The following is a 57,671-nucleotide window of genomic DNA, read 5'->3' on the forward strand; positions in this document are numbered from 1 at the left end:
TTAGCGATACGGTATTTCGCGATGCAACATTTTGCAGGGCAGTCTGGCTTTCGCAAAACCAAGGATTCAATAAGAAGAACAGGTAGACTAAAAAAGGTAATAATTGCTTAGGCTTTAACATATTATTTTTGAACTAAATTCTTAATCTGGTAAAGCTATTGTTTATTTTACTCATTGGTTGATTAAAAAAGTTCAAACTGTTGTAGTATTTCGGCACTTTTGGTTGTATTACAGTGTAGTAGTCATACACGTTCCCTGTTTTTTGTATTTTGCAGGCTCTAAACTAGAAAGACAATCCAAATCAAATTTAAATTATGACGAAACGAGTAAACGAACTTTCAAAGAAGAGATAGCTACTTTATTTCCAGTTGTGTTGTCTCATTACGATTCAAATTGGGTAGCAATTTTTAAAGAAAAGCAAAAACTTATTAAAACTACTTTAGGAGAAATTGGATTGAGGATTGAACATTTTGGCAGCACATCTATTCCAAATTTAACAGCAAAGGATACAATTGATATTTTAGTTGAAATTCCGGACGATCAGAATTTGAATGATTCGATTATAGCACTTATGAAGAATATTGCATATGATTTTATGTGGCAGACAGATAGTGAACCCCCTTACATGGTATTTGTAAAGGGATATAAAACCACAGGAGTCAAAGAGCAGACATTTCATATTCATATGGGACCGGGGAATCATAAGTTATGGGACCGGATTTATTTTAGAGATTATTTGATTGAATTTTCAGATATAGCAAAAGAATACGAAACATTAAAAGTGGCATTAGCGCAAGAGTTTCAATACGATCGGGTAGGATATAGAGTTGCGAAAACAGATTTTGTGGTTAAAATTACTGAAGAGGCTAAAAAATATTATCTGTATAGCTAGTTTATATGCTGTAGCTAAAAAGACTTCAGGCTTACCGATTTTTTACTTTTCCAAAAGAGATACTTTTTCAAGCGCTTTGTCTGTGAAACCATTACCTGTATAAAAACTATCATAAAAAGCGCTATGTTCTTTAGGGTAATTGATCTCATAGTTGGGAGGAATACCAATGCCTTCATAACTTTTATTTTTACTGTCTGAATATACTTCATTTGATAAGCTGAATTCCCAACCGTTCGGAAGTTCTTTCCATAGTAATTCTGAAAATATTCCCGCTGTTGGAGATCCAATACGCACGATTTCAGGATAACTTAAAGTACCCAATGCAAATATTTCTGCTGCGCTGGCCGTATTATGACTCGTTAGTACGTATACTTTTTTGCGGTAAGGATTTTGACTAGGAATTAAATTATAATCCTGATTGGCCGAAAAGCCGTCACGGGTTTTTGCTTTTACTGAAAGTACCTTCTTGCTATTTGTAACAAAATGGCTTAACAATTTCAGCGCAACAGTTTCATAACCACCACCATTAAACCTAAGATCAATGACGACAGATTCTGTATTTCTAAAATCATCAAGAATAATTTCCATTACTTTTTCGACACCTTTTAGTTCGTCTGTAAACAGTTCTAAAGGAACTTTCTTCTCACTGATTTCCTCATATTTTTTTAAGAATTCTTTAGAATCTTGCGCAGTATCCGGAATGTAGTTCGCAAAATTATTCATGTCAGTAATTACGATGTAACCCATTTTACTGTTCTTTAAGAATCCCCATTGTATAACTCCGTTATTATAAGATTTAATTTTCTCGACGTATTTCTCCTGTAAATCATGAAAGACTTCCTTTCTGAATTTTACGGGTTTTGTAGCAGACTTATTGGTTGGTGAATTTAAGGCTGCGGGTATTTCAAGGCGAATATGTCCGTCATTAATCTTTTGTACCATTTCTTTCAGGACCAAAGCAAATTCCTGTTCTGTTTTAAGCTTTCTGACCCTTGGTAAATAATCATTGTAAATCTGTTGCCACTTGACATTTCTTTCCTTAAAAAAGGCATAATTATCATTAAAAGTAAGCCAGAAAATCTTAAAGTTTTTCTCGAATAAAGTGTCTTTTAGCGGAGCTTCTGTACAATTAGCGGGCAGGGCACTAATGCGTTTAAAATTATAATTTACAATTCCGCCCGGATTCAGAACCAATAAGCTATCTGTTGCAGCAACAACAGAAAACCTTCCTGCAAAATTTCCTTCAACTAGTGCTTTGCAGTTTACATTGTCGATGTTATAATACGCATAATCAGCATCTTTTAGGGTCAGAGTACGATCGTAGCCTTCTTGCAGCCAGGAACTATTTTGTATCACATTGATTTGTTGGGCAAATCCCGAAATTCCGCATAACAAAACACAAGGGACTAACACTCTTTTAAAATACGACATAGATTATTTTTTAATTGTAAGTGATTATTATTGGATTAGAAAGAAAAAATAAGCATTTCGATACTAATGGTATGATAAAGACATAAAATTAAAAGAGATGTTACAGTAAAAACAGGAAAAATGCGAATGAAGATTTAAAATGAAATTCCTGAAAATTAATTTCAATAGAAAAGTTCCATTTTCAAAGAAGAAAAAAGAAAGATAGTGATCTGAATTTTGTAAAGTTGTTTAGAAATTGTCGTTAAACCTAATCGTTAAGGATTATTTTTTACCACTGTTTTTTTTATTTCAGTTGTAGTTTTTTCATTACTTCTCGATGATGTAGACTTAACTTCTGATTTTTTATCTGAAGTCCTTGCGCTCGAAACATTATTTTTGTGATTTGAAGTTGTCATAATAAAAATTTCACATTGTTAAGGAACAAATGTAGCAATAGCAAAAGTGATACTATTATAAAATTATTATAATTAATTGTATTATTATCAGTTGTTTATGAGTTGCTGATTAACGATTGTTATTATTATTTTTCAGGATTTTTGAGTTTTTCCAGTATATAATTCCAGTGCTGATTTTCAGGATCCAGTTCACGCGCCTTTTCAAAAAACGAAATAGCCATTTTTGGATTCCTGTTTCGTTTGTAAATCTCCCCTAAGCTTTCATAAACAAGCGTTGAATTGGGATATTCCTGTGCATTGAGTGTAAAGATTTTTACAGCCTCTTTTATTTTTCCTTCTTTTCTCAATTCATTGCCTAAATAATTAAGTTGACTTTCATTAAAAATAAATGATGCCTTTTTTGAAGCTTTAAGTTGTTGGTATAAGATAATAGCGGCGTCTGTTCCCTGGGTTTTATTCGTTGTTCTGAGAGTATCCAGTAATGTCCATGGATATTTATAAGATGCAACTTTATGAGTAACATCAAGAATATGCCAGCCAATATCTGATACTGAATTGTTGGTATTGGATAAAACAACGACGCCAATTTTATTTTTTTATCTATTCCTAAAAAAGTAGAATATCCGGGCATTCCACCATCTTTGAAGAGTAAATGTTGTCCATTGTTTTCTACAAGAGTCCAGCACATTGTTATAAACGTATCGTTTCCGTCTTTTTTTGCCTGCATAACATGAGTGAGTTCCATGGCAGGGGATAAATTTGTTTTGATCACACCCATATTGGCTTCGGCAAAAGTCAGAAGATCATTTACGTTTGATCGTATGGATCCGCCGGGACCAATAGCGCCTAAATCAGTTAAGCCAACAACAGTACCGGTTTCTGCATGCCCAACGGCCAGATTGGATTTTTGGTTTGCGGTCAATGAAATAACCGTGTTATTCATATGCAAGGGCTTACAAATTTCTGCTGTTATCAAAGCCTCGAAGTCTTTTTGTGCCACCAGGGTCAATATATTACCTAATAGGCCATAGGCAACATTGGAATACCGCCACTTTGAGTCAATATCAAAAGTAGGTTCAAAGTGGGATACATATTCATATAACTTACTTACAGTATAATCGGCGTACGGTTCGTCTAAATTTTTGGGATCAACATTGTAAGGAAAACGAGGCATTCCGGATCTGTGCGTTGATAAACTCAGCAATGTAATTTCTTTTCCGTTTCTGACCGGTATTTTTACCGTTGTTGGAAGAAACTTAGAGATAGGATCGGTAAGACTGAGTTGTTGTTTTAAACTCATATCGGCCAATGCCAGAGAAGTGAATACTTTCGTAATCGATCCAATTTCGTAAATGGTAGTACCGTCAGGCAAAGTAGCATCTTTATCACTTTTTTTTCCTTCTGCAAATATTTGCCGGCCATTGGCATTTACAATGCCAACGATAATACTTTTACTTCTTTTATGGGCAACTTCCCGCTTAATAATTGCCTTTATACTGTCTGTTGCTATTTGACCAAAAACAGTTGGAGTTACTGTAAGTAATAAAATAACGATCGTATACTTTTTCATCTACGGATTACTTACTTTTTTTTAAGGCATCGATCAGCTCTATCATGTCGACGATAGCATAAGTAGACGAATAATCAGATACAGCATAAGGTAAAATCAGACTGTTGTTGTGGATAATGGCACCACAGGAGTACACCACATTGGGTACATATCCTTCTCTTTCGTCTTCCAGCGGTGAAAGCAGAGGCTCTTTTAGTCTTCCTATTTCCTTAGACGGATCATCAAGATCGAATAATGATGCCCCAATGCAATAGCGTCTCATTGTACCAACTCCGTGGGTAATAACAAGCCAGCCTTCAGTAGTCCAGAGTGGTGATCCGCAATTTCCAATTTGTGTAAATTCCCAGGTATATCGTGGTTCCTGAAGAAGGATAGGAGTATTCCATTGGGTAACCCGGTCAGAATACATAATATAGTTGTTGACACCATCGATTCGGGCAAGCATAGCATATTTACCCTTGATTTTTCTTGGAAACAATGCCAGATTTTTATTCTGAGCACCAATACCATGCAACGGCATAACTCTAAAGGTGTAAAAATCTTCGGTTGAAATCAGTTTAGGCAATATAGCGTGGCCATTATAAGCCGTATAAGTAGCCATAACACGATTAGAATCATCATTATCATCTACAAAACGAACAAAACGGGCATCTTCGATACCACGACTTTCAGAATCAGATATTGGAAATATAACACGCTCTGTAATGTCAGAATCATGTTTGAATTGTAAATCATAAAACGAATCAGCCAACCAGATAATTTCTTCGAGGGCGGTTCTTCTTTCCTGACGAATCGAGGGATCACTTAGAGCGGTATTTACCATGCTTTTTAATACAGCAAACTCAAATTCATCCGGTAAATCCTGCATAATCTGCGCAATATATCTGTCCTGCGTGTGCATTTCAGACAATTTCATTGAAAATCGCTCTTTATTGAATAAAGTTTTATGTTCAATCTCAGCCTTATCAATATTATGACCAATTTTCATCACCTGCAGGTTGTTATCCTTATCCAGAATTCCTCTTCTAAAAACAATAGAAGAAATATGTCCTTCACCGGTAGCACGGAAAGAAATAATAACGCGTTTTTCTCCCAGTTCTAAACCCGACTGATCAAAATCTTCTATGATAGAAGGGTTAAAAATTGCTGCAGATTCTATGGCATATTCCATCGTGCAGTAAGAACCAATAAGCATTTTTCGATCAAGAGACATCGCCTCATAATCTATTTGCATGGCTTCGATTAAGCCTCTTATTTTTTCGCAATGTCTGAAAAATATCGCTGAAATATTACGATGTCGTCTGGCAAATTCCCGAAGCGTTTGTTCTAAAGTATCTAATACTTGTTTTTCATCCAGCATCATTATCCGGGTCACCATTTGTTGCGTCCGTTCGTCACCATTCATAAAGTATCGTGCAACAACTCTTCTGGAATCTGGGGTAAATTTTATATTTTTTCGGATGACAGGTACTCGCATAGTTTTATTTTTTAGAAAATAAGTACATTTTTTATAGGTTATGAAAATCACATCAGATAAGCTAAATCATAATTCATTGAGAAAAATGTCGAAGCGTAACTGTTAAAAACGGTAAAAAACAAGATATGTTATTACTAATTTCTATACAAGTTAATGATTTTTGTTAATGAAAAAAAAACTTTTTGCATTTCGTGTTCTAAAAGAGTAATAGTTTTAAATCCCCTAAATCCAATGATATTGATGATTTAGAGGTATTTTCAGGATAAAACAGGATAAGAATTATAAGATAATATTTGTCAGTAATGTAACCACAATTTAAAAGAAGGGCCCTTTGTTCAACTTACAATGATATCTTCATCTCTGTTCCATTTTATTTAAGTTTTATCTTTCTTTCCATAATTAAAAGCTTCGGGGTCGAATGATTTTCAAGCTTTTTTTAGTTTTAAAATTTAAAATTTGAACTGAAGAATTTAAATATTACGATGTTGAATACGTTAATTGCCGAAAAAAAAAGTCAATCAAAATTATAAATGAAATTAATAGTTGACGATTTTTATAAAGTCTGAAATATTTTATTAAAACATAGCTTTTTAAAATCTTAATTTATTGATTTAGTGTATCTTTAGCATTATTGGAACAACAATTTTATTCCGCTTAAAATAATTCAGTCCGTAAACAGGCTTTATTCGTTTTATTCGAATTTTTATTTTTCCGGAGAATAAAACACCAATAAATACCGTTCTTAAACAAAACTATATTATGGGCTTATTTGATTTTATGATAGTGGAGATAGCTATGGATTTGGGAACAGCGAATACTTTAATAATTTATGACGGAAAAATCGTAGTAGATAGTCCCTCTATTGTAGCAAGGGATATTAGAAACGGAAAAATTATCGCTGTAGGCAAAGAAGCCAGTTTAATGCAGGGTAAAACACACGAGAATATTAGAACAATCCGACCGCTTAAAGATGGGGTTATTGCAGATTTTGACGCCTCAGAGAAAATGATCAGCTGGTTTATCAAAAACATACCTGAATTAAAGAAAAATCTTTTCACTCCAGCACTACGAATGGTGGTTTGTATCCCCAGTGGGATTACAGAAGTAGAGATGCGGGCAGTAAAAGAATCTTGTGAACGGGTAAACGGAAAAGAGGTATTTTTGATTCATGAACCTATGGCTGCTGCTATAGGAATTGGTTTGGATGTAATGCTGCCCAAAGGAAATATTATCGTTGATATTGGTGGTGGTACTACTGAAATCGCCGTAATCGCCCTTGGTGGAATTATTTGCGACAAATCTATAAAAATTGCCGGGGACGTTTTTACCAATGATATCTTGTATTATATGAGAACGCAGCACAATTTGTATATCGGTGATGCTTCTGCGGAGATGATAAAAATTGAGGTTGGTGCGGCAATGGAAGAACTCGAACAAGCTCCTGATGACATGACCGTTCGCGGAAGGGATTTACTTACCGGAAAACCCAAAGAGGTCAGGGTTACCTATCGAGAAATTGCAAGGGCTTTGGACAAATCCATACTAAGAATTGAAGATGCTATTATGGTGACGCTTTCACTGACGCCACCGGAACTGGCCGCTGATATTTATAATACAGGATTATATCTCGCAGGAGGAGGTGCAATGCTTCGCGGGCTTGACAAAAGAATATCACTGAAGACAGATTTACCGGTTTATATTGCAGAAGATCCTTTAAGGGCCGTAGTGAGAGGTACCGGAATTGTGCTAAAGAACATAGCAAAATATAAAAGTGTACTGATCAAATAAAACGATTATTGAATATTGATTTTCATTGTTAGATAATTGAAGGAACGGACGACGAGAAGGAGTTTATATTTTTATAACTTTGCTTCCTGGAAATTAATTATCTTTTGGGTGGTAAACAACATCAGAAATAACAGGATAAAAAAGGTTTCGGTGTCATTAAAAAACAAGTAAAATGTCAATAAAACAAGAATCAGAACTCATAGGCATGCAAAAAGCAAGTGAAGCTGTGGCCTATACCTTAAAAGAAATGGTCAACTACGCCCAACCGGGAATGAGTACAAAGGAACTGGATGAGTTTGGAGCAAAAATACTGTCCGGCTTTGGAGCAAAATCAGCTCCCTACCTGACTTACGGCTTTCCGGGTTATACCTGTATTAGCGTTGACAATGAATTTTGCCATGGAATTCCTTCTAAAGAACGTATATTGAAAGATGGAGATCTTATTAATATTGACGTCTCCGGTGAACTCGATGGTTTCTGGGCTGACAATGGAGCTTCTTTTGTGATAGGGAAAGACATACATCAGCATAATCATTTGGTGAATGCTTCTAAAGAAATTTTGCGCAAAGCGATTAGCAATATAAAGGGAGGTGTAAAAATCTCTGATATTGGTCATCTGATGGAAACCGAGGCAAAAAAACAGGGCTATAAAGTCATTAAAAATCTTGGCGGACATGGTATTGGCAGAAGCTTACACGAACAACCGGACGAATTGCTGAATTATAGAAATCGTTTTGACCAGAGAAGGTTTAAGAAAAATTCTGTTGTGGCAATAGAAACTTTTATTTCAACAGCTTCTTCTTATGCTGTAGAACAGGCAGACGGATGGACGATGATTGGTAATAAAGGCGGATATATGGCGCAACATGAACATACTATTGTGGTAACGGACGGAGCACCTATTCTGTTAACGGATATGAACGGTATCTTTCATTAAACAAGAAGTTTTACCGGACTCAAAAAAAAATCTCATAAAGAAGTTTCAATAATTTCTTTATGAGATTATTTTTTTAAGATATTGACCTCAAGATTTAATCAAATGATTAAATCTTGTGTTTAAATAAAAAAAACATTTCTATCTTTGTCAAAGATTTAGAACATTATGGCAGCAAAAAGCAAAGACGCAAGTACAGAAGAAAAAATAAAAGAAGCAGCCCGTACCGTATTTACTCAAAAGGGATATTCTGCTACGCGTACTCGTGATATTGCCGAAGAAGCCGGAATCAATTTAGCGCTTTTAAATTATTATTTTAGAAGCAAAGAGAAACTTTTTGAACTGGTAATGGCTGAAAAAGTCAGCAAGTTGTTTGGTGTGATAGCACCAATCGTAAACAGCGAAAAAACTTCTTTAGACGAAAAAGTAGCTTTAATAGTCGACGCTTATATTACCATGTTGACTCAGAACCCCGGATTGCCTTTATTTGTATTAAGCGAAATACGAAATAATCCCGAACATTTTGGAAACAGAATACAGGCAGGGAAATTACTGACCCAATCTTTTTTTGTAAAACAGCTCACTGAAAGAAGACCCGATATTCAGCCGTTGCATTTTATTATAAATATTTTATCAATGTCAATTTTTCCTTTCATAGCAAAACCTGTTTTAGAATCATCAGGGGTAATGACAGCCGATGAATTGGGTGATTTTACGGAAGAAAGAAAAACATTGATTGTGAAATGGTTTAAAGCTATGATCGATTCGTAGCTTTTTTTTTGGATTCGTTTTAATCAAATGATTAAAACGAAATATTAAAAATTAAAATATTGATTATAAGACTTTCATGATTATAAATCACGAAATTTGAATAAAATGGCGATCTCATATTTCATTAAAAAACAAATACTATAGGCGTATGAAAAGGTTATTTGTAGTTATACTGGTTTTTCTTCCTGTATTTCATTTCTATGCACAGCAAAATGACAGGCTATTGCGACTTCAGGACTGTTATGCTTTAGCAGAAGAAAATTATCCCTTATCCAAAAAACGAGATCTGATTGCTAAAAGCAGCGAATTTACAATTGATAATATTGCGAAAGGATATTATCCCAGATTTGACGTTTTTGGTCAGGCAACGTATCAGTCAGATGTGACCAAGTTACCCATTAGTTTGCCGGGTGTTGATGTTCCAATCCTGAATAAAGATCAGTATCGGGCTTACGCCGAAGTAAACCAGCTGATTTATGATGGCGGCGCTTTGAAACAACAAAAGCAAATCGTCGAAAAACAAACCAAAGTTACAGAACAACAGCTCAAAGTAGATTTATATGCCGTAAAACAACGTATAACAGAACTCTATTTTGGGATTTTGGTTTTTGAGGAACAGCTCCATCAAAATGACTTACTCAAGAATGACATTACGATCGGAATCAAAACAGTGCAAGCCCAACTTGTCAATGGCACTGCGTACAGAAGCAGTCTTGATTTGCTCAAAGCAGAATATTTAAAAGCAGATCAAACGGCTATTGGCATCCGCAATTATAAAAAAGCGTACCTGGATATGCTTGGACTTTTCATCAATTTAGAATTATCTCAGGATACAAAATTAGAAACTCCGGAGGATATTGTCAACTCAGTAGAAATCAATCGCCCTGAAATTGCCCTTTTCGATTATAGGAATGAAAGTTTAGAATTGGGCAAAAAAACAGTTGAGATAGCGAATCTCCCTAAGTTTAATTTTTTTCTCCAAGGTGGTTATGGTAATCCTGCACTGAATGTTCTTAAGGAAGGCTGGGAATCCTATTATATAGGCGGAATCAGGCTTAACTGGTCTTTGACGGGACTTTATACGGATAAAAAGCAAAAACAAATTATTGACATTAATAAAGAGCAACTCGAAGTCGATAAAGAAGTTTTCCTTTTTAATACCAATCAATCCATTAAGCAACAAAGTGCAGAGATCACAAAATTAGAGGAATATCTTGTTTCTGATAATGAAATTATCACCCTTAGAAATAATGTAAAAAAAGCGGCATTGGCACAATTGGATAATGGTGTAATTGATTCCAGTGATTATTTGCGTGAAGTAAACGAGGAAAATGCCGCAACGCAAAATAAAATCATTCATGAAACAGATTTGCTTTTGGCAAAATACAGACAAAAATTAATAACCGGTAATTAATTAAAAGATGAAAAGAATAGTATTTATAATAATAGCAACAGTAGCAATATCATGTTCTGATACTAAAAATGAATTTGATGCAACCGGAACTTTTGAAGCCGTAGAAACAATTATTCCCGCTGAAGCCGGTGGAATAATTAAAGAGCTAAAAGTAGAAGAAGGTGATGCCTTAAAAGAAGGTCAGGTTGTGGGGTATATCGATACGATACCGCTTTCGCTTAAGCGAGACCAATTAGTGGCACAAATTAAAGCGACACAAAGTAAAAAGCCTGATATCAATTCGCAATTGGATGTGTACAGAGAAGAACTAAGACAAGCCAAATTAGATCAGCAACGCATGCAGAATCTGGTCAAAGCCGATGCCGCTACGAGAAAACAACTGGATGATGCTACGACAAAAGTTGCCGTTATTCAGAAACAAATTAATGCCTTGCAAAAACAACTGGATATTAATGTAAGCGGAATTGATGATGAAACTCAAACGCTAAAAGTACAGATAAGCCAAATAAACGATCAACTGTCTAAATCTAAAATTGTCAATAAAACCACCGGAACAGTATTGACAAAATATGCCGAAACAGGTGAGATGGCCACCATTGGGAAACCCTTGTATAAAATTGCAGATTTGTCGACCATAATACTCAGGGTTTACATTACCGGAGATCAATTGCCAACTGTAAAACTAAACGATCCGGTAAAAGTTTTTGTAGACGCAACTGAAAAGACTTATAAAGAATATGGCGGTGTGGTAGAATGGATTAGCGATAAAGCAGAGTTTACTCCCAAAACTATTCAGACCAAAGACGAACGCGCTAATCTTGTGTATGCCGTTAAGGTGCGTGTGAAAAATGATGGATATCTGAAAATAGGTATGTATGGCGAAATAAAACTTTCAAAATAATGGAATCCGTTATTGTAAAAAATATTATCAAAACCTATGGAAAGGAGAAAAATATCGCGGTAAATGATGTTTCTTTTTCGGTAAATAAAGGAGAACTGTTTGGGTTAATTGGTCCTGATGGTGCGGGAAAAACGAGTATTTTCAGAATTCTGACAACGCTCTTACTCGCTGATACGGGTTCAGCTTCTATTGATGGCCTGGATGTAGTAAAAGATTTCAAATCTATCCGAAATACGATTGGCTATATGCCGGGGAAATTCTCCTTGTACCAGGATTTAACGGTAGAAGAAAATTTATCTTTTTTTGCTACATTGTTCGGAACCACGATTCAGGAAAATTATGATTTGATAAAAGACATTTATATTCAAATTGAGCCTTTTAAAACGCGCAGGGCCGGAAAGCTATCGGGTGGAATGAAACAAAAGCTGGCTTTGTGTTGTGCTTTGATTCATAAACCAAATGTGCTTTTTCTTGACGAACCTACCACTGGAGTTGATCCTGTATCCAGAAAAGAATTTTGGGAAATGCTCAAAAAACTCAAACAACAGGATATTACTATAATAGTCTCTACGCCTTATATGGATGAAGCGAATCTTTGTGACCGGATTGCTTTGATTCAGGAAGGAAAAATACTTTCGATTGATACTCCCAAAAATATAATCGGGAATTATCCGGATCCCCTTTTTGCGATCAAGGCAGATAAAATGTATCCGCTTTTGCAGGCTTTAACCGCTTATCCAAACCGATTGATGAGTTATGCCTTTGGAGAATTTGCTCATTTTTCTTTCACTGGAAAACCTGACAAAGAAGATTTATTACAATTTCTGAAAGCAAAAGAAATTAAAAATATAGAAATAAAAGAAGCAGCCGTGACTATTGAAGACAGTTTTATTAAACTCTTAAGTTAATATTAAAACGCAAAACAACTGAATGGGATAGGGATAAAAGAACGCAAGATCTGCTCCTTTAGGAGTTAAATATTGGTAGAAAAAAATAGAAAACAAACAAAAAGGTCCCGTAGGAACTAAACAATTAGATGGGATCGGGAGAGATACGTCCTCAAAAAGAAAAAGGGTTTGATTCAATAGGCTAAAATTAATTTTATGAATGAAAAAGTAATTTCATGCAAAGCATTAACGAAACGATTTGGAGATTTTACAGCCGTCGATTCCATTACTTTTGATGTGGAAAAAGGTGAGATTTTCGGGTTTCTTGGTGCGAACGGAGCAGGAAAAACCACAGCAATGAGAATGTTGTGCGGTTTGTCTGCCCCAACTTCCGGTGAAGCTACAATTGCTGGTTTTGATGTCTATAAGGAAACGGAAAAAATAAAGAAAAACATTGGGTATATGAGTCAGAAATTCTCTTTGTATGATGATTTGACAGTGCAGGAAAATATTACTTTTTTTGCCGGAATATATGGTCTTAGTGATAAAGCGATTAAAGAAAATAGCGCTGCCCTTTTGAAACAGTTAGGCATGGAAGATCAGGCGAATAAAAGAGTAGCCTCGCTTCCGTTAGGATGGAAACAAAAACTGGCATTTTCGACAGCTATAATTCATAAACCGGAAATTGTATTTCTGGATGAACCTACCGGCGGTGTAGATCCGGTAACCCGCAGGCAATTTTGGGATTTGATTTATGAAGCTTCAGGGAACGGGATTACCATTTTTGTAACCACGCATTATATGGACGAAGCCGAATATTGCAACAGGGTCTCTATAATGGTAGACGGAAGGGTAGAAGCACTGGATACGCCAACCAATCTAAAAAAGAAATTGGGACTAAATACTATGGATGAGGTATTTTATCATCTGGCCAGAGAAGCCAAACGCGGAGAATAATTTTAAAGTTAGCAAATCGCCATGATTAGAAAGATGGGTGATACTATATTTTATTAAAGCAATATCATTTATATATGAAACAGTTTCTAACATTCGTAAAAAAGGAATTTCTCCACGTTTTGCGTGACAGGAAAACATTATTGATTCTCTTTGGAATGCCCATAGTGCAGATTCTTATTTTTGGTTTTGCTTTGACAAATGAGGTGAAAAACTCCAAAATAGTTGTAGTAGATTATGCTAAGGATATTGCTTCACAAAAAATAATTACTAAAATTGATGCCAGCCGGTATTTTGAAATTACAAAAAGCCTGGCCGGAAGTGCAGCAATCGAAGCAGCCTTCAGGACAGGAGAAATAAAAATGGCAATTGTATTCCCTGAAGGCTTTAACAATCAATTGCTGCACCAGAACAAAGCTCAGATTCAGGTTATTGCTGATGCCTCAGACCCCAATACGGCAACTACACTGACTAATTATGTTTCGTCGATTATCAATGATTATCAGGCACAATTAAACCAAACCAATCCAACGCCTTATCAGATCAAACCTGAAGTAAAGATGTTGTATAACCCACAACTAAAAGGAGCACCTAACTTTGTTCCCGGTGTTATGGCATTGATCCTGATGTTGGTTTGTGTTATGATGACGGCGATTTCAATTGTAAAAGAAAAAGAAATGGGAACTATGGAAATTCTTTTGGTTTCGCCATTCAAACCCATAATGGTCATCATATCTAAAGCGGTTCCTTATCTTTTGCTTTCGATGGTCAATGTCGTTACGATCTTATTGCTAAGTGTTTTTGTATTAGATCTTCCTATTGCCGGAAGTTTAGTATTGCTTTTTGCCGAGAGCACTTTATTCATTATAACTTGTCTTACTTTGGGGATATTTATCTCTGTTAAAACTGATTCCATGCAAACGGCGATGCTGATTTCGTTATTAGGAATGCTTTTGCCTACATTGCTTTTTAGCGGTTTTTTATTTCCTATAGAGAATATGCCGCTGCCATTGCAATGGTTTTCGAATATTGTGCCTTCTAAATGGTATTATATCATTGTAAAAGGAATTATGATAAAAGGATTGGGATTTTCGTACATCTGGAAAGAAACTTTAATTCTGTTAGGTATAACCGTTTTCTTATTGATAATAAGCCTTAGAAGCTTTAAAATACGTCTGGCATGAGAATTATAAAATTTTTACTGATAAAAGAATTCAAACAGATATTCCGTAACCGCGCTATTTTGGCTGTTATTATGGTGATGCCTGTTATTCAGCTTATTATTTTACCGCTGGCTGCTAATTTTGAAATTAAGAACATTAATCTGGCTGTAGTAGATAATGATCGTTCAGATTATTCAAGAGACTTAATCAATCAGGTTGTGGCATCCGGTTATTTTAAATTGCGCAGTTACAACGATTCTTATAAACAAGCTTTAACTCAAATTGAAGACGATAATGCCGATTTAGTTTTAGAAATTCCGCGTGGGTTTGAGCAGGATCTTATTCGGGAGAACAAACAACAGCTTTTTATTGGTGTAAATGCTTTTAACGGCACAAAAGCAGGTTTGGGCGCAGGATATATAAGCAACATTATAAGTGAATATAATAATGGTATACGAAAAAAATTAAATGTACCCGGTAGTTTTAATGCCATTCCGGTGATTGAAATTGCATCATCAAATTGGTACAATCAACATTTGAATTACAGGTTGTTTATGGTTCCGGGAATATTGGCAATTCTAGTTACCATTGTGGGTGGTTTTCTTTCATCATTAAATATTGTAAAAGAAAAAGAAGTTGGCACTATTGAGCAAATTAATGTTTCTCCGGTTAAAAAGTACCATTTTATTTTAGGAAAACTAATTCCATTCTGGATTCTTGGTAATGTGGTTTTTACATTGGGATTACTGGTGGGCTGGATCTTTTACGGCATAGTTCCGCTGGGAAATATATTGGTATTGTATGCTTTTATAGCGGTTTATTTATTAGCCATTTTAGGTTTCGGTCTGCTAGTTTCAACTATTTGCGATACACAACAACAATCGATGCTCATTATGTTCTTTTTTGTTATGATATTTGTTTTAATGGGAGGTTTGTTTACGCCAATAGACAGTATGCCGGATTGGGCCAAAACAGTTTCGAAGTTCAACCCGATAAGTTATTTTATTGATGTCATGAGAATGGTTATTATAAAAGGAAGCGGTTTTAAAGATATCCGTCTCCACATTCTGACTATAATAGGATTTGCGATTGTCCTTAATACAGCTGCTGTCCTTAATTATAGAAAAACGGCATAAAAAGAAAAACTAATGTTTACAAATTTTATCTGATTTAATGAATTTCCTGATACAATTCAGTATAATGAGTAACAAGATCATCAATAGTAAAACCACGATTTAAACCGCTAGGATTTGGTAAAATCCAAACTTTAGCCCCACAAAAATCGTCAGATTGCAATCCCCATAAAATTTGTTTTTTGCCTGAAAAAGCTTTGTATGCTGCTTTACCCAGGAACGCAATATATTGAGGCTGAAATTCCTTTATTTTGTTTTTGAAAATTTCAATTGCATCTTTAAACTCTTCTTTTGAAAGTTCATCTGCACGAGTTGTTGGCCTTGCTACCGCAGTCGTTAACCCGTATCCCAGATCAAGAATAGCGGTGTCGTTTTCAGGATTAATTTGTTGGGGTGTAAAACCCGATTGATGCAAAACCTTCCAGAAACGGTTGCTTCTTCCGGAAAAATGATGACCGTCTGATGCTGATTTTAGACCGGGATTAATTCCGCAAAAGAGCACATTGAGGTTTTTGGTAATAATATCGGTTAACATTTGTGTCATTGATGAAAAGAAGTGATTTGATTCTGAAATAAGATTGTAATGGGAGCTGAATTAATGCGGTTTAAACTTTGTTCGGTTTGCTTACATATTTATTGTCTTTAATAAAAAAACGCCACGGCAAAAGTGCGTCTTCCTGGGCATAGGCAACACCAATACGGGCTGTTGCTATAATTTCATCCGGATTGTATCGAATACCGTGATCCTCAATCCAGATTTCTTCTCCGGTTAAATCTTTTTCATTAAAAGACCGGTCAATTCCCAGGGCTTTAGCTGCAGAACCGGGTCCGGATGAAATTGCAGCCTTAGTAGCAGGCATCTTACGTCTTAGCTCCATGATGTCTTTGCCAATTAAAGGTTCTATAGCCCTAATCAGTACGGCATGAGGCTCGCCATCAACAGAACTGACAACATTGAAGAGATTGTGAATGCCGTAGCATAAATAAACATAAGAGATGCCGCCCTGACGGTATAAAGTTTTGGTTCTGTCCGTGTGTCGTCCGCCGTAAGCATGAGAGGCTTTATCCTGAACACCAAAATACGCTTCAGTTTCTACAATTATTCCGGCTGTTATTGCTCCGTTAATTTCAGTAAAGAGCATTTTTCCCAAAAGATCTTTAGCAAGGAAAATTACATTTTGATTGAGATAATAAGAAAAAGGTAGCTTCAAATCGATTGTTTTTTACTTTAATAATAGTTTTAAGGCGAATTGATTAGCAGATATAAACTGCTTGTAGTAGAATGCAACGATGTTCGTTAGTTATTTTTACCATTTCTTAAAGTATAAGTTACCAGATTTTTAATTTTTTCGTGAGTATTATTATACTTTTTGTTTTCGAATTCAAAATTCAGTTTTTTTAGAAGTGCTACAGAATTGCTATTGTTTGAAGATGGAAATGCCGTAATGATTTTTGCGTTCATTTCTTCAAATGTATAGGATACCACTTTTTTAATGGCTTCGCTCATTATTCCTTTACCTTGAAATTCGGCCAGCATTTCATAACCAATTTCAACAATTTCATTTTCAGGGTCGAAATTCCACAAGCAAACAGAACCAATTAAGTTATCGCTTTCCTTTAGCTGAATAATCCAATAAATGCATTCATTTTTAGCTACTAAATTTTGTATTTTAATGATGTATTCTGCTGCTTTTTTTAGAGTAGATGCATTATCCCTGCCAACAAATGCATTAACTATTTCATCAGAATGTAGTTTGTGAATTAATTCAGCGTCAGTATTTTCAATATTTCGCAATAGTAATCTTTCAGTTGTGAGTAATGGGAATTTTTTAAAATCCAATATCATTCTTCAATTTTTTTTTATTGATCTGTTTTTCTGAATCATTAAATTTAAAAAATAAATAGCAAACTTTACTATACTTCTTTTTTTTTAAGGTACAATATGATATAGGGTAATGAAGATAACGGTCAGTTTTGCCTGAAAAATGATATGCAAGAGAGAAGCAGCTTTTTAGCTAAGGTATTTTCTTTTTCAGTATTGGGATAAAAAAAGGACGGTTTTAAAAACCGTCCTTTTTTATGAATCTTTTGTTACTTTTTTAATTCTCGCAGAAAGCGCCTATTTGTTTTAAATGTCTTTCTGTCTGGTATTTATTAAAGTTGTCCCATTGTGGCGGAGAACTTGTTTTTTGGCCGTACATAGCATCCAGACAAACATTATCGTCTTTATATTTATCATGCAAAACCGTAAGTATTTTAAAGAAAAACTGATCCAGCATTACGATAGCTTCAAATTCAGATTTTAGTGTATCGTAATGGGTATCTGATGGATGTAATATCTGTAATAAATCGAGTACTTCCTTCTTTTCAGCTTCATTGATTTCAGCCAAATAACCCATTTTTAAAGTTTTAAAAACCAAATTATTCCAGGCTGCACTGTCATGTCCCCATTGCACATCAGGTAAGTTTAGAGAATGCTCACAAATCAGAATAATAGCAAAAAGGACATCATTTAAGTATTCTGCCGGAAACTCATCAAAACTTCTGAATTCAAAACCACTTTGGTACATTTTTTCCTGATTAAAATCAAGTCCTACTTCAGATAGCATTTCATATTCCATGTCTGCTTCAATCTGATCGCGCCACCAAATATTTTCCTCTTTTTCAAATTTTAATAATTTTCTAAAATCATCTACATTATAGGTTAGAATTTTACCTTTTGGCATTGCCTTGTTATAAGTTCCCACGCCAATGTAGCGGGACATGGCATTTCTCATTGAGCCTAAAGTAAATTTTTTGTCTAAACTATAAGTGTCACTTATCACGCCCATAATGTCAGGACTTCCCAGAGTTGCTATAAAAAAGGGCTCAAACCATTGCAATAAATAGATGGCGTTGGCATGTGTTTTTTCAAAGTCATTATAATCTACAATTCTGCTGTCTTCTGTTAATGATGGTAAAGTAATATGAAAATGGTAGGTTCCGTTGTTGAACAAAACCAGATTTTCCTGATTGGTCATGAACATATTAAGACCGTTGTTGTAATCAGGAAAATTTAATTTCCCGTTTAAGACAGACGATTCATTAATTTTATCAAGGAATAGTTTTTTAGTGGCTTTTAGCTCTTTGCAGGATTCGCCAATTGTTCTGTTTTCAAAATATTTAGTTACAAATTCGATAGAATCTCCATCAAAATGCACAGACCCCATCGTTTTATTTCTCTGGGTAATCATACTCTGGATATTGTACGGTTGATCCTCAAGGAAAAGTTCCATGATCGATTTTCCCAGATATTCAGGGTTTTCAAGTGGTTGTGCAATCACCTCACCATTTTCGGTATCCACTAATGGTTTTACCGGTGATAATGTCTTGTGCTGATAGTTGATATCCAGTTTTTCCAGCGAATGACTGTTCATCATTCTGCTAACGGTATAGTTTTCATTTAAACCAAAAGCTTTTTTCAAAATAGGGGATAAGCTTTCCGGTTTATAACATTTTCTATAATCAATGCTGTATTTCTCAAAACCAATTTTTTCTTGTATAAATTCACCAGAGACTATTAGGGATTCTTCAAATTGCAAGTAGGTTTCGTTTTCTAATCCTATTCCCCAATAATATTTTTTTGTCTGATTGTCTTTCATTTATACTAATTTTCTTTTTTATGGTTAATTTAAATTTTTTTAAGATGTTGTTTTTTATTCGGAAATACGGATATAATCTGCTAACAATCAAAGGCAAAGAATCTAATAACAGATTAAACAGAATTGTTTCATCCATTAAAAAAGTTTATTATTCTTTTAGAATTGAAGGAATTTATATTTTAGTTAGAAATTATGCACTTGTACCGACTGGGAGACTGATAAAAAAGTAAGATTTTATAATGAGGTTATAAAATTACTATTGTTATTAATTCCTTTTATATCAATAATTTAAGCAAGAGAATAGCGCCATTACAATTTTTGCCATTCTTGTTTTTTCCAAGTTGCAAAAGTAGTTATTTATTTTGTTATTTCCAAGTGTATAATACACTGATAATCAATAAATATTTTAAGGGTTTAAACAATTAAGGCAATTGTTTTTATTTATTCATGGTAATAAAGCACGTAGGAGGAATATAACTCATCATTCCACCAATCTTTCCTTACTTCTGAAAAGTAATTGTAATTCAATTTTCCAGCTTGTGATTGTAGCGGATATACTACGATACCATTTTCGCGGTAGGCTTTATTCACATCCGTTTCCGGCACAACCGGCACAATATGACCGGAAAGGCCTTTTTCTTTTCTTTTGGCACAAATTATTCCAATTCCGCCATTGGCATTTACTTTGTTTTGAAGATCATCAACAGTAGCTATTTCTTCCCAGCCAAAAGCAGGTCCCCATTGTGGCAACCAATCGTGTATGGCACTGGAGTAAATACGGTCAACAGTTTGTTCAAAAATGGCTTCTACTTCCTGGCCTTGCGCTATTTTTTTTAACGATTCATCTGTCCACCAAACTGTTGGAAGATATACTTTAGAGAAATAGCAATAATCATAAGAATACACATTGCAATAAGTATCTTCGACTGTTCTTTGGTACCTGATATTAGTTTCAACATCCAGTTTATTGATGAGTCGGGCTATGCTTTCTTTTTTGCTGGCAGTATCCGTTAGATCTCTAAATGGAATAGTGGGATCCATTAGAGGTTTTTCTTTCATTTCCATAGAATCTAATCTGGATTCCGGATCGGGTAATAAATCGGCCTTCATTAGTTGAGTATTCGGTATTGTACGATCACCCAAAGGTAATGATGCTACTGATATGGTAGATTCTTCCATCTTGACTGCTTATAATTAATTGGCTTAACGCTACATAAATTCATGGTTTGTAAAACGTAATCTGATCACCAAAAAAGTAAATATAATGATTTTAAACTTTTTAAAAGGGTATAAAAAAAGACAAAATTTAAAAAAATGTTCCTTTTAAGTTGCCAGAAGTTCAATTTTTAAAGAATCTGAAGAAGTATAAAGCGTCTTAAAATATTTATTTAAAGCTGTTTATAACTTCTACTGGTCAACGGATAGGAATGCTAAAACACAAGTGTTTTTTTTAAAATCAAATTTGTTAAATAATTTGAAAAGGGTTAAAAAAAAGTTCTCAATGTAATGAAAGAGGACTTGATTGCGTTTTTTTTTTAATTTAAAAAATAAAACCCCTCTGCATTTTACTTTTTCAAAACCTTGGTCTTTTTAGCTTCCGGAGTTTATCTTTATCCGTTAGTTTGAAATTATTGTTTTCGCTATCTTTGCATTTCTAAAAATTTCTCATGATTTCCCCCGTAAAAGCCATTCATCCCATTTATAATCTACAGTTTGGATTAGTTTGTTTAAGTTCATTGCTCTTTTCTGCCAGTTTTAATATGCTGATTCCGGAACTTCCGGAATATTTAAGTAAAATGGGAGGAGCAGAGTATAAAGGATTGATTGTAGCGCTTTTTACATTAACAGCCGGGATTTCAAGACCTTTTAGTGGTCGGCTGACGGATACTTTAGGACGGGTTCCCGTGATGGCAGTGGGTTCTATTGTTTGTTTTGTCTGCGGTATTCTTTATCCGGTTTTAGGAACGGTTTCCGGATTTTTATTCCTGAGACTGATTCACGGATTTTCTACAGGATTCAAACCTACGGCAACGGCGGCGTATGTTGCTGATATTGTGCCAAGGGAACGTTGGGGTGAAGCTTTGGGGCTGCACGGACTCTGTTTTTCTATAGGAATGGCTCTTGGACCCGCGATTGGAAGTACAATTAAATTGTATTCTTCTATGAACATGCTTTTCTATGCTTCTTCTGTGTTTGCGCTTATGTCTATCGTCATTTTGATGAATATGAAAGAGACTTTAAAACACAAACAGAGTTTTAGTCTGCGAATTCTGAAGATTTCAAGAAAAGATATTATTGCGATAGAAGTTTTGCCGGCAGCTATAGTGACTTTTCTTTCGTATATGGCTTATGGTGTAATCCTAACATTAATACCAGATTGGAGCCAACATTTAGGTATAGCCAACAAAGGTTTGTTTTTTATGGTCTTTACGATTACCTCGGTGATGATTCGTTTTGGCGCTGGAAAAGCGTCTGACAAATACGGTCGCTTGTACCTCATCGCAATCGGACTGTTCTTTTTGATTATATCGTTGTTAATCGTTGGTTTTTCGACTTCAATAAGCGGACTTTTATTAGGGGCTGCAATTTACGGAGTTTCGACCGGAATCGTTTCACCGGCTTTAAATGCCTGGACAGTCGATATGAGTTTTCCTGATCATCGTGGTAAAGCTATGGCAACGATGTACATTGCCCTTGAGGCAGGAATTGGCCTTGGTGCGCTTGTTGCCGGATGGTTCTATCAGGATGTGATTGCTAAAATTCCACTTTTGATGTATGCCAGTGCAGCAATGGTTTTCTTAGCCTTGGGATATGTCGGGATGCGATTGCACAAGGCGAAAAATAAAATTGATTTAGCGTCGTAAAAAATAGGAGATAAGTATTCAGAGCAATTTTTTCAGATACAAAGCGTTATTTTAAGACTAAAAGTAATTAAAGAGCATGAATTTATGACTTAATGTTGTTTTTAGTTAAAAAACTATATTAAATATGAAAAATAATTTCGCCTGTGTTTTATTATTGTTGAACATTTTTGGTATCTCCGCACAAATTCAGCATAAAGCTCAGGATCCCCTTTTACATCAAATGACAGATTCTATTTCCGGTAAGCATTACACCGGAATTCATAGTGTATTGATCTCAAAAAATAATCAATTGGTATATGAAGAATATTTTAACGGCTACAAACGAGATTCTCTCCACGATTCCCGCTCTTCTTTTAAGTCGATAACAAGTTTGCTGGTTGGAATAGCAATCGATAAGGGATTTATTAAAGATGTAAACCAGAAAGTGTATACTTTTTTTCCTGAAAATCCTTCCCTGAAAACCGATAAATTCAAAAAGCTTCTCACAATAAAAAATCTGCTGGAAATGAAATCCGGTTTTGATTGTGAGGAATTTAACGATACAAAAGATTGTGAGGAGGAGATGAGCGCAAGTAAAAATTGGGTAGACTATGCACTGAATCTTCCAATGAAGGACAAACCGGGTGAAATATGGTCTTATACTTCGGTAGATCCAATGATTTTAAGCGGAGTGATAAGTAAAGCTACTCATATGTCTATTATGGATTTTGCAAAAAAATATTTGTTTGAACCTCTTGGCATTTCATCTTATAAATGGACTCTAGACCCAAGTGGAAATGGTATGACGGGAGGATCATTTTACATTTTGCCTGTAGATATGATTAAGCTGGGACAACTTGTAAAAGATAAGGGAGTTTGGGGACATCAACAGATTGTTTCGAAGAAATGGATTGCAGAATCTACGATCTGTGATATTGCGATTCCTGATTTTTCTAATATGAAATCCAGTAGAAGTAAAGCAGGCGATCCACAACCTGCTTACTATGGTTATTATTGGTATCGTGAGACTATAAAAACGAAGGATCTACAGGAAAATGTACTCTTTGCATCAGGAAATGGCGGACAGTTTATTTTTATAATCGAAGATTTAAACTTAACTGTTGTGTTTACTCAGGGTAATTACGGATCTTATAAAGGGAAACAAGCTTTTGAAATTATGGCGAAGTATATTTTACCAAATTTTAAAAAATAAAATACCATAGAAAAGCCCAATTTTTAAAAATTGGGCTTTTATGCTTTTGATGATTACTTTTAATTAATGCGTAAAGAGTTTAAATCATAATTTCACTAAAAGCTGCTGTATTGTTCATCCGTAACAGGTTCCAGCCACTCAACAACACCTTTTTCAGTATTGATATTTACAGCGTAGTGTATAAAACCTTGCATTAGGTGTGGCACCATGCCAGTGTTTGATACCATGCAAAATAGTAATGACATCGCCTACTTTTATTTTTTGTATTGGCAAACCTTCTTCCTGATAATAACCCCGTTTTTACGACAGGCAGTTTATTTGTTTTTTAAGTGTTTTTGTTTTTTAATGAAATCTGTATTTTGCAGGTAAAAATTACAGCCATTCTTCAGCAGCCTGATAATCATCCGGCAGATAGGTGAGGTATTGCACCATTCTTGGATTTGTACCCTTGTTTGGCGTTGCACAATGCGGTAGTGTGTTATTCCAGATGATAAAATCGCCAGCATTACCCACTATGGGTTCCGGTTTCAGGGTTTTTAGGGCAATTTCTCTGGGATTTTCATCAGGTGTTAAGTTGTTGAGCCAGTGATTTATTTTGTTCTGAAATTCGGGAACACAATGAAAAGCACCATCATTAGTACCACAATCCGTAAGATAAAGTAAACCCTGAAGACCAAAGGGTATAGGCTGTTTTAAACTGGTGTCCCAATGGAGTGCACTTCCTAAAAAAATAAAATCATCAGTTTCAGGAGGATTAAAACTTACTTTGTCAATGGTTTTGTATATTTTGGTGGTGTTGTAAAGTTGTTCGTATGCCTTCTTTATTCTGGGAGAAAATCTGTTTCGATTTAAGGTTTCATGATCTGAAAAATTAAGCATTAATCCTTTTTGATTCTCATGTCTTTTATACCAGGTTTCTTTTTTGTTGGGATTCATTTTTAAGAAATCCCAAATAGCTTCCTGAGTATCTTTACAATCTTCTTTTGAAACAGCATTTTTTATAATGACATAACCATTTTTATTCCAAAACTCAAGATCTTGTTCGGAAAGTACTGTATCTGTAAAATCTTCTGCTATGGTATTTTCGCTTTTTTGCTTCGTATTGATCCAGATTTTAAAAGATTCAAGATCAGGTTTTTCAAAATACAAATACTGAAGCGTGTCTTCCATACTAATGCCTAACTGATATAAGGTTTTAATTTCTTTGTCCCAGTTTTGAGTATCAGCTGCAGGAGAAAGATTAGCGGGATGTACAGCGCGTTCCCATATTTTTTCAAGAATAGTCCAGGGCATATTTTTTCGAAGTTTTAGGGGGTTAGAACGACCAGTTAACATGTAGTGGTTTACTCATCCAGGGATATTTTATAATAGAAAAAGAAAAAGGAGATTTGTGTATCAGGAGATCATAAGCCCTCTTTTCAACAGTAAGTTCCCATTTGTCTTCTAATTCTAAAAGCAAGCCATTGCGAACGAGCCAGTTGCCTCTAAAACCATCCACAGTGCAGCTGCCAATGGCATACCAACGCTCAGTTATAGCTGTAATCAATCCCTCTATAAGTTCTTTATTTTCTTCTGAAATTTCTATTTCACCGGCAACACTATTGGTAAGAGGTATACCGCAGATTAGTTTAGGGAGAGATAAGTAACTTTCTTCCGTTTGGCGTGATCCGGTGATCACATATTCTAAATATTGTACCGCTTTTATTTGATTCTCTATACTGGTGAAATTTTTTTCTTTCACCAGATTAAGCCGTTCAAAAAGTAATTCTATATAATTATTTAAAAGTACGACTCCGGCATTTTTAACTGAAATTCCGTTTATAACCGGAGTTTCACGGTTTTTTAGTGTTTTGATGATATCATTTTTAGAAGGCAATTCCATGGCACCAGATGATTAGGTTAGTTCTTGCAAAAGCAATATAAATTTAAAGATTTTTTATTAATAACGTATAGGTATTTATACCTGATCCTTTACTTTTTTCTTACTGTAGCTCAAAGCAATGTTACTTTATTAATTGCCTGATTTTAAATTATCCCCGTCTTTGAAATGCAGTCTCCTGAAAACCAGCCCGGATAAAATGGTCAGGAAACCTACAACCAAAAAGGTATAGCGAAAAGCATTATGAATTTCGTTGTGAATGAGTTTTACATCCCCCTGAAAAATCTTCAGCACTAATAACCCGAAAGCGATACCAAAACCGATAGCCAGCTGTTGGTTGACAGAAACCAGAGAGTTGCCACTGCTGGTATGATAAACTCTTAGATCAGCGATAGATATAGAGTTCATAGAAGTAAATTGTATGGAGTTAAAGAACCCCAGGACCGAAATAATAGGAATGTACCAATAAATGGAAGTATGAATGGAAGGAATGGCCAAACAGCAAATCAGGGCACCAATAATGAAAGTATTGACCATTAAAGTTTTTCGATACCCGTAGGTATTTAAAATTTTAATTACTGCTGATTTTCCAAAAATTGCCGTGAGGGCCATTGGCGCAACAATCCATCCGGAAGTAACCGCAGACTGGCCGTAGGCGATCTGAATCATCATGGGCAATAATAAAGGGATCGAACTAAAGCCCAATCGTGTTGCTAAATTGCCCACGATGCCTACGCGAAAGGTTCTTACCTGAAATAAATTCAACGGAAATAGAGGATTATTGTCTGTAATAGCATGGCGATAGTACCAGTACAACATCAAAAGGCCTGACATTAAAATCAATAAAACCGGTGTTACACGAACTGTGTTGCCGAATAACTCTAAAGAAACAGACAATAGGAGTGAAGCTGCTGCAAAGATAAGGAAACCCTTTAAGTCAAAATCGATTACGGGAGACTTGTAATCCGGCATGTATTTCAGACTTAAGAGAATGCCAATAAGACCAAAAGGAATGTTGATAAGAAAAATCCAGTGCCAGGACAAATAATCCACCATATATCCCCCCACAAGAGGACCCAGTACCGGGCCAATCAGTGCGGGGATAATAGCAAAGTTCAGGGCTTTTAGTAATTCTTTTTTAGGAAATGTTCTAATAAGTGCCAGCTTTCCTACCGGAGTCATTAAACTTCCTCCGATACCCTGAATAACACGTGAAAATACCAAATGTGTTAGGTTTTGTGAAAGAGAGCACAGTAAAGATCCGATGCTAAAGAGTAACAGGGCAAAAATAAATACTTTTTTAGTACCAAATTTGTCTGATAAAAAACCGCTTACAGGCATAAAGAGTGCCAGAGTCAGTACATAACTAATAATGGCATTCTGCATATCCAGCGGCGACTCGTGTAAATCTTTGGCAATAGAAGTTATCGATGTATTAAGAATGGTCGAATCGAGCATTTGCATAAAAATGGAAGTCGCCAAAATGAGTGGTAATATTTTTTTGGTTGTTTCATTGTTTTGTTCAGCACTGTTTGCATTCATATTTTTTCTTTTGGCTTGAAATTTTTTTCTTTATTCCTTTGTCCGGTCAATAAATTATAAAGATTTGCTTTTAAAAACAATTAATTTTTCTCTGGTCATTTCATTGATTGAATAGGAAATTCCACCCATTCCAATACCTGAAGAATCCCTTCCTCCAAAGGGCATCCAGTCTACTCTAAATGCCGTGTGGTCATTAACCATTACAGCAGTAGCATTTAATTTTTTAACGGCATCCAAAGCTATGTCTATATTTTTTGTAAAAACAGCAGCCTGAAAATGAACATCAAGTGCATTGGCCTTTTTTATCGCTTTATCACGGTCTGTAAAAGAATAAAGGCATACAACAGGGCCAAAGATTTCGCTGTTAGACACTTTTGAATCATCTGTTGGGTTCAATAAAACGGTAGGTTGAAAAAACGTATCTGAAATTCTTTTTCCGCCGGTGAGTACCGTCGCTCCTTTTTTGATGGCTTCATTGACCCATTCTTCTACACGGTCAACTTCTTTTGTAGTGATCAGCGGCCCTACATCTGTTTTTGGATCTAACGGATTTCCTGTAATTAATTTTTTGGTTGCTGCTGTAAACTCCTTAATAAAGTGTTCAGAGATAGTTTCATTGACATAAATTCGCTGAACCGAAACACAAACTTGTCCTGCATGATAAAAGCCTCCTTTGACCAAATCAGGAATCATTTCTTTAAAATCGGCATCACTTTCTACAATCACCGGTGCCGCTCCGCCATGTTCCAGGGCGCATCTGGTACCGGGCGATAGTTTGCTTTTTAAATACCATCCCACTTTTGCCGAGCCAATGAAAGACAAGAAATTAACTCTCGGGTCTGTTACCAACAATTCTGCTACTTCATTGTCACACAATATGACCTGTAACCATCCGGAAGGTAATCCCGCTTCTTTTAAAATGTCAGCAAGAGCTAAACTTGATAATGGTGTGGCCGAAGCGGGTTTAAAAACGACCGGACAACCTGCAGCAATTGCAGTAACGATTTGATGAACGGCTAAATTTAAGGGATGATTAAAAGCACTAACAGCGGCTACAATTCCAATAGGTTCTTTTGTAGTAAAAGCCATTCGGTTTAAAGAAGCTTCGGTAAGTCCCATAGGTATTTGTTCACCTTTTATCTGAGAGATGTGTTCTGCGGCTAATTTCACACTTTTGATCGCTCTCAGTACTTCAGCTTTTGAATCCTGATACGGTTTTCCGCCTTCGCTTATCGCTAACAGTAACAATTCCTCAATCTTATCCTTCATTATCGAAGCTGTTTTTTCCAGTATTTCAATTCTTTTATAAGGCGGAATCCAATTAGACTGATCTATAAATAAGTGGTACGCTTTATCAAGTATTGTGTCGATATCATCTTTATTTATCATCGGCAATTCTTTAATAAAACTTTGATCGTAGGGTGATATTATTTTTGCTGTTATTTTCATAATGTCTTTTTTTTAATAAGTGAGTTTAAAAACAATTTTCATTTCCTTAACCGGATAATGATGCAGTCGCAATAAAAAATAAGGCCTTTAGTACAACTTTTATAATTGTTTTTATTTTAAAGTTAATTAAATTAATCTTCATAACGGCTTACACAATTAAAAATCTTAAACCGTTTTAATTTTATAAGTGCAATGTCCCGAACTCTTTCTTGCAGCAACATTAGATTCATACCAATTGATTTGATTTTCATTATAAGCTCAAAATCAATTTGACGATTTTTATTTAATAATCTTCTATAGAAACACTTCGCAAATAAATTTATTTTCATAATAAAATTAGTTTTATATTAGCATAATAAAACATCGCTTATTCGCTAAAATCTTCATTAAATAAAGGAATTCGGGCTGTTTTTATCATTAGAAATTCTGCAACTGGTTCTGTCACATTATGACGGAAATTGATTTGCCTTTAATTTTTTAGATAACAGAAAAAGAACACAATAACACTCATAAACTTCTTTTAAAAAGATAAATGATGTGCAAAAAATCAGACACTAAATGCAACAATGGAGCTAACAGAAAATAAGGACCTCTTTCAAAGCGTTTTTGACTCTTCCTCGAGTGGTATTGCTGTGATGCAATTTGTCTATAATGACAGTAAAAGAGTAGAAGATTTTTCAATACTACTTTTCAATACTTTCGCCATTAATGCGATTGGCAATGTTGATTATAAAGGGAAGCGGTACAGTGAAATCTTTCCTATGGTAAAAGAAACCGGTATTCTGGAAAAATTTATAGAGGTAGCTGAAACAGGTGTCACGGCTAAGTTTGAAAGATGGTATGATGGCGAGGGAATGAAAAGCTAGTTCCGTTTTAATGCCGTAAAGCAAGGTGACTTATTAGTGGTAACAACCGAAGATATTACTGAAAGCAAACAGTCCGAAATTACCCTAAAAAAAGCATTAGATGCCGTAGAGAAGCAAAAAAGACTTTATGATTCTATTGCAAACAATACACCCGACCTGGTCTATGTATTTGATCTGGGCTACCATTTTACTTTCGCCAATCAGGCCCTGCTTAGCATGTGGGGTAAAACAGCAGAAGACGCTATTGGTTTTGGGTTACGGGAAAACGGTTACGAGGAATGGCATGCACGAATGCATGAGCAGGAAATTGATGAGATAGTGGCGAAGAAAAAAACAATCAGAGGGACTGTTTCGTTTCCTCATGCTGAACTGGGCAGCCGTGTCTACGACTATATTCTTGCTCCTGTTTTTAACGAAAATGGCGAAGTAGAAGCTATTGCCGGAATAACACGCGATATTACGGAGTCAAAACAGACGGAGGAAAAGCTTGAAAGACTTGTAGTAGAACGTACAAAAGAATTGCAGCGCTCCAATGAAGATTTACAGCAATTTGCTCACGTAGCGTCTCATGATCTAAAAGAGCCCGTACGTAAAATAAAAACGTTTATCAACAGGCTTGAAGAACAGCTCAAAGGAAAACTGGACGAATCCTCAATACGTTTTATTGAAAGGATTCATGTTGCTACAGATCGTATGTTTACCATGATTGATGGCGTTTTGGCCTATTCGACAATCAATGAAGGCATGCAGAAACCGGAACTGGTGAATCTAAATGAAGTGATCAAAAATATTGAAACGGATTTGGAAGTCGCTTTGCAAAAAACAGACGGAAAAATTTTGTATAAGGATTTACCTCAGCTCGAAGGCGCTCCGGTATTACTCTACCAGCTTTTTTATAATCTCATCAACAACTCCATTAAATTTGCTAAAGCCAATGTACCGCCCCAGATCAGTATCGCATCAGAAATAAAAGAAAATGATACTGATTTTATACAAATCATGGTAACGGATAACGGAATAGGTTTTGACCCTGATTATGCCGGAAGAATATTTGAAACCTTTACCCGTCTGAATCCTAAAGATAAATACGAAGGAACTGGCTTAGGTTTATCGCTTTGCAAAAAAATAGTAGAGCGTCATGGCGGCAGTATTATGGCAAAAGGTATTCCGGGTGAAGGAACAACATTTATCATAACCCTTCCTTTACAACAGAAAGAAACAGGTATATAAATATGGAGAAAAAAGTAATTTTATTGGCGGATGATGATATAGACGATACAGAAATGTTTTGTGAAGCATTAACAGATATAAATCAAAACATTATATGCAAATGTGCCGATAATGGCATGATGGCACTCGAGATACTCCAAACGCTGGAGGAGAAACCGGAGCTTATTTTTCTGGACCTGAATATGCCCGTTATGAATGGCTGGGATTGCCTGAAACAATTAAAAACAAATCAGCAATATCAGGACATACCGGTAATTATGATTTCAACATCTTCACACAAAAAAGATATGGATACAGCTTCTAATCTGGACGCCATTTGTTATTTTGTCAAACCGAATAATTTTAATGATTTAAAACAGATACTACATTCTATTACATCAAATCTTGGAAATAATTTAAGAGATGCTATACTTAATTTGCAAGCGAGTGGTTCTGAACATATTTTTGCCTGTATCGAAAATAACTCAAAACGTTAAGTTGTTTTGATGTATCAGGTGCTTCTATCAGGTGTTTTTAATGTATTTTTATTAACATAAAATCAAGTACAATCCTTTATCTTTGATAGACAATTAATGAAATAGTAGGTTTAAACCTTGGGTTTTATTCGGACATTTTGAAGTACTAATAGATTAAAAAGTAAATGAATAAGAAGGCTGATCCAGTCCAAAAATAATTTTAAAATAAGAATTATGGAGAATTTAAAGAAAGCATATATAGCCGGAGGATGTTTTTGGGGCATGGAAGATTTGTTTCGTGTACGTCCGGGTGTAAAGGATACTGAAGTTGGCTATATTGGTGGTGATAATGACCATCCCACTTATCAGAATCATCCGGGACATGCTGAAGGAATAGAAATTACGTATGATGCTAATGAAACTTCTTTTAAAGAGTTATTAGATTATTTTTTCAGGATGCATGACCCAACAACTGTAGACAGGCAGGGTAATGACAAAGGATCGAGTTACAGATCAGCAATATTTATTCAGAATGACGAAGAGAAACAAATTGCAGATGAAGTAATTAAAATCGTGGATGACTCAGGTAAATGGCCGGGAAAAGTGGTTACTACATTGGAACCCTTTACAAAATTTTGGGTCGCTGAGAACTATCATCAGGATTATCTGGTCAAGAACCCTAATGGATATACGTGCCATTTTGAGCGATTTGGCACTTCTTTTTTGTAAGTCCAGGAATCCACCGTAAAGCATCAAAAGTACAAACCTTCAAAGTCATTTGATTTTGGAGTTTTTTTCATTTTAACGTTTACACTTTTTCAGCTTAAATAGGGTATAAAGTGATCTCAAAATGATAAGATCGTATCATTTTGATAAGGATGTCAATAGTGGTAAATATTCTTTTTTTATATCAAAATACTGATATCCAGTGTTTAATGATTGCAATATGAATGTGGTTTCAGGATTGGTATATAATTTGAAAATAGTGTTTTGTATTTCCAGTCCATAAAAGAGTGCGTATTATTAATAAAATCGGAAATACGCCAAAACAAATATGAAAACCCAAGATAGAACGATAGATTTTTCAGGCCGGGATTTTCTTTTGACTGACTCATTCTCAGAGAAAAGAACTTTATTACCCGACTGTCAGGCCCCTGACGAACCATTGAATTTTAGAATTGAAGTTGCCAATACGGGTCATGTTTTTTGGATAAAAGAAATTTGCGACGTGACGTTATCCTCTGCTTTGGCACGGGGAACAGGTATTTCAGGACGTTCTCCCGAATCGCTTGAGGAAAAAATAAAAAAAGGCGAAGCTATTATTGCTTTTGCATCAGATGGCAGATGGGCTGGTTTTTCTTTTATTTCATCGTGGGATAATGGTCGGTTTGTTTCTAATTCGGGATTGATCGTAGCGCCTGAATTCAGGCATACAGGTTTGGCCAAATCAATAAAAAGAAAGATCTTTGAGTTGAGCCGTCAAAAATATCCAGAAGCAGGTATATTTAGTCTGACCACTGGTCTGGCAGTAATGAAAATGAACCATGAACTGGGTTTTGAACCCGTCACATATTCAGAGTTAACTAAAGATGAAGTTTTTTGGGAAAGCTGTAAAACTTGTGTCAATTGCCCTGTGTTATTAAGCAAAGAAAGAAAAAATTGTTTGTGCACTGCGATGCTTTATGATCCAAAAAAAAGAGGCTAATATTTATTAAACGAGGTGTTTAAGCCAAATAGAACTATTGTGTTTTATAAAAACATAGTAAAAAAAAAGAGTCCGTTTCGATAACTATCAAAACGGACTTTTTTACAAACCAAACCGTTTATTTAGTTTGGATTTGTAGCTTTTGTAATTCGTATAAGTTTAGCATTTACAAACTCATAAATACCTGCAGGTGACTGTTCGCGACCATATCCGGATCCCTTAGTTCCGCCAAATGGTAATTCTGGGGTAATCCCTGTAAGATGGTTGATGTAAACCATTCCGGTTTCTATTTGTCGGGCAACATTTACAGCTCTTTTTTCATCCCCGCTAAATACACTTCCACCCAAACCAAAATTCGTAGCATTAGCAAGGGCTACTGCTTCATTTTCATCTTTAACGCGGTAAAACATAAACACCGGACCAAAGATCTCTTCGGAATAAGCAGAATTTCCTGGCTCTATGTCCGTAAGTAATGTAGGTTCCATAAAAGCACCTTTACGATCAATTCGTTTACCACCCAGTAATACAGTAGCACCTTCTTTTACGGCTTGCTGAACTTGTTTGATAACACCTTCAACGGCTTTTTCGCTACTTAGGGGAGCAAGTGTTGTTTCCGGATTCATAGGATCTCCGGTTTTAATTGTGGCAAATTTTGCTTTGACTTTTTCTAAGAAAGAATCCGCAATGCTTTCTTCGACAATAATTCGTTTAGGAGAGGTACATACCTGTCCCGCATTCCACATACGACCATTCACGGCAGCGTCCACAGCTTCTTCTACATTGGCGTCATTTAATACAATAAAGGCATCACTTCCACCTAATTCCAAAGTCGATTTTTTGATGTATTTACCGGCTGCGGCTGCAATGGATGCTCCTGCTGGCTCACTTCCGGTTAGGGTAACTGCTTTAATACGAGTATCAGCAACTAATTCGGTTGCTTTTTCACCCGGTATAAAAAGATTTTGGTAGACGCCTTCAGGTGCACCGGCTTCCAGAAAAATGTCTTCCATTAACTGAGCACATTGCGGTACGTTAGAAGCATGTTTAAAAAGCATCGTATTACCGGCCATTATATTGGGTGCTGCTGATCGCGTAATCTGGTAGAAAGGAAAGTTCCAGGGTTGCACGCTAAGTAAAACGCCAAGCGGTTCGTAGCTTAGAAAAGCAGATCCTATGGGGGTTTCTAAAGGGCTATCTGCCAGAAATTTTTCTCCATTATCAGCATAGTAATCGAAAATTGCAGCACTTATTTCCACTTCTTGTATCGCTTCTCTATGTAATTTGCCCATTTCCAGTGTCGCCAAAGCTCCTAATTCTTTTTTTCTGTCACGCATGATAGAGGCTACTTTATGTAATAATTTGGCTCTAACATTAAAAGCGGTTTTTTTCCAGGTTTTGAAGGCGGCATCTGCTTTTGAAATTTTTGACTCGAGCTCTTTATCGTTCATAACATCAAACTGTTTCACAATTTCGTTTGTAAACGGATTGACTGATTTAACAGATGACTCTTTAATTGAATTTTCCATAATATAATATTTTAAAGTGTATTTATAAAAGTGTATTTATAAAGGTACGTCTTACATTTTCCAATATGCTTAGCGTACTGTTAATGTTTATTAGAGCTTTGTTAAAATTAAAAAAGGACTCACGGAGAACAAAAGTGAGATGTAAAATTTGATTTTTGCCAAAAGGGCAAGTGGCAGGAAATAGGGATTTTGCGAATCTGTTTTAGGAGGCTGAATTTGAATAATAATTAAATTCAGCCCGATATAATATTAAATTAATACTAATTCTTTTTAAAAATTAATTCTTTATGTTTTTTAAATTACTAACTTAGAGTATAATACAAACTCACAAACAGCAGTAATTTGATAAATATGATAGCACGTTTTCTAAAAGTCAGAAAAAAAACAGAAGAAATTTGCACTCCTTTACTTATAGAGGATTATTCCGTACAACCCAGCGATTTTGCTTCTCCGCCAAAGTGGCATCTGGCGCATACTACCTGGTTTTGGGAAGCGTTTTTACTAACCAGATATAACCCTGATTATACTGTATATCATCCTGATTTCTCCTATTTATTTAATAGTTATTACAATACAGTTGGAAAACGCGTACAGCGTCCTGCCAGAGGGTTTATGACGCGACCGTCTGTAGAAGCTGTTTATGCTTACAGGGCTTATGTTACTGCTGCAGTAGAATTGTTCCTGAAAAATGATTTAACTCAGGAAATACTTGATATTATCGAAATCGGGATCAATCATGAAGAACAACATCAGGAACTTTTGGTATATGATATTAAATACCTGTTAGGAACACAACAGACTTTTCCGAACTACGGTAACCGTTTCTTGGCAACTGCTGAAAAACAAGAACCTGTTTTTATAAAAATTGCAGCAGGAGTATATGAAATAGGACATGCAGGGCCTTCTTTTTGCTTTGATAACGAATTGGGCAGGCACAAAGTATACGTGGCTGATTTCGAGATTTCAAATACATTAGTCACCAACGGGGAATATCTCGAATTTATAAAAGAGGACGGGTATAAAAACTTTAATTACTGGCACGATGAAGGTTGGGCCTGGGTGAATGAAAACGAAATCGAAGCACCATTGTACTGGCATAAAACAGACAGCGAATGGTATCAGTATGATTTGAATGGACTAGTGAAAATAGCAACAGATTTACCGGTAATGCACCTGAACTATTACGAAGCTTTTGCTTACGCGCAGTGGAAAGGAATGCGCTTGCCAACAGAATTCGAGTGGGAAATAGCGAGTAGCCAATTGTCCTGGGGAAAAGTTTGGGAATGGACCAACAGTGCTTATCTGGCTTATCCTAATTTTAATAAAGCACCCGGAGCATTAGGAGAATACAACGGAAAATTTATGGTGAACCAAATGGTTTTGCGAGGAGCTTCGGTAGCGACTCCGGAGCACCATAGCCGAAATACTTACCGTAATTTTTTTCATCCTGTAATGCGTTGGCAGTTTTCAGGATTACGACTGGTGAAGTGATTTTTTGGAATCAGCTCAGTCTTTAAAAACAAAAATACTATGAAAAAGTTTGATTATATTATTATCGGAAGCGGACAGGCCGGCATTCCTTTGGCATTTAGCCTATCTAAAGAAGGAACAGTTGCTATTATAGAAAAAGGCTTTTTAGGCGGAACATGTGTGAATAACGGTTGTATTCCGACCAAAGCTTATGTCGCCAGCGCCCGAAGAGTCTGGGATGCTTTTCATGGCGACGATTTAGGTGTTGAAATTCCTAAAGGAACAAAAGCCAATCTTAAAAAAATTAAAGCACGTAAAGACGTGTTGGTTGATGAATCACGCTCTAATATTGAAAGAGCAATTAAGAGAGACCAAAAGATTACCTTATATCATGGTGAAGCTCATTTTTTGAGCAATTATGAAGTTAAAGTTGGCGATACAACCCTGACTGCAAAAAAGATATTTATCAATGTAGGAGCAAGGGCAGTGGTTCCTGAAGAATATCAGGAAGTTCCTTTTTATACCAACGAAAATATTATGGAAGTTACAGACATCCCCAAACATTTAATCATCATTGGCGGAAGTTATATTGGTTTAGAATTTGCCCAGATCTTCAGACGGTTTGGTAGTGAAGTCACAATTATAGAACGCAATAAACAATTGATCAGCAGGGAAGATCAAACTGTAACGGATGTAGTAGCTGAAATCATGAAGGCAGAAGGTGTAAATCTGGTCTTTAATGCCAAAAATATCAGTATAAAAGAAAGTAATAAAGAAGGTATTACCCTGGCAATCGATACTAAAGAGATAAAAGGATCTCATCTTTTATTAGCAATTGGTCGTGCTCCTAATACAGATACGCTGCGATTGGAACATACAACCATCCAATTGGACGACAAAAAATATATCAAAGTCAACAATTATTGTCAGACTAATGTTGAAGGTGTTTTTGCCATTGGGGATTGTAACGGAGAAGGTGCTTTTACACATACTTCCTACAATGATTTTCAAATTGTAGAAAGCTTTCTTTTTAAGCAAAAAGAGCGAAAAATTAGTGATAGAATTCCGACCTACGGATTATTTATTGATCCGCCACTGGGAAGAATAGGAATGACGAAGAAGGAAGCACTTGAAAAAGGACATGATATATTGGTAGGTTATCGCCCAATGACTAAAGTCAATCGTGCTAAAGAAAAGGCAGAAACCTTAGGTTTTATGGAAGCAGTAATCGATGCAAAAACCAATCTCTTTTTGGGCGCTTGTATCTTTGGAGTGGGTGGAGATGAAATCATCAATGGTATTACTAATTTGATGTATGCCAAAAAGCCTTATACTGTTTTGAGGGACTCGATACATATTCATCCCACGGTAAGCGAACTTATCCCAACGATGCTACAAGATTTAAAACCTATTGCTAAATAAAGAAGCATTTTGATTTCAAACACTCTGTTTATTGACATTCTTTAAACAGAACATTTTTTGAAAATAGTATAACATTACGCATCATTTCCTATCGTATTTTTAATATCACTTAAAAATAAATAACCAATAGCTTTAATTATGAAAGAGACAGTCGTTTTAAATAAAAAGGAATCCCCGAAAAGTACCTTGGCACAGTTCAAAAAAGAAGTTAATGAGGGATTAAACGAGTCTTTGAAGACTTTGCCTTCGAAGTTTTTTTATGATAAAAAAGGAGATGCCCTTTTTGTCGAAATTATGCATTTGCCTGAATATTATGTCACGCGTTCAGAGCATGAAATATTTAAAGACAAAAGTGCTTCTATAATTAAAGCATTAGAATTAAATAAGGATACTTATTTTGAACTGATAGAACTTGGGGCCGGTGACGGCATGAAAACCAAAGAACTGCTACAGGAACTTTCCCGACAAAATTACAAGTTTGATTATATGCCCGTAGATATTTCGCAAAATGCTTTAGAAAAACTAGAAATGGATCTCAATCATGAAATGCCCCATATTGCTGTAAAAACCAAACAGGGAGATTATTTTGAGGTTTTAGAATCATTAAAAGAAAATCAACATCCAAAAGTAATCTTGTTTTTAGGCTCTAATATAGGGAATATGCCTGACGCTGTAGCAGCTGATTTTATTTCTAATCTGAGTGAGAATTTAAGTTTTGGCGATAAGTTTTTTTTAGGCGTAGATTTAATCAAACCGGCTTCTATTGTTTTGCCTGCTTATAATGACAGTAAAGGAGTAACGGCCGCTTTTAACCTGAATTTACTGGAACGTATCAACAGGGAACTGGATGCCAATTTTGAAATAGAAAGTTTTAAGCACCAACCAGAATACGATGAAGAGCAAGGTATTGCTACCAGCTTTTTAGTAAGTACAAAGGAACAGGATGTATTTATAAAAAAACTCAATAAGATATTTCATTTTGCTAAAGGCGAAAAAATTTTAACTGAAATTTCAAGAAAATACAACGACAAAATTTTAGATAAGATTCTAAAGAAAACCGCTTTTATTATAAGAGACAGGATTACGGATCGCAAAAAGTACTTTGCCAATTATGTTTTGGAGCGTTTATAATGAAAATACAATCACTTGGCATATTGGGACTAGGAAGTCGTTCGACACTTTTTTATATAAAAGAACTAAACCGTCTGTACCATCAAAAGAAAGGAGGATATAGTACGTGTCCTTTCAAACTATTAAATACCAATTTTGATGTAATTAATAATCTACTTCCTGTAACTTCAACCAAGCTTGAAGTAATCTTGCGAAATTATTTAGTAGAATTGCAACACTTAAAAGTAGATGCTATTCTGATCCCAAATATTACGTTACATGAAACTATAGATAAGATTACTTTGGGAGCTGAGATCATTCATCCTGTGTATGTAACTATCGCAAAACTTAAAGAAAGTAGGGTGAATAAAGTAGTCTTATTAGGCTCGCTGCATACCATGGAAAGCAGCTATTTGAAAGACGTTTTCAAAAATGAAAGTATTGCTGTAGTCCTTCCGTCCAAAGAAGATCGTGTGTTTATCGATAATGTTCGAAAACATATTTACGAGGAAACGGAAAGTCAGGATCTGCTAAAAGAATATAATGATATCATCGAAAAATACAGTGTCAATTATGCTGTAGTATTGGCGTGTACAGAACTATCGGTAGGATGGAAGGCCGAAAGTAGTACTATTATTTTTGATATGTCCCGAATTCAAATTGCGAGGACTATTGAAAATATAGACTGATGATATTTCTTGTTTAAAACACATTCCCTTATTTAAAAATCGTCTCACTTCTACCTGAGGTTAAATGGGAGATCCCCACGAAGGAAGCTGTATCTTTTTTTTAGAGCCTTTTTCATTATAGCGTCTAATCCTATCAGATATACCAGTTATACGTCTTTTTAATTTTACAAAAAAATGATTAACAGCCATGTCTTTGATTTTATAGGTTCAATCTTGCGTGCAGTTCAAATGATGTTGGTTTTAGTTTTAAATAAAACGATATAAGTTTTTGAAAATAAAAGATATACAATAAAAGTACGTTTTAATTTGCATGTATTTTTATGATTATTGTAAAATGTTATAGCGCGTTTAAGATTTTAAACGATTAAACCATCCGGCTCATCTCAAACTGACTTGTTGGTTTTGAAAGACCTAATTTGTTTAAGAAATGAAGAGCAGATACTGCCGAACTATCAACATTATAAACATACACTTCCTGTTGCTCCACTATTTCATTGATGTAAGAAAATAAAAGCATGCCAATGCCATTTCTTCGATAATCTGCAGCAACCGCAAACTGATGTACTTTTCGGCTGGTAGGATTGAAGATTGCGTAGCCCACTAAGAGGTTATTACAATAAGCCCCAACAATATGACAGCGATCTTTACTGTTTTCAAGTGTCTGAATAGCATTTTGCCATGAGGGAACGTTATCCCAAAAAGAAGTAAATTCAGTCCAATGAAAAACATTGATTTCTTTCAGTAAAACTTCCGTATTGTTTTTTGAAATAGTGAGCTTACCTTTAAAACAATCTAGTTTTCTATCCATACTATAGCCCATTTTTTCGTAAGCCCTTATTGCAGAATGGTTTCCTTCAATAACTTCCAGTACCATTTTCTGTACTTCTAGTTCTTTTAATTGAGGTAATAACGCATTGTACATTTGGTTTACCAGACCTTTTCCTCTGTAATCCGGGGCTACTCCGGTAGCAGCATTATAAACGATTAATTCTTTGTCACTTTTTCTTAAACCGTGTAGCATAACACCCACTATTTTATCGCCGTCAAACACCACTTTGGACAGTTCCGGTGTAATGTTTTCTGCGTCAATTTTAGATTTCAATTGCTCGAGGTTCAATTGCAGAGGCACTATATAATCAGAAAAGGATAAATTAATAATTGAAACTATCTCTTCTAAATTAATATTTTTTAAATTTTTTATTTCCATTTATGGTACCGTTTGTTTCTTGCTTGTAATTTGGGTGATATCTTAGATAACTAGTTTTCCTTTATCGTATTTCCCTTAAAATTTTAACGACTTCAACGATTTCAGTATGTAAGATATTAGTTTTGTCTATTGTTTCACTACTAAATGTTCCAAGATTGGCTTCTTTCTCAATAATAGATACATAATTACTCAGATCCTTTAGCAGGAAGATGTCTAAACTCGATTTCAGGTTATGAGAAAGTCTTTTAACGTTATCAGTATCATTTGTATGAATCGCTATACCCAATTGAGTGACTTCATTTGGAATCTTTTCTAAAAAAAGATCGATCATATCCCTTTTAAAATTAGGATCGCCACAGGAGACTTCATCCAAGAAGGACAAATCTACTTTTCTCTTCAATCCAACAGAATCCTTATTCATGACTGTTTTTATAGCGTCTAAAAGGACTGCCTGCTTAAAAGGCTTAGGTACATAAGCATTCATTCCTTCCTTAAAACAACGTTCCTGCTCGCCTACAAGAGAGTGTGCGGTCATGGCTATAATAGGGATGCTTAATTTCAATTCATTTCTAATGTACTGTGTCGTTTGATAGCCATCTCTAACAGGCATCTGAAGATCCATTAGTATCAGATCATATTTATTTTTTAGTAAATATTCTATTCCTGTCTCCCCATTTTCAGTAATATCCAGCTCAAAACCAAAGTTAGCGATAACACTTCTGACCAGTTTTTGGTTTAAGGTATTATCTTCGCAAAGAAGTATTTTAAGCCTGCCCGGATTGTATTCTGTTGATAGTTGGGCTACGGGTTCGATATACTCTATTTTTTTATAATTCAGAACAAAGAAAAATTCAGAACCGCGCCCTTTTTTACTTTTTACATGAATTTCACCCTTTTGCAATTCAATTAACTGCTTTACAATATTAAGACCAAGCCCTGTGCCGCCAAACCTGCGGGTAGTGCTTTCTTCTGCTTGTGTAAATCGTTCGAAAATGTGTTTAAGCTTTTCCTCTTGTATTCCTATACCTGTGTCTTTAATAGAGAATCTAAGCGAATAATCTTCGTTGGTTTCCTGAATTTTTTTTACAGAAACGGTTACTTCGCCTTCTTCGGTAAACTTAAGGGCATTTCCCGTAAGGTTAACCAGTATTTGGTTCAGTCGTCCCTGATCTCCAACTACAATTTCAGGCATATCGGCATCCAGAAAAAGATTGAATTCGACATTTTCAGGCACCTTTACCCTTAATAAATCATAAATATGTTTCAGCGTATTTTTTAAATGAAACGGTTGTGCATCAATGGTCAAATGGCCTGATTCAATTTTCGAAAGGTCCAGAATGTCATTCACTATCAAGAGTAGATTTTCTTGTGCAATTTGTACACTATCGATGTAATCGCGCTGAATATCATTCAGATCGGTCTGTGCTAAAAGATCACTAAAGCCAATTATTGCATTTAGTGGTGTCCTGATCTCATGACTCATATTGGCTAAAAAACTATCTTTTGCCAGGACAGCACGCTGTACAATTTTTTTCTGGGCGGCTAATTCTATATTTTTTGTTCTTAATTCCAACTGGTTAACAACGTGCTTTGCGATGATTGTAAGCGCATTACGTTGGTTTTCATTCAGTTCTTTAGAAACATGATCAATAGCACAAAGAGTTCCAATGTTATACCCATCGGGTGTGGTTAGAGGAACGCCCGCGTAAAACCTGACCTTAAAACCGTCGACCACATTTGGGTCGTCTTTAAAGTGTTCGTTCAGATAAGTATCGCTTATTTCAGTCATTTCGGACTCCATGATGGTATAGCGACAGAAACTAATTTCACGTGGCACCTCTGATATCCCGACTCCAATTTCAGATTTAAACCATTGTCTGTTCCCGTCTATGAATGAAATATGTGCAATCGGTACATCACAGATATAGGAAACCAGTTTTGTAGCATCATCAAAAGCATGTTCAGGGAGTGTGTCAAGGATATTATAACGTTTTAAAGCGGCTAAACGTTCTAACTCATTATGAGGGATGAGATTTTCTGAATTATTCATTTTATGGGGAGGTAAATTACAAAAATAAAAATAATATTGAAATTTTCTTTAAATAGTGCATAAAATGGTTCAAAAATAGCATCTTCTAACGAAAAAAGCTGTTAAATCAATTCCATGCATAAAACTTGAAAAAACTTTTAAATAGTACCTAATTTAAATGGTCAACTTGCAAACCCGTAGTGTGAACCATTGATTTTGCAAGTTGACCATTTGATCTAAAAATAAATTTTAAAATCATATTTTTAGGAATATTTGGCTATTACTTAATAAACGCTAAAATATCCTTATTAATTGTGTCTGCCTCTGTCGTTGGCATACCATGAGGAAATCCGGGATATGAAATTAGTTTTCCATTTTTCAAAAGTTTAGCCGCCTTAGGTGCCTGATTGAAAGGTACGATCTGATCGTCTTCTCCATGCAATACAAGAACAGGAATTTCTAAACTTTTAAGATCTTCTGTAAAATCTGATTCAGAAAAAGCTTTTATTCCCTCATAATGTGCTAGTACAGAGCCCATCATTCCCTGACGCCACCAATTATGTTTAATGCCTTCCTGAATTGTTTTTCCTTCACGGTTCCATCCGTAGAAGGCTATAGGAAAATCATAAAAATATTGCGCTCTGTTGAATCCGGTGCCTTTTCTTATTTCATCAAAAACAGCCAACGGCACACCTTCAGGATTTGTTTCAGATTGTATCATTATTGGTGTTACCGCACTAATTATTACCGCTTTTGCAACACGTTCTTTTCCGTATTTTGCAACATAGCGTATTACTTCGCCTCCACCAGTAGAGTGGCCGATATGAATAGCGTCTTTTAAATCAAGAGCAGTTGTCAATTCAGCTACGTCTGCAGCGTATGTTTCCATATTATTTCCCTCTGCGCTTTGACCTGAGCGACCGTGTCCGCGGCGATCATGTGCAATAACCCTGTATCCTCGTTGGAGGAAAAACATCATTTGTGCATCCCAATCATCACTGGACAAAGGCCATCCATGATGAAAAACAATTGGTTGTCCGGTTCCCCAGTCTTTGTAATAAATTTCTGTTCCGTCTTTTACTGTAATTGTGCTCATCTTCTTTTGGTTTAGATTAATAAATTATATTAGAAAAACTTTAAACTTTGTATGCAATTAAATTTGGGTTTTAATGCATTTGCTGTAGTTCGAATTTCTGATACAAACTTACAGCTGAAGGAGAGTTCTGTCGATTAATCTAGATTAAGAAATAAAATCCGGATCAAATTCGTGTGTTGTATTCGATTATTTAATTAAAATAATTCTAATTGATTTGGATTTATTGGTTTGATTTTTGGCGGTTTAGCCTCTCCAAAAACAGTTCTTCCACCATATTTATAGGATTCATCACGTTCTCTTTGCACCAGTGCATCAAAGTTAGAATTGGGCGTAAAACTTTCCTCCGCTTTTCGTGAGATTTCAGATAATTTATGAATAGCTTCCAACTTATCACTATTACCAATTTTAGCACGATTAATAGCTCTTTGTAAAGTATCTATTGTTTCATCATAGATGTTTAGCGGAACAGGAAACGGATGTCCGTCTTTTCCACCGTGAGCGAATGAAAAACGGGCAGGATCTTCAAATCGGGTAGGAGTGCCGTAAATAATTTCGCTAACCAATGCTAAGGATTGCAAAGCCCTTGGTCCCATTCCCTTTAAAAGTAGTAATTCTTCAAAATCCTCCGGTTTATTTTCATGTGTTGCCCAAAGCATGGCACCGAGTCTTTTCATATTAACATCTTCCATCCTGACATCGTGATGTGCAGGCATAGAGAGATATTGCATCTCCTTTATGATTTTTGTGGGAGATTCTTTTGATAATTCTAAGATGCCTTCTCTTGATTTTGTGGCTGCCTCAGCGGTAAGATTTAAAATAGTACCCTGATTTTCGCCATATATAAAGGTATGAGGCTCATTTATAAAAGACTTTAAATCTTGTGAATGCCAATGGTATCTTCTTGCTGTCTGAGCATTGGGATTCATACCTTGTTGAATAACGGCCCATTGTCCTTTATTATCCACAATAAAATTATGCTGGTACAATTGAAATCCGTCCTGAATGGCTGTATTATCAACTTTAGCAGTAAGCCTGCTGCAATTGGCCAGATTATTTCCGTCAAGACCAGTTTTTTCGCCTACAAATAGAAGTTCCTGCGGTGTCAGGAGTGAATGTTTGCCTTTACCTCCGCAAATGTATATTCCGAGTTCTTTGGAATGTGGGTTTACAGATTTTTTTAATGCTCCAAGTACAGATGTTGTAATTCCGGAAGAATGCCAGTCCATGCCCATTACAGCACCAAAACTCTGAAACCAGAAAGGATTACTTAGTTTACTGATAACTTCTGAAGTAGAAAATTCCATGGCAATCGTTTCTACAATAGCAAAACCAAGTTTAGACATACGCTCAGCCAGCCATAACGGAACGTGTCCATAATGTAAAGGAAGATCTGCTGTACCGGAACGCTTCATGGGATAGATTTGTATGGATACAAAATTAAGTAAAAATACCTCTAATCAGTAATGATATAATAGCGAAGATCTAATAAATGAAATTCTTTTGTTTGTCAGATCTTTTCACCCGGTTTTGACTTCTCATTAAGCTATAGTCACAAACGCCATTTACAGCATATTCTATTTTGTATTCAGCGAGAAGTTGCATAATGATTTCCATAGTAGTGTTTTCATCAAGGCCAATTTGTGCACCAAGATCTATTGCATTATGGTGCCCGTTACTTTTTACTAAAACCTCCAGGAATTTATCTTTATCTCTCATTCGTTTTATTTTTTTTTGAAAAGTAGAAGTCATTTTTATAAAACGTTGTATTAACTGTTTACTCTTCATTGTTTTTATTTTTGGGTATTATCATTTACAGAAAAAATATTTTCATATCCTAATACCGGATTTTCATGTAGGTCGCTCCTAAAGTCAACGAGCTTGTCAAAAATATGATCTGTTTCTATCTTGATTGATTCATGAATTGAGCCTGCTTGTTTTTGTTGGCAAAAAGCCTTTTGACAAAGTGCAAGGAGGGTTACTATTAGGTATAATAAAAATTTTGTGCTCATGATGCGAGTTTATTTTTTGCTCAGTTAGGGATTGGGGATACAATAGGAGAGACTGCACATTTTTTTAAATGTTACACTAAAGAGATTATTGGTTATTCTTTAGCCATTCTAAACGTCTTTGATCCGGAAGATGCGTAATTTTAAAATCTTCAAAGGTAGCCGTAAAGCCTTTTCCATCCGGGCTGGCGGCCATCATACCCACCTGCACCGTTTTATGTTCCGGAAAATAGACTGTATTGGTCATAGTGTAGTTGATGCCATCGATAGAATAAAAAATTTCTACTGCATCCAGTCGGCGTACCGCTTTCATCCAGACATTTTTAGGTTTTTCTTTTAATCCCATTACACTCCAGGAACTTTTATCGATTGTGTGAACTGTACTAATATTGTAAACGCCGTCTACATATTCGACACCTGTTTTGATATAATTATTTTCATCTATTCTTAGCATCAGGCAAACCTGGTCGAATCTGGTTTTATAAACTCCGCTCATTTTTACAACAGCCTCAAATTCACCGCTTCTTTCTGTATAGCGAAATGGCCCGTCGTATACAGTAAATCCGTAATGACTTTTGTTCCAATAATCAGATTGAGGTGTAACCTGCATAATGAGTTTGTTGTCTTTTACTTCCCACTCAGCCGGCTCATTCAGCCAGTTCATTGCATTTAATTTTTGCGCATTTCCTTTTGCAGCTATAATCCCTATAAAGATTAAAACGAAGTGCATTTTCTTCATGATTTTTAAATTTGAATTTTATTAATAAGCTACAAAGTAGGGCATTCGTAATTTTTCCAACAATAGTTATTTATAACCATTTTGCAGTAGTATCAAATAATTTTCTAATTTTAGCGATCTCTATAGTAAGCAATCTCATAGAGATAAATGAATTACGGTTATGAATCCCATCTCGAAATTAGAAGATAAATTTTCTTTTGAATGTATCGATAGCCCGGATACGCGCAAGGAAGCGCTGAAGGACGCTATCAGTATGATGAAAGAATATGTGAAAATGGATCATTCGGTAGCAGTACTGTCAGATCTCGCAGACAATAAAAGCTATATTTTTACAGGTGATTTTGGGCGTTTTTTTGAAATGGATATTTCTGGCTATCTAACCATTGATTCTATTTGGGAAGAGGATATTTATCAGCGTATTCATCCCGAAGACCTTTTTGAAAGACATCTTTTAGAGTTGGAGTTTTTTAATTTTCTCAAGACTTTAGCACCTGAAGAAAGACTCAGTTATGCTACTAAATGCAAAATCAGGACTTTGAATGCTAAAAAGGAATATCAGCGTATTTTACATCGCAGCTTTTATCTCAAAAACAGTTCAGAAGGCGGTTTATGGCTGGCAGTTTGCCTCTACAATTATCTATTTGAAAAACAGACAACTGCAACCGGTATTGATGGGAAAATTGTGAATACTAAAACAGGTGAAAGTTTTCACGTTGACACTTATGTCAACTGTATCAATTTACTGACTTTACGTGAAAAAGAAATTTTATTATTAATTAGTAAAGGAGAAATCAGTAAAGGAATTGCCGCTCAGTTAAATATTAGTATTAATACAGTAAACAGGCACAGGCAGAATATATTAGAAAAACTTCAGGTAAATAATTCTATTGAAGCAGTCCGGACCGCAGACGCTTTAAATTTGTTATAACAGAATTCGATTCTCTTGATCATAAAAAGCATAAAATAAAATCCCGTTTCTTATGAAATGGGATTTCACTTTTGTGGTTCTTATTGATTTTTAGATTCAAATAACACAGACATTATTTTTGCTGTCAAAGTTAATTATGTGATAGCTGTTTGATTGTATATCCTGATGCGGAAGATCCTGCTATAAAAACGGTGTAGACTTTTCCGGCAGTAAAATCAGTAGCCGGAAGAGTTGCCAAAATTTCAGATCCCCCGGTACCACGAACCTGTATACCCAAGGCACCGGCATTAATTTCAGTGTAACTGCTTTGGTTGTAGCGAACAAGATTTAGCGCAAGATTGTTGCCTTGTGCATCCAGAAAATCAATATTGGCAGGAGCTCCACTACTTAAATGAATAAATTTTACTTTCGCTTTTCCACTTGTGGGTGTCGTTATATTATCCTCGTATAGTCTCACTTCTGCATCGTCTCTCGATTCTCCGGTGAGATAGACAGTATATCTTCTGTCATCTCCCAGATTAAGCTCTTCAGTAGCATACAAATCATTATCATTTTGATCTCTAAACTGGCTTACCAGCTTATTTCCCGAGGCAACATCATGGTAGGATACTGAATGTTCTAAATAATTCAGATTACCAATGTAAGGGATATTGGCCATCACAAATTTTTGAGAACCTGAGTTGGGTGCAGCGTTTACAACTTTGAGGCGTGCAGCACCAAAAGGATCTATTTGGTTATTATCGCATGAAGATAAAAACAGTAATGCGATTATAGCGATTACTTTCATAATAATCAATTTAATAGAGAGTGTTTTCGTTTTCATAAATTTTAATATTTGGTTTTAATTTGTTTTGTAGCATTATATGTATTTTACCTTAATGCTAATTTTGTTGTCTTGTTTTTTTACCGTGATTTTAAAATCATCAAAAGAAGGTTTTTTCATTTTTTCCATAAAAAAATTAGAGAAGCCAAAACCTTCTTTTGGTATGCCGATGATGTTTTTGTTGAGTGCTCCATTTTTATTTTCATCATCAATAAGTGTAATACCGTAAATTCTGGGTTCGAGATCACAATTAAGAATCATAAGTTCGTTATCAGCTGATTTTTTTGGAAAGATTAATTTTTTGGAAACTTTTCCCTGTTCGTAATCTGTACTGTTTCTGAATACATTGATTATAATTTGTCCTTTTTCAGAACGGATTCCTGAAATTTTAATACTGGTATTTTGTCCGTAAGAATTGGTAAGGGATAAAATGCTGATCATGAGCATGAACCAGCCTGATAGCGGAATCTTTATTGGAATCATTATTTTAGATTTTTAAGATGTTACGGTGCGAAAGTAGCAGAGTAATTGCTTAAAAGACATAAAGAATAAACTGAAACGGACAATATTAAGGGGGAACCGTACGAAGAGATAATTATTAAAAGAAGTAGGCGTTTTCGAGGCTAACTTTTAGAATTAAATTTTGATAAAGGATGATAAGGCAATAGAAAAGACTTATGTGAAATTTGTCTTACTATCAGAAAAGAATTATTCATTTTATGCTATTTTTAGCTTAGCTTTGATATGGCTTTTAAAGAAAAAAAATGGCACAATTAATCTTTGTCAGACATGGTCAGTCTCTTTATAATTTAGAGAATCGTTTTACCGGAATTCTGGATATCCCGCTAACAGCCCTTGGAAAAGAGCAGGCAAAACTTGCCGGGCAAAAACTGATAGGGTATGTCTTTGATATTGCCTATACCTCTATGCTGATAAGGGCAGAAGAAAGCCTTCAGATTATCCTGACAGAAATGGGTGTAACGATTCCTGTTGTAAAAAACAAGGCGTTTAATGAGCGCATGTACGGTAATTTGCAAGGACTCAATAAAGAAGAAACAGCACAAAAGTATGGTTTGGCTCAGGTTGAAATCTGGAGAAGAAGTTACGATGTTTGCCCTCCGGGTGGTGAAAGTCTTTTAGATACCTACAACCGCGTGGTGCCGTATTATAAAACTGAAATAGAACCCAAATTAAAAACAGGGCAAAACGTTTTGCTGGTAGCCCATGGTAATAGCCTGAGATCTCTAATGATGTACCTTGAAAACATTAACCCACTTGATATTGTCAAAGTAAATATTGCGACTGGTATCCCCAGGGTATATACTTTTGATGCTAATTTACAGCTGTCTAATGTTAAGGATTTATGATAGTTGCCTTCTGATTAGAATATAAAAAAAGGTGTACTATTGGTCTGTACGCATTCTGCCGCATAGAGATAAAGAGCAGCAGACCAGCTCTGCCAGTCCTGCCCCATAGGCTCGCCATCCTGAGCTTTGTACCATTCATTAAAACCATATTTGAGTTCTTTGTTTCTTGATTTTTTAACCAGGTCAGTAAGAAGAAATAATTTTTCTTTTGCTAATTCTGGTTCTCCCGCTTTTACAAGGGCTGCTATATGAAGGGACGAGATAAAAGGCCATAATCCGCCATTATGATAATCTCCGGGAAGGTTAAATTGTTCATATCTCGATATCCAGTCCGGATCTTCAGGCAAGATAAAAGGGAAAAAATTAGGAGCGAGGTGAATTGCTAAATCTTTATTTTGTATCATCCTTTCACAGTCATTTTCTATCCATTTTACAATTTCATGTGCTCTTTTTTGGGAAGCAAGACCTGAGAGAATAGCCAGACTATTGCCTAAAAGATCAAATCGTTCGCTATTGTATATTTTATACGACCATAGGGCGTAATAAGGTTTTTGCTTCAATAACATACCTTCGTGAAGATGTTCAGGAATTGTTGGGGTCGTAATGGTAAAATGCTCCATTGCCTCTTGTAGTCCGAGTGCTCTTTCGTTATGTCCCAACATTTTTAGATAACTGTATGTTAAGGTGTTAACGTAAATACCGTAGCCCAACACCCATTGTTCATCACGCCAGTCACTTGTGGGCTGCTGGGCAACAAGATAATCATCGCCGGGACTTTGGTATTCCATCCAGGTTAATGCCTTTTGGACTTCATTATTCAAAAAATCTTTTTTACCGGTTAATTTTCTAAAAACACCCGTTGCCAATAAAAACAAGGGTGTTGTATCACTTGCTCCCCGATTTTCAGGATCGTGTACTAAAGATGGAATGTGTCCTCTGACAGACTGATTTTTAGAGAGTGTTAAAAGAGTTTTCTCCATCGCAGCTATCAAATCTTCATTTTTTGATACTGCAACCCCGAGAACAGAAATCATTAAATCCCGGGTATAAGGCTCGGGATATCCCCATGCGGCAGTTCTTGGAAGCCCGTCAAACGGGCCTTTTACATTGTGCAGCAATACTTCTAAAGCGGCATCCTTTGCTTGTTCTATTTCTATCCAGTTTCTTTTATCCATGATGTGTGGGATTTAATATATTTGGAGTCTTTCATTGATGATTTTTATAAATTTTGCAGCTACGACCCTGTAATCAAAATGTTCAACAGCCCGCTGCCTGCCGGCTTCTCCCATTTGTTCCCGTAGTTCTTTATTGCCCATTAATTTAATCAGGGAATCTTTAATATCGGTAACATTCGCCCGGTAATCCACCGTTCTGGGTTCATCAAATACGATACGTTTATTTTCCTCGTAGCCGGATTCAGGACCCAAGGTTACTTCATTTACTACTATTCTTTGATCAATGCCAGCCAGACATGCGGTTTGGTTATCGATGAGCGTGTCGAGCATTCCCATTGCTTTTATTCCAATTACCGGTTTGCCACAGGCACCTGCTTCTACCTGAGGCATTCCAAATCCTTCAAGTCGGGAAGGGGCTGCATAAATGTCGCAAGCATTTAATAAATAAGGGATAAACTCTCTGGAGGTTATATTGGTTTGAAACATTACGTTGTTACTAATTCCCAGTTCTTCCGCTAGTTTTTGATCCAGGCTATTCTGAAGTGCGGTTCTGGGCTGTGGCCAGACTTTGCAAACGTATTTCCATGGCGGCAAATCTTTTCCTGCTACAGCAAGGGCCTGCATCACCTCCCTGGCACCTTTTGACGCTGCGTCCCCGCCAATGGTAAGCAGTAACAGTTCTTCCGGAGCGATCCCAAGTGCCTGGCGTGCAGCGAGTACTTTTGGATCATTTTTAAGATAGGGGTTGAAAGTATCGGTATTGCAACCTACAGGAAGGACTTCAATATTATCACCACTAATACCATCTCGTACGTACATTTCTTTTACCCAATGAGAAGTGACTAATATCAGCGGCAACTTGTTTAATACATCTTGATAATTGGCAATGTAGCCGTCTGCTACCAGCCAGGGTACAGCGGTAATACCATTTTTTTGAGGATGCAGGACCACTTGAGGAGTATGCCCCCAGTAGCCAATACCTACTACAACATCAGGTTTAAACCAGTTGTAATACCATTGCTTCTCAAGTTCTGATTCGAGATGTACTCCGTGAGCTTCTACACCATTGGCCAATAACCCTTTATAGAGAAGATCTCCCTGAGTAGCTAAACCACCTGGTGCAGGTGGGTAATCGTATAATAAAAGTACTTTCATAGTTTTGTTTTTTTTAGCCACTTCAACGCGTCTTTTTTATCCGTAAATTTCCAGTACGCTTCAATTTTAGGTGTTGTGTTTGCTTCCCAGCTATCTGGGGTAAAGCCATATATTTGAGTCATTATTTCATACTTCTTCTGCCATAAATCATCGGGGAGTACCAATTGAATGTCTGCCAGAGGGATAGCTTTAGGATAATATTGTTTATTGTGATCTTCGTAAGCGAATATCATGAGTTCCCCGGACGAAATTTTGCCTTCGCACCAAAGGCTTAGTACAGCAATACCAGTTTCCTCATGTCTAAGGTGTCGGGTATATTCGCCTAATGGATTATGGGTAAGAATAAGATCATATTCAATATCAGGAAGCAGTTGCAGTATGAGACTATCAATTTCTTGTTTGTTCTGAGGAACCTGAGTGGGTCCGTCATCGAGATCACCCATTGTACCTGTAGAGTGAAGTGCGTCAAGGACTTTGTAAAATTTGGGAGATCTGTCCGGATCATATTTTCTACACAGACAGACTATGAAGCAGTCCCAATCAGGATTATTAAGAAGTAGTCCTCCTGCCCATAAGGTTTCATCGTCAGGATGAGCTACAATTACTGCTACCTTCTTTTTCTGTCCCTGTATTTCCATAAGTAAGATGTTAGAAATCAATATGAAAGATACACTAAATGAATTAGTAATAAAATCTTTTTTGTCATTTTTAACTTTCATTTTTTGAACTCAAACTTCCTTGTTTTATTTTTTGTTCGGACTGTTTGACAAAGGCTATCTTTCTGGAATAAGAGCAAACAAATGAATTTTTCGCAAAATGTTTTTAAGCCCATATCGGATTATAGCATTTGTATGGATATAAAATTCAAAGGGCTTACAATTAGTTTTTATATAGGATTTATGCTGTACTATCACTGTGTAAACAAGTAAATCTCTTTAAGTGATAATGCAAAAAATAGTCAAATAACTACACTAAATGCAGTGATAATGGTATTTCATTCTCTAATAAAAGGCTTTAAAAAAGGATGGATATTTGTAATTGACCTTACGGGTTTAAAAAAAATCTTACACAAAGGAAAAATCTCATTATAGGATAATTGTCTTGTTTTTAGTGATTTAAAATTTTACTAAAATTTTAATTAACATTTTTTTTACAAAAAAAACAATTAAATTTTTTGTGTTACTATTTTTAATATACTTTTGTTCTACCAAATTAGTAGGGTTTAAAAGTAAATTAAATACAAAAGAATAAGATTATCAAATACATTTCATTTTTGAACAGGTAAGAACTATTTCGCAATTTATGCCATATGAGTTTTCACTGTTAAAAAATTCTTCAATCTCTAAAATCATATCAATTTTCAATAAGACGGATCCTTCATTTTAGGGTTGAAATCTTGTAGATACCAATTTAAATAATAGTAATTCAAAATAAATAAAAATGAAAAAACGAATGTGTAGCCGATAAAAAAAAAGACCATTTCTGTTGCAGCAGAAATGGTGAAGCTTAAAGAAATTGTTCATCTCTATAAGGAAAGCGAGAGTAGAGTAAATCTATAGTCGACTCGCCTTATTTATTAAACCAAAACAAAGTAATGAAAAAAAAATTAAATAGATATGCATTTTTATGCATTTTGTTGATTTCAATAGGAGCTAAAGCGCAAGAAAACAAGGCTTTAATCCAGTCAAAACTCGACGGTACAGTAATCGATGCTGTTACAAAAGAGCCTGTTATAGGCGCTTCGATAAACATTAAAGGAACTACACACGGGGCTGTAACAGATTTTGATGGAAAATTTCATTTTCAAACAGGGCAAAAATTCCCTTATACCTTAATAGTAAGTTTTTTAGGATATAAAAAAGCGGAAATTGTAGTCAATTCAAACCCAATTACTGTTAGCCTTACTGAAGAGCAAAATGCATTGTCAGAAGTAGTAGTTACCGCACTAGGGATTACGAAAGAAAAGAAATCTTTAGGTTATACTACTCAGGCACTTAAAGGAAAGGAGTTATCTGAAACAAAAGAAACGAATTTCTTAAATGGTCTTAGTGGTAAATTAGCGGGAGTACGTATCACCAATTCACAAGGAGATATGGGATCTTCCCGTATTATTATTCGTGGTGAAACCTCTATATCAGGAAATAACCAGCCATTATTTGTTGTTGATGGAGTTCCGGTAGACAACTCACAATTGAACTCTGCAGGAGGATCAGCTGCTTCTCGGGATTTCAGAAATGCAGTTTCCGACCTGAATCCTCAGGACATTGAAACATTAACAGTACTAAAAGGACCAAATGCCGCAGCCCTTTACGGATCACGTGCTGCACATGGTGTTGTTCTTATTACTACAAAATCAGGAAGAAGCCAACAAGGATTGGGCATAAGCTTCAACTCAGGTATCACGGTTTCTCAGGTTGCCACTTTGCCTAGATTTCAAAATTCATTTGGACAAGGATCAAACGGAAAATTTAGCTATGTAGATGGTAAAGGAGGCGGAATTAATGATGGTGTTGATGAAAGTTGGGGACCAAAATTAGACGGACGCCTTATTCCTCAGTTCAATTCAAATGGGGTAGCAGTTCCTTTTGTAGCGCACCCTGATAATGTGAAGAACTTTTTTAATACTGGTCTTACTTATGATAACAGTATTTCGATCGCCAAATCAGATGATAAATCAGATTTCCGTTTAGGAATAAACAATCAAAAACAATTAGGAACAGTACCTAACAGTGAAATAAACAAAACAAATTTTACGGTTAATACGAATTACCAAATATCCAAAAGTATAAAAGTAGGGGTAACAGCAAATTATATTGTTACAACTGCTCCAACTTTGCCAGGTGGACCAACAGGTAACCGTGCTGCAGGTGTAATGTTACAGTTTCTTTGGTTCGGACGTCAGGTAGATACGGATGCACTTAGAGATAACAGAGATGTTAACTGGAACAACAGTTACTATAGCAACCCATATTGGAATGCTTATTATAATACGACAAGCCAACAACGTAATCGTTTTATAGGAGATATCCATTTAGAAGCAAAACTGGCAGACGGTCTTCTTTTTAAATTCCGTACGGGAGTTGACTACTATAACGATCGTAGAAAATACGAGATTAAATATGGTACTAACGGAACTCCTTTTGGATCGTATGCTGAAGATGCTTACACGGTAGACGAAAGAAACACGGAAGGTATCTTTACCTATACGAAAAAAGTGAATGACGATTTTAGTGTAGATGCTCTTGCCGGATTCAACGAACGTAACCACAGTGATGCCAACAATTATCAAAAAGCGCCACGTTTGGCCGTTCCTGATTTGTACACCCTGACCAATTCGCGTGATCCGTTGACTTCATCAAATTATTACTCAGAATTAAAGGTATACAGTGTATATGCTTCTGCACAGTTAGGCTATAAAAACTATGCATTTTTGAATGTAACCGGACGTAATGACTGGTCATCGACATTGCCAAGCAGCAACCGTTCTTATTTCTATCCTTCTGTTAGTGGTAGTTTAGTATTGTCTGATGCATTGAATCTGAAAAGTAATACGCTGGACTTCTTAAAACTACGTGGAGGCTGGTCTGAAGTGGGTAACGATGCAGATCCGTATCAATTGGCTACGGTTTACGATTTTCAGACTGCATTCGACGGAAACCCGATTCAAACCTCTTCTAAAAAGAAACTGAATGAGAACCTTAAGCCGGAGACTACCCGTTCTACTGAGGTGGGGCTGGAATCTTCTTTCTGGAAAAACAGGCTGCATCTTGATGTTGCTTATTATAACACCAATAGTTTTGACCAGATTCTGGAGATCAAAACAACTACTGCGAGCGGTTATAATTCACAATTAATCAATGCCGGTAAAATAAACAACCATGGTATAGAGGTTCAATTGGACGGAAGCCCCATCCAAACGCGTGATTTTAAATGGAATGTAGGCGTAAATTATTCAAGAAATATAAGCAAAGTAGATGTTCTTGATTATGAAAAACAGATTCAAAACTACACTATTGCTACTTCAGGAGGTGTTGATGTATTGGCATCTGTAGGACAAGCCTATGGTGCACTTTACGGCACGGCTTATCTGCGCGATACAAATGGAAATATAATAGTAGGAGCGAACGGGTTGCCTCAAGCTGATCCAACAAAGAAAGTTTTAGGACACTATACTCCGGACTTTTTAGGTGGTATTTCCAACACATTAACGTACAAAAATCTGGAACTTTCATTTCTTGTTGATGCCCGTGTAGGTGGAGAACTTTTTTCAGGAACTAACAGAACAGGTAATTATACTGGTGTATTAGATCAAACGATGCCAGGTCGTGATGCTGCAAATGGTGGATTAAATTATTATGTGACAGGTACTACAAAAACCTTGCTTCCAAATGGTGCTGCTGCTCCTGGCGGAGTTCCCGTATATGATGATGGAATGATCTTTAAGGGAGTATACGCTGATGGAACTCCAAACACTTCAGTACTTAGCGCACAGGAATATTATAAAGCATCTTACAATATCAGCGAAGCTTATATTTACAGCTCAACATTTGTAAAACTAAGAGAAGTAAAACTGGCATACAATTTCAATAAAGCATTTGCTAAGAAGTTAGGTTTTCAAGGTGCAAGTGTCACTGCAGTAGGTCGTAATTTGTTTTTTATCTACAAAGACGTGCCTAATATCGATCCTGAATCAGCTTTCAATACAGGAAATGGTCAAGGATTAGAGAGTTTAGCTTTGCCAACCACCAGAAGCTTTAGTCTTAATGTTAATCTTAAATTTTAAAAACACGAAATCATGCTAAAAAAACTAGCTTATATAACGCTGTTTGCAGTATCATTGGTCTCTTGCAGCGACAGTCTGGATGAAATTAATAAAAATCCAAACGCAACCGAAACACCATTAGCGCCTTACCTGTTAACAGGATCATTAAAGCAGGGCGCTGATATCTATTGGGGATCAGATAATAACTTTAACTCGTCTTTGTTATTTGTTCAGCATTGGGCTAAAATTCAATATACGGAGCCGGACAGGTATGATGTATCCAACACTTCATTCGTAACGTTATGGAATACGGGATATGCAACTTTGATCACGGATTTGAATACAATTCTGAAATTCTCAGATCAACAGGCCAATTCAAATTATAAAGGGATTGCATTAACACTGCGTTCATGGACATTCTTATTGTTGACGGATGCTTACGGAAGCATTCCTTATAAAGAAGCCGGCCTTAAAGTGACACCGGCATATAATACTCAAAAAGAAGTATATACCGGATTACTGGAAGATTTAAAACAAGCCCAGTCCTTATTAAACCCGGCAAACGGAACTGTAACCGGTGATTTGGCTTATAAAGGAGATATTTCAAAATGGAAAAAACTGGTAAACTCGCTTCGTTTGCGTATTGCCTTGAGAATTTCTGACAAAGAACCTGCTTTAGCGAAGCAAGCTGCGATTGAAGCAACAAGTGATGCTGCCGGAGTATTGAGCAGTAATAATGATACTTTTAAGTTTACTTATATTAGTTCGCCTCAACAAAATCCTGCTTCGGCCTGGTTCGAAACTCGTGATGATTTTCGTATTTCTAAGACGATGGTTGATAAGCTAAATGAGTTTTCGGATCCACGTTTACCTGTTTATGCTCAGTTGCCGTCAGACGCGACTGTAGGTAAATACGTTGGAGGTGCTAATGGATTATCAAACAGTGATGCCAATAGTCAGGGTTTTGCTAAAACATCGAAACCAGGTAGTTATTTCTTAACTTCGACTTCACCGGCCGTAATTGTTTCTTATTCAGAAACATTGTTCAATCTTTCTGAAGCCGTTGCGCGTGGCTATATTGCCGGAGATGCAGAGCAACTTTATAAAGATGCCATTAGGGCATCGTTCAATCAATTTGGGATTACAGATGCAACAGTTATTACTAATTATCTGAATCAGACAAGTGTGAAGTACGATGCAACGAATTATGCCAAATCTATAGGTACGCAAAAATGGATTGCATTTTTCGGGCAAGGTCTTGATGCTTTTGTGGAGTGGAGAAGACTTGACTATCCGGTATTAACAGCCGGTCCTGCTACTGTTTTGAACGGGCAGATACCATCACGTTTCTTTTATCCGGGTACAGAGCAGTCGTTGAACGGAACAAGCTACCAGGCGGCAGTATTGGCTCAGGGAAAAGATTTGCTTACTACAAAACTGTGGTTTGATGCAAAATAAACCGTATTCTGAAATGAATAGTCGATTTTATCACTTTTTCCTGTCTATAAATCAACACCGGTCACTGTAAAATGATCCATTAAGATCATAATAGTAAAGGTTGAATTCGAAAAAAAGACCAGATTAGCAAGCCATTAAATTTATTTAAAGATATTTTTTATATCTAATTGGTTCTT

The 57,671-nt window shown here is 35.8% G+C and carries 52 protein-coding genes (1 of these 52 running past the window's edge); 25 read left to right on the top strand and 27 right to left on the bottom strand.

The window, feature by feature from the left end:
* A protein-coding gene (locus ACQY44_RS06220; RefSeq protein WP_428229531.1) for a glycoside hydrolase family 2 protein crosses the window boundary here: on the bottom strand, positions 1–121 show its 5' end (the start). 1,688 nt of this gene lie to the left of the window's left edge; 121 of the gene's 1,809 nt are visible here — the first part of the coding sequence; it begins with the start codon at positions 119–121; its stop codon lies off the left edge, out of view.
* A gap of 141 nt (positions 122–262) precedes the next feature.
* Here ACQY44_RS06220 and ACQY44_RS06225 point away from each other — a divergent pair, with 141 nt between their 5' ends.
* Entirely contained in the window at positions 263–892 is a 630-nt protein-coding gene (locus ACQY44_RS06225; protein WP_428229532.1) for a GrpB family protein, read from the top strand.
* A 42-nt stretch (positions 893–934) separates the two neighbouring features.
* Here ACQY44_RS06225 and ACQY44_RS06230 read toward each other — a convergent pair whose 3' ends face one another.
* The 4 genes from ACQY44_RS06230 to ACQY44_RS06245 all read right to left on the bottom strand — a co-directional run bounded on the left by ACQY44_RS06230 (position 935) and on the right by ACQY44_RS06245 (position 5,765).
* Complete coding sequence (locus tag ACQY44_RS06230; protein ID WP_428229533.1) at positions 935–2,323, bottom strand: S41 family peptidase; 1,389 nt, start codon at positions 2,321–2,323, stop codon at positions 935–937.
* 520 nt (positions 2,324–2,843) lie between these two features.
* On the bottom strand, positions 2,844–3,065 hold the full coding sequence (locus tag ACQY44_RS06235; RefSeq protein WP_428229534.1) for a tetratricopeptide repeat protein: 222 nt from the start codon (positions 3,063–3,065) through the stop codon (positions 2,844–2,846).
* A gap of 8 nt (positions 3,066–3,073) precedes the next feature.
* The gene (locus tag ACQY44_RS06240; RefSeq protein ID WP_428229535.1) at positions 3,074–4,288 is read right to left on the bottom strand and encodes a serine hydrolase domain-containing protein; all 1,215 of its coding nucleotides are present in this window, start codon (positions 4,286–4,288) and stop codon (positions 3,074–3,076) included.
* A gap of 7 nt (positions 4,289–4,295) precedes the next feature.
* Positions 4,296–5,765, bottom strand: coding sequence for a glycoside hydrolase family 130 protein (locus ACQY44_RS06245; protein WP_428229536.1), 1,470 nt, complete (start codon positions 5,763–5,765; stop codon positions 4,296–4,298).
* Positions 5,766–6,524: 759 nt separating this feature from the next.
* On the opposite strand from ACQY44_RS06245, the gene ACQY44_RS06250 reads away from it, so the two are divergent.
* The 9 genes from ACQY44_RS06250 to ACQY44_RS06290 all read left to right on the top strand — a co-directional run bounded on the left by ACQY44_RS06250 (position 6,525) and on the right by ACQY44_RS06290 (position 15,713).
* Positions 6,525–7,553: a rod shape-determining protein gene (locus ACQY44_RS06250; RefSeq protein WP_428229537.1), complete on the top strand. Its 1,029-nt coding sequence runs from the start codon at positions 6,525–6,527 to the stop codon at positions 7,551–7,553.
* A 172-nt stretch (positions 7,554–7,725) separates the two neighbouring features.
* Positions 7,726–8,490, top strand: coding sequence for a type I methionyl aminopeptidase (map, locus tag ACQY44_RS06255; protein WP_428229538.1), 765 nt, complete (start codon positions 7,726–7,728; stop codon positions 8,488–8,490).
* Between the two features lie 165 nt (positions 8,491–8,655).
* Positions 8,656–9,258, top strand: a complete 603-nt coding sequence (locus tag ACQY44_RS06260; RefSeq protein ID WP_428229539.1) for a TetR/AcrR family transcriptional regulator — start codon at positions 8,656–8,658, stop codon at positions 9,256–9,258.
* A 148-nt stretch (positions 9,259–9,406) separates the two neighbouring features.
* Complete coding sequence (locus ACQY44_RS06265) at positions 9,407–10,672, top strand: TolC family protein (RefSeq protein ID WP_428229540.1); 1,266 nt, start codon at positions 9,407–9,409, stop codon at positions 10,670–10,672.
* 7 nt (positions 10,673–10,679) lie between these two features.
* On the top strand, positions 10,680–11,573 hold the full coding sequence (locus tag ACQY44_RS06270) for an HlyD family secretion protein (RefSeq protein WP_428229541.1): 894 nt from the start codon (positions 10,680–10,682) through the stop codon (positions 11,571–11,573).
* The gene (locus tag ACQY44_RS06275; protein WP_428229542.1) at positions 11,573–12,481 is read left to right on the top strand and encodes an ABC transporter ATP-binding protein; all 909 of its coding nucleotides are present in this window, start codon (positions 11,573–11,575) and stop codon (positions 12,479–12,481) included. The genes ACQY44_RS06270 and ACQY44_RS06275 overlap by 1 nt, the downstream gene beginning before the upstream one ends.
* 195 nt (positions 12,482–12,676) lie before the next feature.
* Complete coding sequence (locus tag ACQY44_RS06280) at positions 12,677–13,417, top strand: ABC transporter ATP-binding protein (protein WP_428229543.1); 741 nt, start codon at positions 12,677–12,679, stop codon at positions 13,415–13,417.
* Between the two features lie 74 nt (positions 13,418–13,491).
* Positions 13,492–14,598 (top strand): ABC transporter permease, encoded by a 1,107-nt coding sequence (locus ACQY44_RS06285; RefSeq protein ID WP_428229544.1) that lies wholly within the window; start codon positions 13,492–13,494, stop codon positions 14,596–14,598.
* Positions 14,595–15,713, top strand: a complete 1,119-nt coding sequence (locus ACQY44_RS06290; RefSeq protein ID WP_428229545.1) for an ABC transporter permease — start codon at positions 14,595–14,597, stop codon at positions 15,711–15,713. The genes ACQY44_RS06285 and ACQY44_RS06290 overlap by 4 nt, the downstream gene beginning before the upstream one ends.
* 34 nt (positions 15,714–15,747) lie before the next feature.
* Here ACQY44_RS06290 and mug read toward each other — a convergent pair whose 3' ends face one another.
* The 5 genes from mug to ACQY44_RS06315 all read right to left on the bottom strand — a co-directional run bounded on the left by mug (position 15,748) and on the right by ACQY44_RS06315 (position 20,530).
* Positions 15,748–16,254, bottom strand: coding sequence for a G/U mismatch-specific DNA glycosylase (gene mug / locus ACQY44_RS06295; protein WP_428229546.1), 507 nt, complete (start codon positions 16,252–16,254; stop codon positions 15,748–15,750).
* 61 nt (positions 16,255–16,315) lie between these two features.
* Positions 16,316–16,921 carry a DNA-3-methyladenine glycosylase gene (locus ACQY44_RS06300; RefSeq protein ID WP_428229547.1) on the bottom strand — a complete coding sequence of 202 codons (606 nt, stop codon included), beginning with the start codon at positions 16,919–16,921 and terminating at the stop codon, positions 16,316–16,318.
* Between the two features lie 86 nt (positions 16,922–17,007).
* Positions 17,008–17,556 carry a GNAT family N-acetyltransferase gene (locus ACQY44_RS06305; protein ID WP_428229548.1) on the bottom strand — a complete coding sequence of 183 codons (549 nt, stop codon included), beginning with the start codon at positions 17,554–17,556 and terminating at the stop codon, positions 17,008–17,010.
* Between the two features lie 253 nt (positions 17,557–17,809).
* Positions 17,810–19,351, bottom strand: coding sequence for a hypothetical protein (locus tag ACQY44_RS06310; protein ID WP_428229549.1), 1,542 nt, complete (start codon positions 19,349–19,351; stop codon positions 17,810–17,812).
* A 441-nt stretch (positions 19,352–19,792) separates the two neighbouring features.
* Positions 19,793–20,530: a hypothetical protein gene (locus tag ACQY44_RS06315; RefSeq protein WP_428229550.1), complete on the bottom strand. Its 738-nt coding sequence runs from the start codon at positions 20,528–20,530 to the stop codon at positions 19,793–19,795.
* Between the two features lie 488 nt (positions 20,531–21,018).
* Here ACQY44_RS06315 and ACQY44_RS06320 point away from each other — a divergent pair, with 488 nt between their 5' ends.
* Together ACQY44_RS06320 and ACQY44_RS06325 are read left to right on the top strand one after the other, a co-directional pair.
* Entirely contained in the window at positions 21,019–22,215 is a 1,197-nt protein-coding gene (locus tag ACQY44_RS06320; RefSeq protein ID WP_428229551.1) for an MFS transporter, read from the top strand.
* 124 nt (positions 22,216–22,339) lie between these two features.
* Complete coding sequence (locus ACQY44_RS06325) at positions 22,340–23,407, top strand: serine hydrolase domain-containing protein (RefSeq protein WP_428229552.1); 1,068 nt, start codon at positions 22,340–22,342, stop codon at positions 23,405–23,407.
* 372 nt (positions 23,408–23,779) lie between these two features.
* On the opposite strand, the gene ACQY44_RS06330 is transcribed toward ACQY44_RS06325, so the two are convergent.
* The 4 genes from ACQY44_RS06330 to ACQY44_RS06345 all read right to left on the bottom strand — a co-directional run bounded on the left by ACQY44_RS06330 (position 23,780) and on the right by ACQY44_RS06345 (position 28,277).
* Positions 23,780–24,700: a phytanoyl-CoA dioxygenase family protein gene (locus tag ACQY44_RS06330; RefSeq protein ID WP_428229553.1), complete on the bottom strand. Its 921-nt coding sequence runs from the start codon at positions 24,698–24,700 to the stop codon at positions 23,780–23,782.
* A 22-nt stretch (positions 24,701–24,722) separates the two neighbouring features.
* Entirely contained in the window at positions 24,723–25,289 is a 567-nt protein-coding gene (locus ACQY44_RS06335) for a contractile injection system tape measure protein (RefSeq protein ID WP_428229554.1), read from the bottom strand.
* Between the two features lie 129 nt (positions 25,290–25,418).
* Complete coding sequence (locus ACQY44_RS06340; protein ID WP_428229555.1) at positions 25,419–26,828, bottom strand: MFS transporter; 1,410 nt, start codon at positions 26,826–26,828, stop codon at positions 25,419–25,421.
* 54 nt (positions 26,829–26,882) lie between these two features.
* On the bottom strand, positions 26,883–28,277 hold the full coding sequence (locus tag ACQY44_RS06345; RefSeq protein ID WP_428229556.1) for an aldehyde dehydrogenase family protein: 1,395 nt from the start codon (positions 28,275–28,277) through the stop codon (positions 26,883–26,885).
* Positions 28,278–28,843: 566 nt separating this feature from the next.
* On the opposite strand from ACQY44_RS06345, the gene ACQY44_RS06350 reads away from it, so the two are divergent.
* The 5 genes from ACQY44_RS06350 (at position 28,844) to ACQY44_RS06370 (ending at position 32,533) form a co-directional block, all read left to right on the top strand.
* Positions 28,844–29,143, top strand: a complete 300-nt coding sequence (locus tag ACQY44_RS06350; protein ID WP_428229557.1) for a hypothetical protein — start codon at positions 28,844–28,846, stop codon at positions 29,141–29,143.
* Positions 29,144–29,179: 36 nt separating this feature from the next.
* Entirely contained in the window at positions 29,180–30,373 is a 1,194-nt protein-coding gene (locus tag ACQY44_RS06355; RefSeq protein WP_428229558.1) for a sensor histidine kinase, read from the top strand.
* Positions 30,374–30,375: 2 nt separating this feature from the next.
* Positions 30,376–30,849, top strand: a complete 474-nt coding sequence (locus ACQY44_RS06360; protein WP_428229559.1) for a response regulator — start codon at positions 30,376–30,378, stop codon at positions 30,847–30,849.
* Positions 30,850–31,062: 213 nt separating this feature from the next.
* The gene (gene msrA, locus ACQY44_RS06365) at positions 31,063–31,557 is read left to right on the top strand and encodes a peptide-methionine (S)-S-oxide reductase MsrA (RefSeq protein ID WP_428229560.1); all 495 of its coding nucleotides are present in this window, start codon (positions 31,063–31,065) and stop codon (positions 31,555–31,557) included.
* Positions 31,558–31,882: 325 nt separating this feature from the next.
* Positions 31,883–32,533 carry a GNAT family N-acetyltransferase gene (locus ACQY44_RS06370; protein WP_428229561.1) on the top strand — a complete coding sequence of 217 codons (651 nt, stop codon included), beginning with the start codon at positions 31,883–31,885 and terminating at the stop codon, positions 32,531–32,533.
* Positions 32,534–32,655: 122 nt separating this feature from the next.
* On the opposite strand, the gene ACQY44_RS06375 is transcribed toward ACQY44_RS06370, so the two are convergent.
* Positions 32,656–34,059 (bottom strand): NAD-dependent succinate-semialdehyde dehydrogenase, encoded by a 1,404-nt coding sequence (locus ACQY44_RS06375; RefSeq protein WP_428229562.1) that lies wholly within the window; start codon positions 34,057–34,059, stop codon positions 32,656–32,658.
* A 351-nt stretch (positions 34,060–34,410) separates the two neighbouring features.
* Here ACQY44_RS06375 and egtB point away from each other — a divergent pair, with 351 nt between their 5' ends.
* The 4 genes from egtB to ACQY44_RS06395 all read left to right on the top strand — a co-directional run bounded on the left by egtB (position 34,411) and on the right by ACQY44_RS06395 (position 38,750).
* Positions 34,411–35,550 carry an ergothioneine biosynthesis protein EgtB gene (gene egtB, locus ACQY44_RS06380; protein WP_428229563.1) on the top strand — a complete coding sequence of 380 codons (1,140 nt, stop codon included), beginning with the start codon at positions 34,411–34,413 and terminating at the stop codon, positions 35,548–35,550.
* A gap of 39 nt (positions 35,551–35,589) precedes the next feature.
* Positions 35,590–36,951 (top strand): mercuric reductase, encoded by a 1,362-nt coding sequence (locus tag ACQY44_RS06385; RefSeq protein WP_428229564.1) that lies wholly within the window; start codon positions 35,590–35,592, stop codon positions 36,949–36,951.
* A gap of 138 nt (positions 36,952–37,089) precedes the next feature.
* Positions 37,090–38,082 carry an L-histidine N(alpha)-methyltransferase gene (locus ACQY44_RS06390; protein WP_428229565.1) on the top strand — a complete coding sequence of 331 codons (993 nt, stop codon included), beginning with the start codon at positions 37,090–37,092 and terminating at the stop codon, positions 38,080–38,082.
* Complete coding sequence (locus ACQY44_RS06395) at positions 38,082–38,750, top strand: aspartate/glutamate racemase family protein (RefSeq protein WP_428229566.1); 669 nt, start codon at positions 38,082–38,084, stop codon at positions 38,748–38,750. The genes ACQY44_RS06390 and ACQY44_RS06395 overlap by 1 nt, the downstream gene beginning before the upstream one ends.
* A 364-nt stretch (positions 38,751–39,114) precedes the next feature.
* On the opposite strand, the gene ACQY44_RS06400 is transcribed toward ACQY44_RS06395, so the two are convergent.
* The 7 genes from ACQY44_RS06400 to ACQY44_RS06430 all read right to left on the bottom strand — a co-directional run bounded on the left by ACQY44_RS06400 (position 39,115) and on the right by ACQY44_RS06430 (position 45,827).
* Positions 39,115–39,957 carry a GNAT family N-acetyltransferase gene (locus tag ACQY44_RS06400; protein WP_428229567.1) on the bottom strand — a complete coding sequence of 281 codons (843 nt, stop codon included), beginning with the start codon at positions 39,955–39,957 and terminating at the stop codon, positions 39,115–39,117.
* Between the two features lie 61 nt (positions 39,958–40,018).
* A complete protein-coding gene (locus ACQY44_RS06405; protein WP_428229568.1) occupies positions 40,019–42,007 on the bottom strand; it encodes an ATP-binding protein in 1,989 nt (662 codons plus the stop codon).
* A 259-nt stretch (positions 42,008–42,266) separates the two neighbouring features.
* Positions 42,267–43,082, bottom strand: a complete 816-nt coding sequence (locus ACQY44_RS06410; RefSeq protein WP_428229569.1) for an alpha/beta fold hydrolase — start codon at positions 43,080–43,082, stop codon at positions 42,267–42,269.
* Between the two features lie 194 nt (positions 43,083–43,276).
* Entirely contained in the window at positions 43,277–44,494 is a 1,218-nt protein-coding gene (locus tag ACQY44_RS06415; protein WP_428229570.1) for a DUF763 domain-containing protein, read from the bottom strand.
* A 70-nt stretch (positions 44,495–44,564) separates the two neighbouring features.
* Positions 44,565–44,867, bottom strand: a complete 303-nt coding sequence (locus tag ACQY44_RS06420; RefSeq protein WP_428229571.1) for a hypothetical protein — start codon at positions 44,865–44,867, stop codon at positions 44,565–44,567.
* A 5-nt stretch (positions 44,868–44,872) separates the two neighbouring features.
* Positions 44,873–45,091 (bottom strand): hypothetical protein, encoded by a 219-nt coding sequence (locus ACQY44_RS06425; RefSeq protein WP_428229572.1) that lies wholly within the window; start codon positions 45,089–45,091, stop codon positions 44,873–44,875.
* 85 nt (positions 45,092–45,176) lie between these two features.
* The gene (locus ACQY44_RS06430; RefSeq protein WP_428229573.1) at positions 45,177–45,827 is read right to left on the bottom strand and encodes a DUF1349 domain-containing protein; all 651 of its coding nucleotides are present in this window, start codon (positions 45,825–45,827) and stop codon (positions 45,177–45,179) included.
* A 160-nt stretch (positions 45,828–45,987) separates the two neighbouring features.
* On the opposite strand from ACQY44_RS06430, the gene ACQY44_RS06435 reads away from it, so the two are divergent.
* Positions 45,988–46,755, top strand: a complete 768-nt coding sequence (locus tag ACQY44_RS06435) for a response regulator transcription factor (RefSeq protein WP_428229574.1) — start codon at positions 45,988–45,990, stop codon at positions 46,753–46,755.
* Between the two features lie 130 nt (positions 46,756–46,885).
* On the opposite strand, the gene ACQY44_RS06440 is transcribed toward ACQY44_RS06435, so the two are convergent.
* Positions 46,886–47,578 (bottom strand): DUF4397 domain-containing protein, encoded by a 693-nt coding sequence (locus tag ACQY44_RS06440; RefSeq protein ID WP_428229575.1) that lies wholly within the window; start codon positions 47,576–47,578, stop codon positions 46,886–46,888.
* Positions 47,579–47,614: 36 nt separating this feature from the next.
* A complete protein-coding gene (locus tag ACQY44_RS06445; protein WP_428229576.1) occupies positions 47,615–48,061 on the bottom strand; it encodes a DUF2141 domain-containing protein in 447 nt (148 codons plus the stop codon).
* A 281-nt stretch (positions 48,062–48,342) separates the two neighbouring features.
* On the opposite strand from ACQY44_RS06445, the gene ACQY44_RS06450 reads away from it, so the two are divergent.
* Positions 48,343–48,945 carry a 2,3-bisphosphoglycerate-dependent phosphoglycerate mutase gene (locus ACQY44_RS06450; protein WP_428229577.1) on the top strand — a complete coding sequence of 201 codons (603 nt, stop codon included), beginning with the start codon at positions 48,343–48,345 and terminating at the stop codon, positions 48,943–48,945.
* A 14-nt stretch (positions 48,946–48,959) separates the two neighbouring features.
* Here the strand turns inward: ACQY44_RS06450 and ACQY44_RS06455 are convergent, their stop codons facing one another.
* Genes ACQY44_RS06455 through ACQY44_RS06465 form a run of 3 tightly spaced genes read right to left on the bottom strand, consistent with a single transcriptional unit; the run spans position 48,960 to position 51,994 of the window.
* Positions 48,960–50,120, bottom strand: a complete 1,161-nt coding sequence (locus ACQY44_RS06455; protein WP_428229578.1) for a glycoside hydrolase 100 family protein — start codon at positions 50,118–50,120, stop codon at positions 48,960–48,962.
* Positions 50,121–50,132: 12 nt separating this feature from the next.
* On the bottom strand, positions 50,133–51,275 hold the full coding sequence (locus ACQY44_RS06460; RefSeq protein ID WP_428229579.1) for a glycosyltransferase family 4 protein: 1,143 nt from the start codon (positions 51,273–51,275) through the stop codon (positions 50,133–50,135).
* Positions 51,272–51,994: a PIG-L deacetylase family protein gene (locus ACQY44_RS06465; protein ID WP_428229580.1), complete on the bottom strand. Its 723-nt coding sequence runs from the start codon at positions 51,992–51,994 to the stop codon at positions 51,272–51,274. The genes ACQY44_RS06460 and ACQY44_RS06465 overlap by 4 nt, the downstream gene beginning before the upstream one ends.
* Positions 51,995–52,869: 875 nt before the next feature.
* Here ACQY44_RS06465 and ACQY44_RS06470 point away from each other — a divergent pair.
* Both ACQY44_RS06470 and ACQY44_RS06475 read left to right on the top strand, forming a co-directional pair.
* Positions 52,870–56,058, top strand: a complete 3,189-nt coding sequence (locus tag ACQY44_RS06470; protein WP_428229581.1) for a SusC/RagA family TonB-linked outer membrane protein — start codon at positions 52,870–52,872, stop codon at positions 56,056–56,058.
* A 12-nt stretch (positions 56,059–56,070) separates the two neighbouring features.
* Positions 56,071–57,495 carry a SusD/RagB family nutrient-binding outer membrane lipoprotein gene (locus tag ACQY44_RS06475; RefSeq protein WP_428229582.1) on the top strand — a complete coding sequence of 475 codons (1,425 nt, stop codon included), beginning with the start codon at positions 56,071–56,073 and terminating at the stop codon, positions 57,493–57,495.
* Positions 57,496–57,671: the final 176 nt, after the last annotated feature.

The sequence above is a fragment of the Flavobacterium sp. genome (assembly GCF_965277525.1).
GTDB lineage: Bacteria > Bacteroidota > Bacteroidia > Flavobacteriales > Flavobacteriaceae > Flavobacterium.

Coding starts and splice junctions, on each gene's coding strand:
- ACQY44_RS06230 (WP_428229533.1), bottom strand. CDS start 2,323: ATGTCGTATTTTAAAAGAGTGTTAGTCCCTTGTGTTTTGTTATGCGGA.
- ACQY44_RS06240 (WP_428229535.1), bottom strand. CDS start 4,288: ATGAAAAAGTATACGATCGTTATTTTATTACTTACAGTAACTCCAACT.
- ACQY44_RS06245 (WP_428229536.1), bottom strand. CDS start 5,765: ATGCGAGTACCTGTCATCCGAAAAAATATAAAATTTACCCCAGATTCC.
- ACQY44_RS06250 (WP_428229537.1), top strand. CDS start 6,525: ATGGGCTTATTTGATTTTATGATAGTGGAGATAGCTATGGATTTGGGA.
- map (WP_428229538.1), top strand. CDS start 7,726: ATGTCAATAAAACAAGAATCAGAACTCATAGGCATGCAAAAAGCAAGT.
- ACQY44_RS06260 (WP_428229539.1), top strand. CDS start 8,656: ATGGCAGCAAAAAGCAAAGACGCAAGTACAGAAGAAAAAATAAAAGAA.
- ACQY44_RS06265 (WP_428229540.1), top strand. CDS start 9,407: ATGAAAAGGTTATTTGTAGTTATACTGGTTTTTCTTCCTGTATTTCAT.
- ACQY44_RS06270 (WP_428229541.1), top strand. CDS start 10,680: ATGAAAAGAATAGTATTTATAATAATAGCAACAGTAGCAATATCATGT.
- ACQY44_RS06275 (WP_428229542.1), top strand. CDS start 11,573: ATGGAATCCGTTATTGTAAAAAATATTATCAAAACCTATGGAAAGGAG.
- ACQY44_RS06280 (WP_428229543.1), top strand. CDS start 12,677: ATGAATGAAAAAGTAATTTCATGCAAAGCATTAACGAAACGATTTGGA.
- ACQY44_RS06285 (WP_428229544.1), top strand. CDS start 13,492: ATGAAACAGTTTCTAACATTCGTAAAAAAGGAATTTCTCCACGTTTTG.
- ACQY44_RS06290 (WP_428229545.1), top strand. CDS start 14,595: ATGAGAATTATAAAATTTTTACTGATAAAAGAATTCAAACAGATATTC.
- mug (WP_428229546.1), bottom strand. CDS start 16,254: ATGACACAAATGTTAACCGATATTATTACCAAAAACCTCAATGTGCTC.
- ACQY44_RS06305 (WP_428229548.1), bottom strand. CDS start 17,556: ATGATATTGGATTTTAAAAAATTCCCATTACTCACAACTGAAAGATTA.
- ACQY44_RS06310 (WP_428229549.1), bottom strand. CDS start 19,351: ATGAAAGACAATCAGACAAAAAAATATTATTGGGGAATAGGATTAGAA.
- ACQY44_RS06315 (WP_428229550.1), bottom strand. CDS start 20,530: ATGGAAGAATCTACCATATCAGTAGCATCATTACCTTTGGGTGATCGT.
- ACQY44_RS06320 (WP_428229551.1), top strand. CDS start 21,019: ATGATTTCCCCCGTAAAAGCCATTCATCCCATTTATAATCTACAGTTT.
- ACQY44_RS06325 (WP_428229552.1), top strand. CDS start 22,340: ATGAAAAATAATTTCGCCTGTGTTTTATTATTGTTGAACATTTTTGGT.
- ACQY44_RS06330 (WP_428229553.1), bottom strand. CDS start 24,700: ATGCCCTGGACTATTCTTGAAAAAATATGGGAACGCGCTGTACATCCC.
- ACQY44_RS06335 (WP_428229554.1), bottom strand. CDS start 25,289: ATGGAATTGCCTTCTAAAAATGATATCATCAAAACACTAAAAAACCGT.
- ACQY44_RS06340 (WP_428229555.1), bottom strand. CDS start 26,828: ATGAATGCAAACAGTGCTGAACAAAACAATGAAACAACCAAAAAAATA.
- ACQY44_RS06345 (WP_428229556.1), bottom strand. CDS start 28,277: ATGAAAATAACAGCAAAAATAATATCACCCTACGATCAAAGTTTTATT.
- ACQY44_RS06350 (WP_428229557.1), top strand. CDS start 28,844: ATGGAGCTAACAGAAAATAAGGACCTCTTTCAAAGCGTTTTTGACTCT.
- ACQY44_RS06360 (WP_428229559.1), top strand. CDS start 30,376: ATGGAGAAAAAAGTAATTTTATTGGCGGATGATGATATAGACGATACA.
- msrA (WP_428229560.1), top strand. CDS start 31,063: ATGGAGAATTTAAAGAAAGCATATATAGCCGGAGGATGTTTTTGGGGC.
- ACQY44_RS06370 (WP_428229561.1), top strand. CDS start 31,883: ATGAAAACCCAAGATAGAACGATAGATTTTTCAGGCCGGGATTTTCTT.
- ACQY44_RS06375 (WP_428229562.1), bottom strand. CDS start 34,059: ATGGAAAATTCAATTAAAGAGTCATCTGTTAAATCAGTCAATCCGTTT.
- egtB (WP_428229563.1), top strand. CDS start 34,411: ATGATAGCACGTTTTCTAAAAGTCAGAAAAAAAACAGAAGAAATTTGC.
- ACQY44_RS06385 (WP_428229564.1), top strand. CDS start 35,590: ATGAAAAAGTTTGATTATATTATTATCGGAAGCGGACAGGCCGGCATT.
- ACQY44_RS06390 (WP_428229565.1), top strand. CDS start 37,090: ATGAAAGAGACAGTCGTTTTAAATAAAAAGGAATCCCCGAAAAGTACC.
- ACQY44_RS06395 (WP_428229566.1), top strand. CDS start 38,082: ATGAAAATACAATCACTTGGCATATTGGGACTAGGAAGTCGTTCGACA.
- ACQY44_RS06400 (WP_428229567.1), bottom strand. CDS start 39,957: ATGGAAATAAAAAATTTAAAAAATATTAATTTAGAAGAGATAGTTTCA.
- ACQY44_RS06405 (WP_428229568.1), bottom strand. CDS start 42,007: ATGAATAATTCAGAAAATCTCATCCCTCATAATGAGTTAGAACGTTTA.
- ACQY44_RS06410 (WP_428229569.1), bottom strand. CDS start 43,082: ATGAGCACAATTACAGTAAAAGACGGAACAGAAATTTATTACAAAGAC.
- ACQY44_RS06415 (WP_428229570.1), bottom strand. CDS start 44,494: ATGAAGCGTTCCGGTACAGCAGATCTTCCTTTACATTATGGACACGTT.
- ACQY44_RS06420 (WP_428229571.1), bottom strand. CDS start 44,867: ATGAAGAGTAAACAGTTAATACAACGTTTTATAAAAATGACTTCTACT.
- ACQY44_RS06425 (WP_428229572.1), bottom strand. CDS start 45,091: ATGAGCACAAAATTTTTATTATACCTAATAGTAACCCTCCTTGCACTT.
- ACQY44_RS06430 (WP_428229573.1), bottom strand. CDS start 45,827: ATGAAGAAAATGCACTTCGTTTTAATCTTTATAGGGATTATAGCTGCA.
- ACQY44_RS06435 (WP_428229574.1), top strand. CDS start 45,988: ATGAATCCCATCTCGAAATTAGAAGATAAATTTTCTTTTGAATGTATC.
- ACQY44_RS06440 (WP_428229575.1), bottom strand. CDS start 47,578: ATGAAAACGAAAACACTCTCTATTAAATTGATTATTATGAAAGTAATC.
- ACQY44_RS06445 (WP_428229576.1), bottom strand. CDS start 48,061: ATGATTCCAATAAAGATTCCGCTATCAGGCTGGTTCATGCTCATGATC.
- ACQY44_RS06450 (WP_428229577.1), top strand. CDS start 48,343: ATGGCACAATTAATCTTTGTCAGACATGGTCAGTCTCTTTATAATTTA.
- ACQY44_RS06455 (WP_428229578.1), bottom strand. CDS start 50,120: ATGGATAAAAGAAACTGGATAGAAATAGAACAAGCAAAGGATGCCGCT.
- ACQY44_RS06460 (WP_428229579.1), bottom strand. CDS start 51,275: ATGAAAGTACTTTTATTATACGATTACCCACCTGCACCAGGTGGTTTA.
- ACQY44_RS06465 (WP_428229580.1), bottom strand. CDS start 51,994: ATGAAAGTTAAAAATGACAAAAAAGATTTTATTACTAATTCATTTAGT.
- ACQY44_RS06470 (WP_428229581.1), top strand. CDS start 52,870: ATGAAAAAAAAATTAAATAGATATGCATTTTTATGCATTTTGTTGATT.
- ACQY44_RS06475 (WP_428229582.1), top strand. CDS start 56,071: ATGCTAAAAAAACTAGCTTATATAACGCTGTTTGCAGTATCATTGGTC.